This is a genomic window from Candidatus Eremiobacterota bacterium (assembly GCA_031082125.1).
Classification (GTDB): domain Bacteria; phylum Vulcanimicrobiota; class CADAWZ01; order CADAWZ01; family Ess09-12; genus Ess09-12.
Genome location: JAVHLM010000041.1, coordinates 1 through 51903, shown reverse-complemented (window position 1 = coordinate 51903; position 51903 = coordinate 1). Strand labels below are relative to the sequence as shown.

The 51903-nt window shown below is 55.3% G+C and carries 55 protein-coding genes, 5 tRNA genes and 1 other RNA gene; 33 read left to right on the top strand and 28 right to left on the bottom strand.

Features of this window, described 5'->3' with window-relative positions; translation table 11 throughout:
- Window positions 1-112: 112 nt before the first annotated feature.
- Window positions 113-352, bottom strand: coding sequence for a DUF433 domain-containing protein (locus RDV48_28615; GenBank protein MDQ7826795.1), 240 nt, complete (start codon window positions 350-352; stop codon window positions 113-115).
- Entirely contained in the window at window positions 349-477 is a 129-nt protein-coding gene (locus RDV48_28610; protein ID MDQ7826794.1) for a hypothetical protein, read from the bottom strand. Before RDV48_28610 ends, RDV48_28615 begins: the two co-directional genes overlap by 4 nt.
- Window positions 478-768: 291 nt before the next feature.
- Here RDV48_28610 and RDV48_28605 point away from each other — a divergent pair, with 291 nt between their 5' ends.
- Window positions 769-1032 carry a ribbon-helix-helix protein, CopG family gene (locus tag RDV48_28605; protein ID MDQ7826793.1) on the top strand — a complete coding sequence of 88 codons (264 nt, stop codon included), beginning with the start codon at window positions 769-771 and terminating at the stop codon, window positions 1030-1032.
- Between the two features lie 89 nt (window positions 1033-1121).
- Here RDV48_28605 and RDV48_28600 read toward each other — a convergent pair whose 3' ends face one another.
- The 3 genes from RDV48_28600 to RDV48_28590 all read right to left on the bottom strand — a co-directional run bounded on the left by RDV48_28600 (window position 1122) and on the right by RDV48_28590 (window position 4364).
- Window positions 1122-3365 carry an HNH endonuclease signature motif containing protein gene (locus RDV48_28600; protein MDQ7826792.1) on the bottom strand — a complete coding sequence of 748 codons (2244 nt, stop codon included), beginning with the start codon at window positions 3363-3365 and terminating at the stop codon, window positions 1122-1124.
- A gap of 381 nt (window positions 3366-3746) precedes the next feature.
- Window positions 3747-4055 (bottom strand): HigA family addiction module antitoxin, encoded by a 309-nt coding sequence (locus RDV48_28595; protein ID MDQ7826791.1) that lies wholly within the window; start codon window positions 4053-4055, stop codon window positions 3747-3749.
- Window positions 4056-4082: 27 nt separating this feature from the next.
- Window positions 4083-4364, bottom strand: a complete 282-nt coding sequence (locus RDV48_28590; GenBank protein ID MDQ7826790.1) for a type II toxin-antitoxin system RelE/ParE family toxin — start codon at window positions 4362-4364, stop codon at window positions 4083-4085.
- Here RDV48_28590 and RDV48_28585 point away from each other — a divergent pair.
- Window positions 4363-4497, top strand: a complete 135-nt coding sequence (locus RDV48_28585; GenBank protein MDQ7826789.1) for a hypothetical protein — start codon at window positions 4363-4365, stop codon at window positions 4495-4497. The two genes, RDV48_28590 and RDV48_28585, sit on opposite strands and share 2 nt — an antisense overlap.
- 307 nt (window positions 4498-4804) lie before the next feature.
- Here RDV48_28585 and RDV48_28580 read toward each other — a convergent pair whose 3' ends face one another.
- On the bottom strand, window positions 4805-5926 hold the full coding sequence (locus RDV48_28580; protein MDQ7826788.1) for an ankyrin repeat domain-containing protein: 1122 nt from the start codon (window positions 5924-5926) through the stop codon (window positions 4805-4807).
- A 232-nt stretch (window positions 5927-6158) separates the two neighbouring features.
- Here RDV48_28580 and RDV48_28575 point away from each other — a divergent pair, with 232 nt between their 5' ends.
- Entirely contained in the window at window positions 6159-6344 is a 186-nt protein-coding gene (locus RDV48_28575) for a hypothetical protein (protein MDQ7826787.1), read from the top strand.
- A gap of 237 nt (window positions 6345-6581) precedes the next feature.
- Complete coding sequence (locus tag RDV48_28570; protein ID MDQ7826786.1) at window positions 6582-6815, top strand: Rdx family protein; 234 nt, start codon at window positions 6582-6584, stop codon at window positions 6813-6815.
- A gap of 16 nt (window positions 6816-6831) precedes the next feature.
- On the opposite strand, the gene RDV48_28565 is transcribed toward RDV48_28570, so the two are convergent.
- Window positions 6832-7311 carry a QueT transporter family protein gene (locus RDV48_28565; GenBank protein ID MDQ7826785.1) on the bottom strand — a complete coding sequence of 160 codons (480 nt, stop codon included), beginning with the start codon at window positions 7309-7311 and terminating at the stop codon, window positions 6832-6834.
- A 296-nt stretch (window positions 7312-7607) separates the two neighbouring features.
- Between RDV48_28565 and RDV48_28560 the strand changes: the two genes are divergently transcribed.
- The 11 genes from RDV48_28560 (at window position 7608) to RDV48_28510 (ending at window position 20262) form a co-directional block, all read left to right on the top strand.
- Complete coding sequence (locus RDV48_28560; protein MDQ7826784.1) at window positions 7608-8561, top strand: hypothetical protein; 954 nt, start codon at window positions 7608-7610, stop codon at window positions 8559-8561.
- Between the two features lie 116 nt (window positions 8562-8677).
- Window positions 8678-9217 (top strand): hypothetical protein, encoded by a 540-nt coding sequence (locus RDV48_28555; GenBank protein ID MDQ7826783.1) that lies wholly within the window; start codon window positions 8678-8680, stop codon window positions 9215-9217.
- Window positions 9218-9268: 51 nt separating this feature from the next.
- Window positions 9269-10339, top strand: a complete 1071-nt coding sequence (locus RDV48_28550) for a lysylphosphatidylglycerol synthase transmembrane domain-containing protein (protein ID MDQ7826782.1) — start codon at window positions 9269-9271, stop codon at window positions 10337-10339.
- 36 nt (window positions 10340-10375) lie between these two features.
- Window positions 10376-11704, top strand: coding sequence for an FAD-dependent oxidoreductase (locus RDV48_28545; GenBank protein ID MDQ7826781.1), 1329 nt, complete (start codon window positions 10376-10378; stop codon window positions 11702-11704).
- An 11-nt stretch (window positions 11705-11715) separates the two neighbouring features.
- A complete protein-coding gene (locus RDV48_28540) occupies window positions 11716-12948 on the top strand; it encodes a DegT/DnrJ/EryC1/StrS family aminotransferase (GenBank protein MDQ7826780.1) in 1233 nt (410 codons plus the stop codon).
- 13 nt (window positions 12949-12961) lie between these two features.
- Entirely contained in the window at window positions 12962-14311 is a 1350-nt protein-coding gene (locus RDV48_28535; GenBank protein MDQ7826779.1) for a radical SAM protein, read from the top strand.
- Window positions 14308-15411 (top strand): U32 family peptidase, encoded by a 1104-nt coding sequence (locus RDV48_28530; GenBank protein MDQ7826778.1) that lies wholly within the window; start codon window positions 14308-14310, stop codon window positions 15409-15411. The genes RDV48_28535 and RDV48_28530 overlap by 4 nt, the downstream gene beginning before the upstream one ends.
- A complete protein-coding gene (locus RDV48_28525; GenBank protein MDQ7826777.1) occupies window positions 15411-16196 on the top strand; it encodes a hypothetical protein in 786 nt (261 codons plus the stop codon). Before RDV48_28530 ends, RDV48_28525 begins: the two co-directional genes overlap by 1 nt.
- A gap of 7 nt (window positions 16197-16203) precedes the next feature.
- On the top strand, window positions 16204-17622 hold the full coding sequence (locus RDV48_28520) for a radical SAM protein (protein MDQ7826776.1): 1419 nt from the start codon (window positions 16204-16206) through the stop codon (window positions 17620-17622).
- Between the two features lie 2 nt (window positions 17623-17624).
- Window positions 17625-18737: a radical SAM protein gene (locus tag RDV48_28515; GenBank protein MDQ7826775.1), complete on the top strand. Its 1113-nt coding sequence runs from the start codon at window positions 17625-17627 to the stop codon at window positions 18735-18737.
- Window positions 18730-20262: a radical SAM protein gene (locus RDV48_28510; protein ID MDQ7826774.1), complete on the top strand. Its 1533-nt coding sequence runs from the start codon at window positions 18730-18732 to the stop codon at window positions 20260-20262. The genes RDV48_28515 and RDV48_28510 overlap by 8 nt, the downstream gene beginning before the upstream one ends.
- A 22-nt stretch (window positions 20263-20284) precedes the next feature.
- On the opposite strand, the gene RDV48_28505 is transcribed toward RDV48_28510, so the two are convergent.
- Genes RDV48_28505 through RDV48_28490 form a run of 4 tightly spaced genes read right to left on the bottom strand, consistent with a single transcriptional unit; the run spans window position 20285 to window position 24812 of the window.
- A complete protein-coding gene (locus tag RDV48_28505) occupies window positions 20285-21508 on the bottom strand; it encodes an AAA family ATPase (protein ID MDQ7826773.1) in 1224 nt (407 codons plus the stop codon).
- A complete protein-coding gene (ispH, locus tag RDV48_28500) occupies window positions 21505-22368 on the bottom strand; it encodes a 4-hydroxy-3-methylbut-2-enyl diphosphate reductase (GenBank protein ID MDQ7826772.1) in 864 nt (287 codons plus the stop codon). Before ispH ends, RDV48_28505 begins: the two co-directional genes overlap by 4 nt.
- Before the next feature lie 5 nt (window positions 22369-22373).
- Window positions 22374-23480, bottom strand: a complete 1107-nt coding sequence (locus RDV48_28495; protein ID MDQ7826771.1) for a hypothetical protein — start codon at window positions 23478-23480, stop codon at window positions 22374-22376.
- A 45-nt stretch (window positions 23481-23525) separates the two neighbouring features.
- Window positions 23526-24812, bottom strand: a complete 1287-nt coding sequence (locus RDV48_28490) for an FHIPEP family type III secretion protein (GenBank protein ID MDQ7826770.1) — start codon at window positions 24810-24812, stop codon at window positions 23526-23528.
- 161 nt (window positions 24813-24973) lie between these two features.
- On the opposite strand from RDV48_28490, the gene RDV48_28485 reads away from it, so the two are divergent.
- The 4 genes from RDV48_28485 (at window position 24974) to RDV48_28470 (ending at window position 29387) form a co-directional block, all read left to right on the top strand.
- Window positions 24974-26329, top strand: coding sequence for a maltose ABC transporter substrate-binding protein (locus tag RDV48_28485; GenBank protein MDQ7826769.1), 1356 nt, complete (start codon window positions 24974-24976; stop codon window positions 26327-26329).
- Between the two features lie 3 nt (window positions 26330-26332).
- Window positions 26333-27340, top strand: coding sequence for a sugar ABC transporter permease (locus RDV48_28480; protein ID MDQ7826768.1), 1008 nt, complete (start codon window positions 26333-26335; stop codon window positions 27338-27340).
- Window positions 27341-27358: 18 nt separating this feature from the next.
- Window positions 27359-28222, top strand: coding sequence for a sugar ABC transporter permease (locus tag RDV48_28475; protein MDQ7826767.1), 864 nt, complete (start codon window positions 27359-27361; stop codon window positions 28220-28222).
- Window positions 28223-28409: 187 nt separating this feature from the next.
- The gene (locus RDV48_28470; GenBank protein MDQ7826766.1) at window positions 28410-29387 is read left to right on the top strand and encodes a tetratricopeptide repeat protein; all 978 of its coding nucleotides are present in this window, start codon (window positions 28410-28412) and stop codon (window positions 29385-29387) included.
- Window positions 29388-29470: 83 nt separating this feature from the next.
- Here the strand turns inward: RDV48_28470 and RDV48_28465 are convergent, their stop codons facing one another.
- The 13 genes from RDV48_28465 to rpmH form a co-directional block, all read right to left on the bottom strand.
- Window positions 29471-30157, bottom strand: coding sequence for a hypothetical protein (locus RDV48_28465; GenBank protein MDQ7826765.1), 687 nt, complete (start codon window positions 30155-30157; stop codon window positions 29471-29473).
- Between the two features lie 162 nt (window positions 30158-30319).
- Entirely contained in the window at window positions 30320-30925 is a 606-nt protein-coding gene (gene recR, locus RDV48_28460; protein MDQ7826764.1) for a recombination mediator RecR, read from the bottom strand.
- 10 nt (window positions 30926-30935) lie between these two features.
- Window positions 30936-31271, bottom strand: a complete 336-nt coding sequence (locus RDV48_28455; GenBank protein MDQ7826763.1) for a YbaB/EbfC family nucleoid-associated protein — start codon at window positions 31269-31271, stop codon at window positions 30936-30938.
- Window positions 31272-31286: 15 nt separating this feature from the next.
- The gene (locus RDV48_28450; protein ID MDQ7826762.1) at window positions 31287-31691 is read right to left on the bottom strand and encodes a response regulator; all 405 of its coding nucleotides are present in this window, start codon (window positions 31689-31691) and stop codon (window positions 31287-31289) included.
- A 25-nt stretch (window positions 31692-31716) separates the two neighbouring features.
- The gene (dnaX, locus tag RDV48_28445) at window positions 31717-33348 is read right to left on the bottom strand and encodes a DNA polymerase III subunit gamma/tau (protein MDQ7826761.1); all 1632 of its coding nucleotides are present in this window, start codon (window positions 33346-33348) and stop codon (window positions 31717-31719) included.
- Window positions 33349-33371: 23 nt separating this feature from the next.
- On the bottom strand, window positions 33372-34247 hold the full coding sequence (locus RDV48_28440; GenBank protein MDQ7826760.1) for a ParB/RepB/Spo0J family partition protein: 876 nt from the start codon (window positions 34245-34247) through the stop codon (window positions 33372-33374).
- Between the two features lie 66 nt (window positions 34248-34313).
- Entirely contained in the window at window positions 34314-35048 is a 735-nt protein-coding gene (gene rsmG / locus RDV48_28435) for a 16S rRNA (guanine(527)-N(7))-methyltransferase RsmG (protein MDQ7826759.1), read from the bottom strand.
- 3 nt (window positions 35049-35051) lie between these two features.
- Window positions 35052-36437, bottom strand: coding sequence for a tRNA uridine-5-carboxymethylaminomethyl(34) synthesis GTPase MnmE (mnmE, locus tag RDV48_28430; protein MDQ7826758.1), 1386 nt, complete (start codon window positions 36435-36437; stop codon window positions 35052-35054).
- Between the two features lie 99 nt (window positions 36438-36536).
- The gene (jag, locus tag RDV48_28425; protein MDQ7826757.1) at window positions 36537-37169 is read right to left on the bottom strand and encodes an RNA-binding cell elongation regulator Jag/EloR; all 633 of its coding nucleotides are present in this window, start codon (window positions 37167-37169) and stop codon (window positions 36537-36539) included.
- 33 nt (window positions 37170-37202) lie between these two features.
- Window positions 37203-37892, bottom strand: a complete 690-nt coding sequence (locus RDV48_28420; protein MDQ7826756.1) for a YidC/Oxa1 family membrane protein insertase — start codon at window positions 37890-37892, stop codon at window positions 37203-37205.
- 24 nt (window positions 37893-37916) lie between these two features.
- Window positions 37917-38123 (bottom strand): membrane protein insertion efficiency factor YidD, encoded by a 207-nt coding sequence (yidD, locus tag RDV48_28415; protein MDQ7826755.1) that lies wholly within the window; start codon window positions 38121-38123, stop codon window positions 37917-37919.
- 4 nt (window positions 38124-38127) lie between these two features.
- Window positions 38128-38475, bottom strand: coding sequence for a ribonuclease P protein component (gene rnpA / locus RDV48_28410; GenBank protein MDQ7826754.1), 348 nt, complete (start codon window positions 38473-38475; stop codon window positions 38128-38130).
- On the bottom strand, window positions 38476-38610 hold the full coding sequence (gene rpmH, locus RDV48_28405) for a 50S ribosomal protein L34 (protein ID MDQ7826753.1): 135 nt from the start codon (window positions 38608-38610) through the stop codon (window positions 38476-38478). It abuts the gene before it with no gap.
- A gap of 385 nt (window positions 38611-38995) precedes the next feature.
- On the opposite strand from rpmH, the gene dnaA reads away from it, so the two are divergent.
- The 11 genes from dnaA to RDV48_28350 all read left to right on the top strand — a co-directional run bounded on the left by dnaA (window position 38996) and on the right by RDV48_28350 (window position 45066).
- The gene (gene dnaA / locus RDV48_28400; GenBank protein ID MDQ7826752.1) at window positions 38996-40384 is read left to right on the top strand and encodes a chromosomal replication initiator protein DnaA; all 1389 of its coding nucleotides are present in this window, start codon (window positions 38996-38998) and stop codon (window positions 40382-40384) included.
- Between the two features lie 258 nt (window positions 40385-40642).
- Window positions 40643-41770, top strand: a complete 1128-nt coding sequence (gene dnaN / locus RDV48_28395) for a DNA polymerase III subunit beta (protein MDQ7826751.1) — start codon at window positions 40643-40645, stop codon at window positions 41768-41770.
- Window positions 41771-41842: 72 nt separating this feature from the next.
- Window positions 41843-41935, top strand: a tRNA-Ser gene (locus RDV48_28390).
- Window positions 41936-42027: 92 nt separating this feature from the next.
- Window positions 42028-42101 (top strand) — tRNA-Arg (locus RDV48_28385).
- A gap of 6 nt (window positions 42102-42107) precedes the next feature.
- Window positions 42108-42181: transfer RNA gene (locus RDV48_28380), tRNA-Arg, on the top strand.
- 22 nt (window positions 42182-42203) lie between these two features.
- Window positions 42204-42698: a tRNA adenosine(34) deaminase TadA gene (gene tadA, locus RDV48_28375; GenBank protein MDQ7826750.1), complete on the top strand. Its 495-nt coding sequence runs from the start codon at window positions 42204-42206 to the stop codon at window positions 42696-42698.
- A tRNA-Ser gene (locus RDV48_28370) sits at window positions 42675-42763 on the top strand. The genes tadA and RDV48_28370 overlap by 24 nt, the downstream gene beginning before the upstream one ends.
- Window positions 42764-42999: 236 nt before the next feature.
- Window positions 43000-43096: transfer RNA gene (locus tag RDV48_28365), tRNA-Ser, on the top strand.
- Window positions 43097-43112: 16 nt separating this feature from the next.
- An RNA gene (ffs, locus tag RDV48_28360) (signal recognition particle sRNA large type) lies at window positions 43113-43379 on the top strand.
- 110 nt (window positions 43380-43489) lie between these two features.
- Complete coding sequence (locus RDV48_28355) at window positions 43490-44500, top strand: M23 family metallopeptidase (protein MDQ7826749.1); 1011 nt, start codon at window positions 43490-43492, stop codon at window positions 44498-44500.
- Between the two features lie 53 nt (window positions 44501-44553).
- Window positions 44554-45066 carry a DUF4870 domain-containing protein gene (locus RDV48_28350; protein MDQ7826748.1) on the top strand — a complete coding sequence of 171 codons (513 nt, stop codon included), beginning with the start codon at window positions 44554-44556 and terminating at the stop codon, window positions 45064-45066.
- Here RDV48_28350 and RDV48_28345 read toward each other — a convergent pair.
- Genes RDV48_28345 through RDV48_28330 form a run of 4 tightly spaced genes read right to left on the bottom strand, consistent with a single transcriptional unit; the run spans window position 44975 to window position 48647 of the window.
- Complete coding sequence (locus RDV48_28345; protein MDQ7826747.1) at window positions 44975-45565, bottom strand: DUF721 domain-containing protein; 591 nt, start codon at window positions 45563-45565, stop codon at window positions 44975-44977. The two genes, RDV48_28350 and RDV48_28345, sit on opposite strands and share 92 nt — an antisense overlap.
- A complete protein-coding gene (gene recF, locus RDV48_28340; GenBank protein ID MDQ7826746.1) occupies window positions 45558-46679 on the bottom strand; it encodes a DNA replication/repair protein RecF in 1122 nt (373 codons plus the stop codon). Before recF ends, RDV48_28345 begins: the two co-directional genes overlap by 8 nt.
- 7 nt (window positions 46680-46686) lie before the next feature.
- Entirely contained in the window at window positions 46687-47697 is a 1011-nt protein-coding gene (locus RDV48_28335; GenBank protein ID MDQ7826745.1) for a radical SAM protein, read from the bottom strand.
- Complete coding sequence (locus RDV48_28330) at window positions 47694-48647, bottom strand: radical SAM protein (protein ID MDQ7826744.1); 954 nt, start codon at window positions 48645-48647, stop codon at window positions 47694-47696. Before RDV48_28330 ends, RDV48_28335 begins: the two co-directional genes overlap by 4 nt.
- A 174-nt stretch (window positions 48648-48821) precedes the next feature.
- Here RDV48_28330 and RDV48_28325 point away from each other — a divergent pair, with 174 nt between their 5' ends.
- The 3 genes from RDV48_28325 to RDV48_28315 all read left to right on the top strand — a co-directional run.
- A complete protein-coding gene (locus tag RDV48_28325) occupies window positions 48822-50195 on the top strand; it encodes an SPASM domain-containing protein (protein MDQ7826743.1) in 1374 nt (457 codons plus the stop codon).
- 24 nt (window positions 50196-50219) lie between these two features.
- Window positions 50220-51674, top strand: a complete 1455-nt coding sequence (locus tag RDV48_28320) for a radical SAM protein (GenBank protein ID MDQ7826742.1) — start codon at window positions 50220-50222, stop codon at window positions 51672-51674.
- Between the two features lie 21 nt (window positions 51675-51695).
- The coding region (locus RDV48_28315) for a hypothetical protein (GenBank protein MDQ7826741.1) at window positions 51696-51903 on the top strand (208 nt) is incomplete at its 3' end.

Sequence of the window (51903 nt, the reverse complement as noted above, 5' to 3'; positions counted from 1 at the left end):
TATCTCAAACCTAATTTCTTTCAAGAAAGTGTCTCAAATCTATTGACATGTTCCGCTTCCCTCAAAAGAATGACACTCGCAAGCGGGAAATTCTCATCAGCAAGGAAGCTCATCACACCGCCTCGCTTGAGATGCTGTAAAGATTTTCATCCTTCATGCATTCTGACGCAAAGGAGAATACTGCAAGAAGGCTTTCTTTTGTAAGCTGGGGATAGTTCTCAAACACCTGTTTCTCGGTCCATCCCTGGGCAAAAAGGCCCAGCACAAACTCCACGCTCAGCCTGGTGCCCTTGATCACTGGCTTGCCCCTCAGGATATCATCATCTGAATGAATATGCTCTCTCCAATTCACCATGAAAGCTTCCCCTCCTCGTGTTTCTTCATTACTTCGACAAACTCCATCTCAAGAGGCTCAGGCAGGGCCAGCAGCCAGTCGATAAAGAGGTAGAGACCGCGGGAGCGTGCTTTTCCAGCCACAGCGCCACCTCTTTCATTATATCATCAGCGAAGGGGTGAGACAAGAGAGAGTGCCGTCTCACCTGCTGCAATTTAAGTATAAAGAGATGCTGTTGCAGTGTGATGTCGCCGATGTAAAAGAAAAGCGCATTATTGTTACTATTTTGTGGCGCGCTTGTGCCTGCAGATGCGATCATGGGACATAAAGTTTCTTCGTGGTCATGCACGAAGAATATCAGCAGGTCATCACTTGCCATTATCTTATATATCGTATATAATGTATACAGAGCTATACAAAAGGTGGTGAACGCCATGCCGCACACAAGACAACTCAACATAAGACTGTCAGAAAAAGATTATGAACTGCTCAAGGAACTTGCACTTGAAAACAGAAAAACCATCAGCGACCTTATTCGAGAGCTTGTGGCAAAAGAAGAGCAGGAGCACCGGAAAAAGAAATTCCAGGAGGCTGTGGCTTTCTCAAGAAAATTTGCGAAAGAGAGGGGCCTGAAAGAGGAAGATCTGATTGCAGCAATAATGGAGAGCAGATACGGTGAAGAATGGAAGAACGAGTAGTCATTGACACAAATTATCTGTATGCCTTTTACAGAGGGATGCTCTGACATTTTCAAGCTGATATACAAGGCGACAAAAATGAGAAAGCTTTATCGGTGAGTGATTCTTCTGCCGCGGGAGAAGATGAAGGTGAGATCATGGGGCGCCGTACCCCTGATGATGAGGTGGCCCTCGTGGAGGCACCTGAGGTGGTGGGCCATGCAGAGGGTGATGAGATTGCCCTCGGTGGTGGGGCCGCCATGGGAGCGGTACCTGATATGATGGCCGTGGAGATTGCGGCGGCAGCGGCAGCCCGGGGCCTGGCACTGATAATGATCCCGGGCGAGGACGCGGCTGTGGAGATCCCTTTTTTCGGGATGGTCCCAGGCGGCGAGGAAGGTGTCAAGGAGGGCCTCGATGAAGAGGGCGGGGTCCTGCCCGCCAGCAGCGGCTGCTTCCGGCCTGCCGGCGGCCCAGAGCCTCACGGCATGGTTCCAGAGGGGGATGAGGTCCCTTTTCAGGAAGAAGCGTATGAGGGCACTCCTGTCCTGGGGGTTTGACCCGAAGGTTCCCGCCTTGTGGGGGTCCCCTGAGAGGATGGAGAGAATCTCGGGGAGTTCCGGGTGCTCCCCGCCCGCGGTAATCTGCCAGATTGCGGGAGCAAGCCCGCTATGGGTGACCCCAGACTCGTGTGCGCACATCTGGACTGGAGCATCCAAACCCTTATCACCACTGGGCTCCATGGCATTTGAATCTGCCTGGTCGGCCTTCTTGACGGACCTCCCCGTGACGGCCACCTCGAAGGCCTCGGGCTCTATGTCCCACTTTTTGTGGACCGCCCTTTTGGCGAAGCGGAGGAACGCCTCGACGGCATCCATGAGAGTGGCGACAGGAACCTCCTGGGCGTAGGAGAGCCACGCCCCATTGACGCGGGTCCCCTCATTGAAGACCCTGGAAAGAAGGCGCGCCTGCTCGGGGCTCAGCTTCCCCGCCTGCACGAGGTCCAGCATATCGGGATACTCCAAATAACTCCTTTCTAATTTGATTAAGGAATACGCGGTGCTGCGGGACATTCCGAGGCGCTCCCTGGTGTAGTGCCCGAGGGAGAGGAAGAGCATGTCCTTATAGAGGCTGAAATTGTTGAGGGTCCGAAGGAGCCTGCCCTGGTAGAAGGAGAGAGAGTTGCGCAGCGCCGCCATCGACCTCAGGCGGGCGACCGTCTCGAAGGGATCGGCGGGAGGGCGCACGAGTATCTTGTCTGGGGTGACAGAGGTATCGGCGTCGAGCCTGTGGCTTGCCGGGGCCTGAAACTCCGGGGGAAGCTCCACCGTGACGGGCTTCCAGGGAAGAAATCCCCACAGGTGCGACACCTCTTCGAGGTCCTTGTGGACCTGCCGGGCAAGCTCTTTTTCCCGCTCGCCGAAAGAGGCCTCGTCATCGAGGGAAGCGATGGCACCCGCCAGGGCGCCAAGGAGAAGCACTTTATCCCCGATGCCGGAATGGCTCTGAGGCTCCTGCCTCTCTGCTGCCTTGGTGCCGGGAGCATCGGAGGCACCACTGCGGAGAGCGCCTGTGCCGTGATTAAGAGAGGCCTCCAGGCATTGCGCCCCGAGCCCCTCGAGGGGTGCCGAAGCGGCGAACTCGGCGAGAAGGGCCTCAATGAAGCTCTCCGAAGGGAGCTCCGCCTCCTCACACCTTTGGAAGACTTCCAGCGCCCGGTCCCATTTCGCAGCAACGGAAAAAGGAACCCGCACGTTCACGGCGAGGCTCCTCTGCTCATCTTCATCGTCATCCCCGGCGATAAAAGAATCGATACCGGCCTCCCCGGCACCTGATTTATAACTCCTCACCTCCTCCTCCAGTTCTCTGATGGTGGACTGCATGGCTTTTTGGAGCCACTCCGCCTCGGTCTCGGGCGTCACGGCCTGGAAAAGATACCGCAGCGCGCTTTTGCGCAGAAGCCCCTGCTCAAGAGCCTCCCTGATGAGAGGGAGCTTTTGAAGGGCCTTCGCATTCCGCATGAGCTCATAGCCGCTCCTGGTCGAGATGCCCAGCTCCTCGCGCACGAAGTCTGAAACCCGCACGTAGCCGAGCTTCTCAAGCTTCCCATTTATAGAGAGAAGAGCCTCACCGATGAGGAGATCGAGCCTGATCCCGGCGGAAGAGAGGCACCAGAGGTTCCAGTCCAGGACCTCGGCCGTGAGATCACGGAAAATATGGCGGCAGTTCGAGCGCGAGAGGACCTCGTCGGCGCCGTACGTGACCAGCGGGAGGCCTGGGATGGCCTTGAAGACCTGCCCGCCCTCCATGGTGGCCTCGTAGCCGGGATACTCGCGGATCACACCGGTATTCACAATAATACTCCTTTCATGGATTTTCAGAGAAAGTTTGGATACTTGTGTATCCTATAACAATTATACAAGAATAAAAGATCCATGTCAAAACAGTAACCTGCAGAAATGCTTGATTTTATTGGCATTGGAGGCCATCATGGAATGCCCCGCAAAGGGCCGAAAGGGCCTGCCGGGTGATTTTTTAATTAAAAGGCCCTGAAAGCCCTGCCAGCGCAGAGATAAGGCCCTCCCCTGAAGGCGCGGAGAGTGTTCCTCGGAAAAGGATCTGAATGAAAAATTTTTTCGTGCTGAGAGCCCGACCGGAATAAGGGGGATTTACCGAAACAGGCGCTCAGGAATCTTCGTGGAAGCGCCCCGGGGAGGGCAGAGGCGGAGACTATTTCAGAAAGAGGAGGCCTTCGGCCCCTCGAAGGCCCTGATGGCCTTGAGCTCGTCATTGATGAGCGCCCTTTCTTCCTCCAGGTCATAGTCGTTCTGAAGGCCAAGCCAGAACGAGGGGGAGGTGCCGAAATAGGCGCTGAGCCTCAGGGCCGTATCAGCGGATATCTTTCTCTTTTTCCTTATTATCTCCGATATCCTCGTCTGCGGAAGCCTTGTCTCCTTTGCGAGACGGTAGGCGGAGATTCTGTAAGGCCTGAGGAACTCCTCTTCAAGAATCTCGCCGGGATGAATATTGGGAAGTCTCTCCATATCCTCACTTTTCCTTTCATACCCTGCTCAGTGATAGTCCACTATCTCCACCAGGGAAGCATGGCCGTCAGCCCACTGAAAACAGATACGCCATTGTTCATTTATCCTTATGCTGTACTGCCCCTTGCGCTCTTTACTGAGAGGCTCCAGACAGTTCGAGGGCGGTACCATGAGATCCTTGAGGGTCGATGAATTATTGAGCATCCTCAATTTTCTCCTTGCAAGAGCCTGAATCTCACCGGGGATCTTTCTTGAAGCTTCGCCGTCAAAAATCTTCCGGGTCTCTTTGGTGCGAAAAGACAGTATCATGGCTCTATGGTATCATAACGCGTTAGTATCGTCAAGCGTTACTACCATCGGCTCCATGGGCTTCAAGGACGCCCTGCCGGACATTATCGAGCTTCTTCCGCCTCTTCATCCTCTGCTCCTCATGGAAGTATGAAAAGCGAAACACTGCTCAGAAAGAGGGGGCCGTCTTCACCGGATCTTCACAGGGCCTTCCCCGTTTCTTCATACCGGGAGATTATAATGAAAGTGTGAAAAAGAGGAAAGGGAGGTAAAGGAAAATGATAACCAGGATGTATGGCGGAAACGGTGGTTGTGGAAAAGGTTCCTGCTGGTGGTGCCTGGCAAACGTGGTGCTTCTCGCGACCAACATGCCCTAATCTGAAGCGGGCTCTCCAGGCCTGAAAGGAAAGAGCCTCCCCGGGAGGCTCTTTCCTTTCAGGGGGGAAGCACCAGATGGCTCTTCATTTTCTTCCGCTCATAAGCTTCACCAGCTCCCCGTGGCCGTTCATCTCTGCCAATGAGAGGGGTGTCTCGCCATCGGCGTTCTTGATATCCACCCTCGCTCCCTTCTCAAGAAGGAAAGAGGCCGTCTCACTGTCACCTTTGAGGGCTGCATTATGAAGGGGAGTCCATAGGCTCTTGCTCTGCGCATTTACATCAGCCCCCTGCGAGAGAAGGAGCTTCACCGCGCTTTTCTGGCCGGCGTAGGCCGCGTAATGAAGAGGGGTGTCGCCTGATCCATCGCGGGCCCTTGCCAGATCAGGCGCTTTCTTAAGCAGTACCGCCATGGTTTTCGTGTCGCCAAGACCGGCGCAGGAAAATATGTCTTTGCTGGCGCCATGGGAGAGAAGAAAGGTGGCAACTTCACTGGGCCCGCTATGTGCCGCCATCATAAGGGGGGTGTCACCGGCAAGGTTCCGGCTGTTCACCTGAGCTCCCTTCTTGACGAGCATGATGACTATGTCATCATAAAGAGCCGCAGCCGCATGGTGGAGCGGCGTATTCTTTTCCCGATCTGCCGTATGCACGTCAGCGCCGGATTTGACAAGAAACGCGGCGATGAGAAATTCTCCTTTTTCAAGAGCAAGCAGAAGAGGCGTGAGGCCGTCGAGATTCTTTTCATTGAGAGAAGCTCCCTTTTTTATAAGGAACTCCGCGATCTCAGGTGAAGCGACGCCTCTGTCAGAACAGGCAGGTATGGCAGAATGGAGCGGCGTGTTGCCTTTCCTGTCTTTTTCATTGATGCCGGCCCCTGAAGATAAAAGACAGGTGATCGCCTTGTCAAAGCCGCCGGCAGCAGCCCGGTGGAGCGGCGTCTCCCCTGCGGCATTTCTTGTCCTGGCAAGCGAAGGGTTCTTCCTGAGAAGCGCCTTGACCGTGGCCAGGTCACCGTCCTGCACGGCCTGGAAGATATCTTTGGCGGCAGCCTGCGCATTCAGCAGGACAAGAAAGAGAAAAACCAGTGCAGCAAGAGAAAGAAACCCCCTTTTTTCCCTCCATGGGCACTCCATTAAAAATCCCCCCTTCATGCGGCGGAGCGGTATGACAAGGCCGAGAAAGGCCTGTATCACGCGCTGCGCCATGGATAAGATCTCTATGCGATATAATTTAACATTTCTTGAGAAATGCCGACAAACCCTCCCTCCCGGGCCTTCACTTTGCGGGAGGCTACCTCGATATGGCATCCCGGAACAGTGAGAACCTTTGAAGAGGCGCCCCCTTGAGCCCTCCGGGGAGCAGGAGAAACTTTACTAATTCTGCCCGATCTGCTATTATTAACTTGGGAAAGTATGCAGGAAAGGAGGTGTGCCCAATATGGACGAAATCGGGAAGATAGGTGAAAAGAAGGAGACTGACGACCTCTCCAAGCTCTGGAGGACTCCGATCGAGGAGCCCAAGGATACCAAGGCCCAGAGCCCGATCCAGGCTCCACAGGATGTTGGACAGCAGGCGCCCGAAGTCGGCGGCTGCGAGGACAAATGCTCCGTGGGCGGCGGGTGATAAGACTGAGCTTGGGAGGATGGGACATCCTCTCGCCGGTCGTGTGAAAACACCTCGAAGGAGTGCTGCAAAGCGCTCCTTCCTGCATGGAGGGGGCCTCTTGATCGCCTCCTCCATACCTGCTAAAATAATACAAGGAACTTATTATCCCAGGAGACCCTCCCCGGGCCTCGGAAAGGACCCGTCATGTCAGACATGATAAAGATCAAGATAGAATACTGCGTCCCTTGAAACTTCATCGCCAAGGCCACGAAGATGGCTGAGCTCATCAAGGAGCACTTCTCCGACATTGAGGTCAAGCTCGTGGCAAGCGCCGGCGGCGCTTTTGAAATCTACCTTGAGGGAAGCATCATCTTCTCAAAGCTCGACGAGAGAAGATTCCCGACAGACGAAGAGATTCTCACGATCATAAGAAAGCACGGCGAGAAGAGGTCGAACATCGACGCCATGAGGAACAACTTCAGGTTCTGACCGGCTGCGTGGTGGCTTACTGCTGCTCTTTTCCCTCGAAAAGGGCAGCCTTCCTCAATGCCGTATAGATGATCATGCCGATTCCATAGACTGCCACTGCTTCGCCGAGGCCCACGGAGATCACGGTGAGCCAGAAGGGCACCTTCGCCACGAGGTGAAGCATTGCCGCCACCCCGAAAGCATTGATGACTACTGGAAAGAGGAGCGCGGCAAAGGGGTGCCTCCTGAACCTCCATGTGCCCGCTGCGGCAAGAAGGCTGAAAAGGGAGCCCGCCACGATGTCAGGCATGCCGTTGGGGCCGAGGAGGTTCGCGATGAGGCACCCGGTAAAAAGGCCCGGTATGGCCGCAGGAGTGAACAGGGGGAGCACCGCGAGAGCCTCGCTCACCCTGCACTGAAGGGGGCCGAAGCTCAGAGGCTCCATCATGAAGGTAAGGGCGGCATAAAGGGCCGCTATTATCGATGCGGCAGCGATATAATGAGTTTTCCTGTCCATAAGGTGCCTTGAATTTCGGCATAAGATGCCTGGTACCATAGCATGAAACAATCGTATCGTCAAGCAGAAGTCCTCAGTGACATATCGAGAGAAGGCCCGACACAGGGCGACATACTTCCCGGCAAGACAGTGGTGCATGACCGACACAGGCCATGACATATGACATAGGTGCCTGACATGACATAGAGCCACCAGAGGTCATGACACAATGCATGGCCTGGCGCGGGCGGAGCGGAGGCGGCATATGTCGCCGGTGAGAGGAACGGGTGGCCCGGGCCGAGAAGTGGGGAATCACCATGTATTCACCTTATGTGCCCGAGAAATTCTGCCGCGAGTTTGTGGAAGTGAAGAGGAACAGCTCGCAGATATCCCTCATCATGGCCACAGTCCTGGGCCATAAGCCCCTCATGGATGACTGGGTCCCCCGTGAGGCGCTCCCGGACTACCTGGAGATCTGCGCGCGCTACGGCCTTCACGCCAGGGTGGACGCCCTTTTTGTGGGGGTCCCGCGAACCCGCATCCCCGATTCTATCGTCGGCAGGGAGTACATCACCTCCACATCGGCCTTCGGGGCCCCTGTAGAGGCTGACATAGAGGGACAGGCCCATGTGTTCCTCTCAAAGCGCAAAGAGCTTCTTCTCCATGGCATGTGGTATCCCCTCATCATCAGGGGGCGCGTCATCCAGCAGCCCCGCGCCGACACCCTCCGCTACGGCTCTTACCTGGGATATCCCGAGTGCTGCATTTCATTCTTCAGGTTCTACAACAACTGGAAGCGCTACAGCTTCCTCTATGAGATACACAGGAACACCAGGGGCGGGGCCCCCCCGCACTATCTCTGCAACCCTCTCACCAAGGACTCTGTCTATTCCTACATCTATCACATGCCATGCTCATGGCGGTGCCGGGCCACCATCAGGCAGGCTGAAGCCTTCAGGAAAGCACTCCTGGCCCTTGAGCCGGAGTTTGTGAGGCGCACTGACAAGGCCCTCCGCCTTCCTTACCTTGTCTTCTACGAGCGGCACATCTATGGCTTCAGGGGAGTAATCAAAGGGAACCGTCTACATTACCAGGAAGCCTATTCTGCTGACCTTGTCACGGCGCCCCAGAGCTACCTTCCGCAGCTCAGGGAGGGGGACAGCCTGGTGGTGGAAGGAGAGACCGTGAAGGTATTCAAGGGAAAGGATCACCTCGCCGACCTCCAAGGGAACAGCACGCTTGAAAAGCCCTTTCTTATCCAGTTTAAATAACGTGGCCACAAGAGCCCTTTTATATTCGAAAAATCACTCTTGAGATTTATGGTAATTCATGCAATTCGTGGTAGAATAGTGCTGTGATTCCCGGCGAGAAAAAGGGGCAGACCACCATGGAGCAAAGCGATTTCAGAGAAATTCAGCGCACTTTCTTCTCTCTCACGGGTATCCCTCTCGAGGATCGGGAGACAAACCTTATTGCAGAGGGGAGGATGCGCGCCGATACCCTTTTTCACTCCCTGGCCGATTTCCTCTTCGAAAAGCCGGGAGCCCTCCCGGGACTCCTCATGAGGGTGCGCACATGGCGCGAGCGCTATGACGAGGAGCTCTTCCATGCCATGGAGGGCTACCTTCATTATCTCGGCGAGAATTACCGCGAAGCGGCGGGGTGCTTCTTCCAGAGCGTCGCGAAGAATCCCGGAAACCTTGACAGCTGGCTGGACCTGGCCTTTGCGCTTCATCACCTGGGAAACCCTTACGGCGCCATGATCCTTTTCAACTTTCCTCATGTCATGGCCCTTTACAGGGAACTGGGAGCCGGGAAGTGCCATTACGCCATGCTTGAGAAGATTTCAAAAGAGCTTGACAGGAGAAAGCTTGACTACCGGTATGAAGCGCGGGAGGCCATTGCCGGAATGCTCGCCGCCTCCTGAAGGCAGGTGGGGAATTTTTCCCATTTCCTGTCCCTTCTGAAGGAGAAACATTTGTCGTGGTTAAGTATATCTGAATATACAGTAAGAGTATCAGGACAGAAGGCCGACATCATCCCCATGGAAAACTTGAAGAAATGGCGCAAGGTTCTAGAAATAGCCATCAGCATAGGCCTCCTGTGGCTCATCATCTCGCAGTTCAAGAACACCGAATGGATAAAGCTCCTCGTTCATGCTAAAATTTCCTATGTCCTCTTGGCTCTCGTCATCTTCATGGCAGGAAATGTCATGAACGTCTACAAGTGGCAGATGATCGCCCACTCCCTGGGAATCACGGTGAGCTTCAGGAAAGCTTTCCGCATCTACATGGTGGGTGCCTTCATCAACACGTTCCTCCCTGCAGGCGCAGGGGAGATCAAGCGGACATTGGACCTCTCGAAGGACAACAAGGAATACGTGGCCTCCTTCATATCGGTGGTCCTGGAGCGTTGGACAGGCTTCATGGCCTTGCTCCTGATGGCGTCGGTGGGACTTGCCATCGACTACGAGAATTTCAGGCACACGCAGTTCCCCTCGATCCTCGCCATCGTGGGAGGAGCCGGGATTCTTGGCTCATGTGTCATGTTCGGCGCCTTCGGCCTTGTAGGGAAGCTCAAGCGCTTTGAAGCCCTGAAAAGCATCGTGGAGAGCCTGGAGCGCATCGGCCCCCATTTCAGGAAAAATCTGAGGCTCGTCATAGAGGCTCTTATCATCACCCTGCCCCAGCCCCTCCTCATTATCTGGTACTTCCAGCTCCTCGCCCAGTCCCTTTCCCTCACCGTTCCTCTCCAGGTCTATTACTTCACCGTGCCTTTCATCCTCATCATCTCGCAGATCCCCATCTCCATCGCCGGCATCGGCGTCCAGGAAGCCTGCTTCCTCGCCGTGTTCAGGCCGCTTGACGTTCCATTGGAAGGGATCTTCTCCCTTTCGATTTTAAGCTATGCAGGGAAGTTCGCTTCCGCCATGATTGGGGCAGCCTATTACTTCCACGGAACCATTGCATGCCACGGCGCCAAGGAGTGCCCTCCCCCCCTGGCAGAGATCGACGAAGAACCGCAGAAGGAACAGGCAGCCCTCTCTTGATCCCCAAAAGATGCCAGGAAAGAAGATGAAAAGACTATGAAAAAGATAGTGATAGTAGGCGGCGGCGTGGCGGGGCTCTCCTGCGGGCACATACTTGCCGAGGCGGGCTTCCCCGTGGTGATCCTCGAGAAGGAGAGGGACACGGGGGGACTGGCGCGGACCTTCACCTACGGCGACTTCATCTTCGATATCGGCCCCCACCGCTTTTTCACGACCAATGACCGGGTTCTGCGCTTCATCACCGACACGCTGGACGACGACTACCTGACCATAGACCGCCGCTCGGGCGTGCACTTTCTCAGCCAGTACCATCTCTGGCCCCTGAGGCTCAAGAGCGTGTTTCTCCTTCCTCCCCTCGTGGCGGTGCAGGCCTTTATCGACATCTTTGCCAAGGAGTTTGCCGCCCATCCCCCGGGCGAGGAGCAGAGCTTCGAGGACTATGTTCTCAGGAAATATGGAAAAACTCTCTATAGCACCTTCTTCCGTGACTACACACAGAAATTCATAGGTATCGCAGGCCATGAGACCCATGCCGACTGGGCCAAGATAGGCGTGGAGCGGGCCACCATCAGCAAGAAAATCACCACGGGAAGCCTTTTCCTGATCCTGCGCACGATGCTCCTGCCTCTTCCTGAAAAGACCAAGTTCATCTATCCCAGGAAAGGGTGCCAGGTTTTCTGCGACAACCTGAGGGAGAAAATCAGGGCAAAGGGAGGCGAGGTCCATCTCTCGGCAGCGCCGGTCAAGATCACACGCGAGGGGGGAACGGTCACCTCCGTCACGGCCGCAGGCTCGGATTTTGAAGTGGACACCCTCTTCTGGTCGGGAAGGCTTGACGATCTTTACGGGCTCCTGGGCCTTGAAGGCCTGAGCCTTTCGTACCTCTCCCTCATGCTCTACAACGTGGAGCTCCGGAAGCTCCCGCGCTACCGCTTCCAGTGGTGCTATTTCGGCGCCAAGGACATCATCTTCTCAAGGGTCACCGATCCCCTCCTCTTCTCGCCTGACACGGCGCCCCGGGGGAAGGGAGGGCTCTGTGTCGAGGTCACGGCGAGCGAGGGAAACGAGGTCTGGAGAGACCCTGAAAAGTTCAAAGACCGCGTCATTTCGGACCTTGTGAAGGTGAAGATGATCGGCAGTCGCGATGAGGTCCAGGCTGTGCATATAGAGCCCATTCCCGCCGCTTACCCCGTGTACCGCGTTGACTACCAGGAGCACCTGGCAAAAGCAAAGGAAACTCTGGCCCCCTTTAAAAACCTCACCCTTTTTGGAAGAACAGGGCTTTTCTGGTATAATAACATGGATCATTCCATCGAGAATGTCTTCGAGGTCACCGACAGGTTCCTCGGTGAGAAAAAACCGTAAAGGAGAAGCCTATGGCGGTGATTCCCAGGTTTTCCCTGGCCCTTTCCACCGGCGAGCTTTTCATGATGCTCTCGGGGCTCCCCTCGGCGGGGCATACCATGGGGCCCATAGAGGAGCTTGAAAAAGCCTTTGCGACCTACATCGGCGCAAAGCACGCCTTTTTCGTGCCCTCGGCGCGCCTGGGGCTTTTTCTCATCATAAAGAGCATGGGGCTCCCCGAGGGGTCAAAGATCATCATCCCCGCATGGACCCATGCCTCGGTGCCTGCCATGGCGAGGGCCTGCGGCCTTGTACCCTGTTTCGTCGATGTTGATGACCGCACGTTCAACATGAATCCAGAAGCCATCCCTGATGAAGCCCTCAGGGAGGCCTCGGCAATAGTTCCCACCCACCTCTACGGCTGCCCCTGTCCCATGGACACCCTCCTCGAAAAGGCAAGGTCCTCTGGCCTCAAGGTCATCGAGGACTGCGCCCAGGGCTGCGGTGCCCGCTACGGCGAGAAAACCGTGGGCTCACTGGGCGACGCGAGCTATTTCAGCTTTTCCCTCACCAAGAACTTCACCACCATGGGAGGAGGCATGATAGCCACCTCCGACCCGGGCCTTGCGGAGAAGCTCAGGGCCTCCCTGGCCGCAAGGTCGCCAGGAGCGAAAATGCTCGCCCCCCTTATCAAGGCGATGGCTTTCAAATGCGGCACCGAGCCCTTCATCTTCAGCCTCACCCTTTATCCCTTCCTGAGGCTCTTTGCAAAGGGAGGAAAAGACCCGCTCCATGAAGCCTTTGAAGAGCATGTCTCGATGGAGAAGCCTTCAATTGAAAAGCTCCTGTGCTCGGACCTCCAGGGGAGGCTCGGCCTCTCGCAGCTCAAAGATCTTGACAGGAAGAACGAGGCGCGCCACAGGTGGGGGAAGCTCCTCATCGAGAAGCTCGGGGATCTCGGGGGAATCACCCTTCCCGTCATCCCTGAAAAGGCTTTCCATATCTTCCTGAGCTTTGTCATCAAGTGCGAAAACAGGGGGGCGCTTGCTGCCGAGCTCCTCAAGCTCGGCGTGGACACGTCGCCCGGGTATCTCAAGGCCTGTTTCCTGCTCCCGGAGCTTTCCTCCTTCAGGCGCGAGTGCCCTGTGGCCGAGGGAGCCGCCACGAGGCAGCTTCACCTTCCCCTCTATCCCTCGATGACCGAAGGAATTATCGATCATATCGCGAAAAGCCTGAAAGCCGCCCATGGAAAGATAAAGGCCTGAGAAGGAGCTCACTATGGGAAATGATACCGTGCTCAGGGAGACACAGAGCGTGTGCCCCACCTGCATCGATGAAGTACCGGCTACTCTGGTATCAAGAGATGAAGGGGTATTCCTCGTCAAGAGGTGCCCTTCCCACGGCATGACGGAGGTGAAGCTCTCGGCCCATCCCTGGTACCATGGGGAGCTTGACCGCTACTATTTCTCCGTGATGAAGGAGCGCCTGCCCCAGAGGGATTTTCTCGTGCGCCTCACCGAGCGCTGTAACCTGAAATGCCCTATCTGCCTTGCAAGCGCCAACATGAACGAGCGTTCGGAGTATTCTCTCGAGGACCTCGAGAAATTCATGGACCAGAAGCGGAAGCTCAAAATCGACCTTATCTCGGCTGAGCCCACTGTGCGCGACGATCTCCCCGACATCATCAAGGCCATCAAAAAAAGGGGTCATATCGCGGCCCTCCATACCAACGGCATCAAGCTTGCCGATGAGAGCTACTGCAAAATGCTCTCCGAGGCCGGCTGCGACGAGGTCCACCTGCAGATGGACGGCTTCTCCGACGAGGCCTACATGAAGATCAGGGGAGCGAAGCTCACGGAGAACAAGCTGAAAGTCCTGGATAACCTCCAGAAATACAACCTTGCCACCGATCTCGTCATGGTGGTGGTGCCGAAGGTGAATGAAGATGAGATCAAGAAAATGCTGGACTTCTTCCGGGACAAGCCCTACGTGCGGGAGCTCTTCTTCCTGGGGCTCCGCTCCCTGGGCTATGCCCGCGAGACAGCCCATGACCACTGCCTCACGCCTGACGAGGTCATTGATATAGTGGAAGAAAAGTCAGGAGGTCTCATCACCAGGAAGGGGGTCTTCCAGTTCCAGAAGCTCTACTTCGCCCTCCTCTCGCTGATGGGTGTCAGAAAGTGCCTCTACGTCCAGCATTATATCCTGGTGAGAACTAAAAAGGGCTACCTCCCCATCGAGAAGATGTTCAACTGGGACAGGGTGGAAAAGCACCTTGACAGGCTTGCCGGGATCCCCAGGAGCAACGGTCTCGGGAGGCTCTTCTGGTTTCTCGGCCTGGGCCTTTCAATGCTCAACAGCCACTCCATAGGGCTCTTCCTGGAGTTTCTGATCCTCAAGATACGCCTCTTGGTGGGCTTCGATCTCTCCAAGCTCCCCACGAAGGTTCTCATCCTGGGGTTCATCACCGCCTGCGATCCCTATATCTTCGACAAGGCAATCGCCGAGCACTGCGGCAAGGGCGAGCTCTCAATCGACGTGGGCTATGAGGAGTCGGGTTCAAGGGCCAACATCAAGCGCGAGAAAATCTGGTACCAAGAGGCACTTGAGAAGGAGGGAAAAGCATGAAGATCCTTTCGCCTGCCCGGGGTCCCGCTGAGATTCTCCCTCTCATCGAGGCCGGGGCCGAAGAGCTCTACGTGGGCGTCCTTGCGTCGGACTGGAGAAAGAAGTACACCAACATCGCCTCCATCAACAGGAGGGAATGGTCATCGTCAAACATAGAAAGCTATGAAGACCTGGAAGAGGTGGTGAGGATAGCCCATGAGCACAAGGCCCGCGTCTTCCTCGCCCTTAACGCCCTTTACACGAAGCCCCAGTATGAGCAGCTCCTCGAGCATCTGGACCGTATAAGGGCTGTTCCCCTTGACGCCCTCATCGTTGCCGACCTGGGGCTCCTGCTCACCCTGAAGGAGATGAAGTGGCCCACGGAGATCCATATCTCCACGGGGGGGACGACTTTCAACAGCGAGACGGCCCGCTTCTACCACGAGGAGTTCGGGGCCGAGCGCATCGTGCTTCCACGCCACCATACCGCCGACGAGATCGTGCACCTTGCGAAGACAATCGACTTCATGGAGGTGGAAGCCTTCATCTTCAACGCGGGATGCAAGAACATCGACGGCTTCTGCACTTACCAGCATGGCACAAACGAGATTCTCCACAAGGGGAGCTGGCAGCTCCCCAAGAAGTTCGGCATCGATCAGGCTTTTTTCAAGTCACTCCGTGCCCTTACGCCGCAGATGGCCGTAAAGTTTACAAGGGCCCTGGGGGGAAGCCCCGACTCGGCGTGCCTTCTCAACTACGACATTGCGATAGCGAAGGGAAGCGGGAATAAGGAGGAGGAAGAGGCGGCGATAAAGTGGCTCGAGTCCACCTTCAACGTTTACTCGGGCCTTGATCCCTGCGGTGCCTGCGACCTGTACCGCTTCCACCGTGCCGGCGTCGTGTCGGTGAAGATCGTGGGCCGTGAAAACCCGCTCTGGAAAAAGGAGCGCGATGTGAGGTTCCTGAGGGGCTGCCTGGATCACCTGGTGGAGAAAAGGCCGTCACAGGGAGATTACGAGAAGTTCTGCCGCGAGCATTACAGAAAAGTCATCGGCTCAAACTGCCTTGACTGGTGCTACTACCCCAGGACGGGCTCACAAAGGGAGAAGGTGACGACGTAATGGAAAAAGCGGTGTTTGTTGTGAGGCCGGAGAGCCTCGCCCTCGCAAAAAACGGGTACGGGAGGCTCTATTTCGGCCAGGAATTCTGCGACCGCCTCATCCCCTCCAAAGACGCTCTCAAGGAGGCCGTGGACCACGCAGGGAAGGCCTCCATGGCCTTCACCCTCGTGACGCCCTACCTCACGGAGGAGCAGTTCCCCCGGTGGGTGGCCCTCGCCGAGGCTCTCGAGGGGCTCCTGGGTGATTTCGAGATAGTCATCAATGACTGGGGATTCTTAAGAAAGCTCAGGAGCCTCGGCACAAAGCACCCGTACCTTCTGGGGAGACTCCTCTCGAAGCAGAAGAGGGGGCCCCAGATCCTGAGGATCCTGGACAAGGTCCCCGCCACGATGGTGGATCACTTCCGCCGCTCCACCTCCGACGTGCCCGTCACGGTGGAGTTTCTCAAGAAGATGGGCTTCCGGCGCATCGAGCTTGACAACCTCCTCCACGGCATCGAGCGGGAAAACGAGCTGCCGGCATCGATTTACTATCCTTACGGCTATATCACCACGACGCGCCTGTGCCTGTCGAACTCCTGCACGAACCGCACCGAGTCCCTGAGGGCCATCTTTCCCTGCGGGAGGGAATGCCAGAAGCTCCACTTCAGCCTCTCCCACAAGGACATGCCCGTCACGGTGACCCTCGCGGGGAACTCCCAGTTCTTCGTGAACGAGAAGCTCCCCGGGGAGCTCGAGAAGCTCTCCATCGACAGGCTCGTCCATGAGCCCGAGATCCCCCTGTGAGGCATCGATGAACATCCTTCTCATCAATCCCCCCAATGATCACAGGATTTACTCCGAGGTGCCCCACCGCGTGGGCGAGGAAGTGGCGAGCCTCCCGCCCCTGGGCCTCCTCTACCTCGAGGCCGCCCTTTCAAGCCTCGGGGGCCACAAGGTCACCATCATCGACTCCCCGGGCGACAGCCTCACATACGAGAAGATCGAGGAGCGCATAAAGGAAGAAAAACCCGACATCGCCGGCATCTCGGGCCACACCCACAACCTCATCGACATGCTCAAGGTGAGCGCCCTCGTGAAGGCACACTTCCCCGAGGCCAAGGTCTGGTGGGGAGGAGCCCACGCCTCGGCCTTTCCCGAAGCCTCCATGACCTTCAAGGACGTTGACGGTGTCGTCGTCGGCGAGGGAGAGAAATCCTTTGCCGACGTGGTGGCCGCCCATGAAAAGGGAGAGCCCCTGGATAAAATACCCGGCATCCTCCACAGACGCGACGGGAAAGTGGTGAACACGGGGCCGCCCCGCGCCATCGAGGACCTCGACAGCCTCCCGCACCCGCGGCGCGACGTGATCGATTACAGGAAATACTACTACGTGATAGGCCACGAGGTGACGGCCACAAGCCTGGTCTCAAGCCGCGGCTGCCCTTATCGCTGCACCTTCTGCTCCACGCCGGGGCGCTCCACCTTCAGGGCGCGCTCGGCGGCAGACGTGGCCGACGAGATGGAGCAATGCGAGAAGCTGGGCATCAGGGAGATCTACTTTGTCGATGACACCTTCAACGTAGACCGGAAAAGGGCCCTGGACCTCTGCGCGGAGATTGTGAAGCGCCGTATCAGGATAAGCTGGAACGTGAGGGCCCGCATCAACCTCATCTCCGAGGAGCTCACAGACAGCCTCATCGCCGCAGGCTGCACAAGGATACAGCTCGGCGTCGAGACGGGCACCGACGAGGGCCTCAAGGCCCTGGGAAAGGGCATCACCGTCGAGGAGATCAGGGCCGTCTTCGCCATGCTCCGGAAAAAGAAGATCACCACCGTGGCCTATTTCATGATAGGCTCGCCCCACGAAAAATCGCCGAAGGACGTGATGAAAACCATCAGCTTCGCCTGCTCGCTTGACCCTGACTACTGCCTTTTCGGCGTCCTCACTCCCTATCCCGGCACCGCCCTCTACGACGAGGGGATAGCCCGGGGCATCCTTAAAAAGGAGTCGTGGGAGCGCTTCGTGACCTCCCCCGAGGAAGGCTTCGTGCCGGAAGTGTGGACGGAGTTCATGACGGGGGAGGAGCTTTACCGTCTCGTGGACATTGCCTACAAGAAGTTCTACTTCAGGCCGGGGCAGATGATGAAGAAGCTCCGCGACGTGAAAAGCCTCCCGGACCTCATGCGCAAGCTCAGGGCCGGTGTGGGCATTATCTGCTCCCGGGGGTAGCGATGAGACCAGTGCCACTTACGAAAGCCCTCCTCTTCAAGCGGACTCCCGTCTATGTCCACTATGGCGTCACGCACCGCTGCAACCTCACATGCCGCATGTGCGGCCTCTGGAAGACGGCGAAGCGCTCTCTGGAGCTTCCCCTCGAGCGCATCAGGAAGATGGCCAGAAACTTCGGCTCCCTGGGCGTCTCGTTCATCTCCCTGGGCGGCGGCGAGCCTTTCATGCGCGATGACCTCCCCATGATAATCAAGGCCTTCATGGACGAGGGCATCACGGTGAGGCTCCTCTCCAACGGCATCATCACCGACAGGAAGCTCCTCGACGAGGTCCTCGCCACGGGCCTGCGCCACGTGTCCATCTCACTTGACACGAGCGACGCCAAAATGCAGGCCTATATCTGCAACAGGGACGACGCATGGGAGCGGGCCAGCGAGTCCCTGGACTTCTTCGGGAAGCACTTCGCCCGCACAGGCGGCCTGGGGATAATCAACACCGTCGTCTCGAAGCTCAATATCGGCGAGATCCCCGCTTTCGTGGGCCTGGCGGAAAAATATGGCTTTTACTGCTCCTTCGTGCCCCTGGAGGTGCACCATTACGGCGGCGAGGCCCTGAGCTGCTCCGAGGCTCAGCAGGACCTCAACTTCTCGCCCGACGACCACGAGACCATCAAAGAAACTTACAGGATGCTCATTGCCATGAAAAGGAAGGGGAAGCACATCTTCAACAGCACGGCATTCCTCGAACGCTCGAGGAGGTACCTCCTCGGCGAGAAGCCCCGGTGGCGCTGCCTGGCGGGCATGCTTTACTTCTCCGTGAGCCCTGAGGGCTTCTTCTCTCTCTGCCACCGGTTCAAGGGCTACAAAGAAGAGCCCATGGAAATCGCTGCCGACAGCGACGAGGTCCTTGAGCTTTTCAAGTCGGAAGAGTACTTCAAGGCATGCCGGAAGACCATAGCCGCGTGCCCGGGGTGCCTGAGGCCCTGCTGGAGCGAGGTGTCCCTTGTCTTCACCGAGGCATCGAGCTTTTTGGAGGCCCTCGTAATGCAGGGAAGGGGCCGGGGAAGGGTGAATGGAACGGCGAAGGGCAGCCGCGGGGAGGTGGCCCATGGGTAAAGAGTTCACAACGGTCCTCACCACCTTCTACGGCGCTGAGAACGCGGGGATCCGCTATCTTTCGGCAGCCCTCAGAAAAGCGGGCCATAAGGTTTTCATCGTCTTCTTCCGCGAATGGCGCAACAACAACGTCACTTTTCCCCCCGAGAGCGAGTTCGACCTCTATCTCAAGCTTGTGAAGGACCTCGGGGCAGACCTCCTCGGCCTCTCCTTCATCTCCCCCATGTATTCCATCGCCAAGTCCCTCACCGAGAGGGTGAAGCGGGAGCTCGCCATCCCCGTCATATGGGGAGGCATCCATGCCACGTCGGCCCCCGAGAAATGCCTTGAGACGGCCGACATGATCTGCATCGGCGAGGGCGACGATGCCATCGTGGAGCTCGTGGAGAAGATGGAGAAGGGTGAGGATATCACCGCCATTGAGAACCTCTGGTTCCGGCGCGAGGGGCAGATCGTGAAAAATTCCATGAGGCCCCTTGTGGAGGACCTGGACAGGCTTCCCTATCCCGACATTGACGACGAGGGAAAATATCTTGTCGATGAGGGCAGGGTCACCTCCGGCGAGCCCACTCTCCGCGGCGCCGAGTACCGCATCTACGCCACGAGGGGATGCCCCTACAACTGCAGTTACTGCTATAACAGCATACTGAGGAGGATCTACAAGGGGAAGGGAAAATATTACCGCCACAAGAGCGTGCCATACCTCATCGGCGAGCTCCTCGAGGTAAAAAAGCGCTTCCCGCGCCTCAAGCGTGTCAAGCTTGACGATGACACGGCCTTTGCCCTCGACCATGTATGGATAGACGAGTTCTGCAAGGAGTACCGCGAGAAGATAGCCGTACCCCTCGAGTGCCTGCTGAATCCCCACCTTCTCAAGAGGGACATCCTGGAGAGCCTGAAATCGGCCGGGCTTGTAAAGATCCAGGTGGGCATCGAGAGCGGCTCCAAGAGGGAGACAAGGGAGATCTTCAACAGGACGCCCGGCAACGCGCAGATTCTCCGCTTCGGCGAGCTCAACAGGGAGCTTAAGATAGAGGTGGTGTACGACGCCATCATTGACAACCCCTTTGCCACCGAGGAGGACAAGCGAGAGATGCTGGAGTTCCTCCTTGTGATTCCGAGGCCTTACAAGCTCTACCTTTACTCCCTCAACTATTTCCCCGGCACCAAGCTCACCGAGGAGCTTCTCGCCAAGGGGATCATCAGGGAGGAGGATGTGGAAGGCTTTGCTACCAAGTCATGGCGCCAGTTCCGGGTGAGCATGGATTATCCCCGCCCGAAGGAGGAAGTTTTCTGGCTCTCCCTTTACCTTCTTGTCTCCAAGAATTTCATTCCCCGCTCCCTGATAAGGTGGCTCTCGCACTCCTCGTGGCTGAGGTCTCACCCGGGCCCCCTCTTCAGCTTCGCGAAGTTCTGCAACCTCATAAGGATGCTTGAGGTGGCCTGGGAGATGTTCACCCACGGAGAGCTCACCCTCTTCAAGATAAAGCAGTACGGAAGCTACCGCAAGATGATCTCCCAGTAGCATGATGAGGCCGGGGAAGCGCCTAACTCCTGATCTCCTCTTCACAGCCGGGGATGGGCCCCTCGACGGGAGGGTCCACGGTGACCCTCACCTTCTTGTGCTCCATGGCGATGGCCACGCGGGCCTCGCGGCCGCCTGCAAAGGTGCGGTATGCCGCATCCTCGATGAAGCCGGTGAGGACGGTCCCCAGTCCTCTCGCCCCTGTCTGCCGCTTGATGCTCTCCTTCACAATGAAGTCAAGCACGGACTCATCGACAGAGAGGGTGAGGCCTTCGCTGGTGAACTCTCTTTCAAAGCGGGAGAGGGTGCCGCTCTTCAGGATGTCCTTGAGAGTCTCCTCGCATAAGGGATCAAAGATGACAATCCTGGTGAAACGGCCCAGGAGCTCGGGGAGAAAGCCGTAGACCTGGAAATTCTCTATGTCTTCAACGTCCTCCTCGTCGTACTCAACGGCGATCTTCTCATGGAACTTCTTCTTGGGCGTCCAGCGGAACCCCATCTTCCCATCGCGGCCCCTGGTCTCCGCCAGAGCCTTGAAGCCGGAAAAGGCGCCACTTGCGACAAAAGAGAGGTTCCGGCATGAGAACTTCACCTTGGAGCCGTACTGGGAGAAACCGTAATCAAGGGGAACCATGATCTCGCCCCCCTCCAGCATTCTGAGAAGCTCCTTCTGTACGCCAAAGCCTGTCACGTCCTTCGAGGTGCCCTGGCCTTCGAAGCGCACGTTGCTCTGGGCCGACGCGAGCTTGTCGAACTCGTCAAGGCACACTATCCCTGCGCCGGCCCAGTAAATATTCCCCTTCGCCTCGTAGATGAGGCGCGTGAGGACTGTTTTCACGTCATCGCCCACATAGCCCGTCTCCGAGTAGTTGGTGATGTCAACGATAACGGTAGGCACCTTGATGACCTCCCTGAAAAGCTGCTCGATCAGGAAGGTCTTGCCTGAGCCTGTAGGGCCTATGAGGAGTGTATTCAGGTTTTCATAGGGAGGATTCTTTTCACCCTCCTCCAGAACCCGTCTCACCTTCTTGAGGTGGCGGTAAGCCATGAGGCAGAGTGATTTCCTTCCCTTCACCTGCCCCCGGTAACCCCGCTTCTCAAGGGCGACAAAGAGCTCCCGTGGTGAGTAAAGAGGGAGCCTTTTCGCCATGTTCCTTGCTGCCACGGCGAGCGATGCCAGTGTCGGCGTCTTCTCCGGCGGCTCCTCTTCGCTCTCCGGAACGCTCGTGATATCGACTTCCTTCATCGTACCTCCTTGTTCCCCATGCGCAACAACTCCCCCGCAACGGCCTCAAGATGCTCCCGGGACGTCGAGGCGCCGGCCGTAATACCTATCTCCTTCAAGCCCCGGAACCACTCCGCTCTCAGCTCGTCAGGCCCCTCGACAAGGTAAGCGGGCTTTCCCGCCCTCCGGGAGATGGCGACAAGCTTCGCCGTGTTGGAGCTCTCCCTTCCCCCGACGACGACCATGGCCTCGACATGCCGGGCAAGCTCACCGGTGCGGTGCTGCCGGCGCTCAGTCTCAAAGCAGATGGTGTTGTGTATCCTGCACTCAAGCATTTTCCCGAGAAGCTTCGGTACCAGGGCAAGAAAGTGCCCGTGCTCCATGGTGGTCTGCACCACCACCCCCGCCCTTCTCCATGGAGGAAGGCCCGCCACGTCGGCATCTGCGTGCACCACGCAACAGCGGCTGCCGCAATGGCCCATGATGGCCTCCACCTCGGGATGCTCCCGGTGGCCCACCACCACGACGGGGAAGCCTTCGGTCTTGAGCCTCTCGACGATGCGGTGGATTTTTTTCACAAGAGGGCACGTGGCATCCACAAGGGAAAAGCCCATTGCCCGGGCCTCCTCTCTCACTGCCGGGGCAATGCCATGAGACCTGACAAGGAGAAATCCCCTCGGCACCTCTGAGAGCCTGTCAAGCTGCACCACCCCCCGGGAGGCAAGGTCGTGGCTCACCACGCGGTTGTGGACAAGGGGACCCAGAGAATAGACGGGAAGGCTGCCGGCTCCATGGGCTCTCTCTATGGTCTCATGAGCGAGCCTGAGGGCCCTCCTCACGCCGAAGCAGAAACCGGAACCTTCCGATATGGTGATATTCATAGGCCTTACGGCGACGCCTGCGCTCCCTGAATGTCGGCGAGCATATACTGCTGCATCTTGTAGGAAAGCCACCGGGCCGCCGCCCTGTCAGAGAGCTTGAAGGAGATGAGCTCCCTGTCAGAGACAATCTGTATCCTTGGCCCCCTCATGCTGGGAGTGAGGCGGATTTCCTCTATCTTGTCCATCGATATATGCTTTCTCCTGAGGGGAATCCACCAGATGGTGACAAAGAACGCGGCGCCGTGGACACTGAGGAGCATGTTGGCGCGGTATCCCAGCACGGCAAGGATCAGAAGCAGCACAAGACCGGAAGCGATATAGTAGACTATGAAATCCCCCCTCTTGGCGCACTGCTGGTAGAACGAGAGGCTCCCCTCCTGGAGGGAGAGCATGGTGAAAAGAAAGACCATCGCCGTGCATACCACTATGTCCACCAGGATTCCCGTGGAGTCAATGCCCCATTTTACCACGAGAGACTTGTTCCTCTCCTTGATGGAGAGATTGGTTTTCTTCGGGGCCTCCACGGGATTCTTCATGAGAGAGGGGTATTTCATCACGCGGTCCCGGAAGGGGAGGTCAAGGTCGGCGGCAGCGAAGACGGTCTCCTTGCCGTCATCGTCCTTTTCGATGAAATCGCACTCCAGGATGCGGGCCACGCGCTCGCCCAGGGCCCGTGCCTCAAGGAGCTGGAGAGGGCGCCGCTCAATGGTGTATTCCAGTTTGCCGTCCACAAGGGAGGTCTCCCAGAATTCCATCGTCTTTCCCTTGCGCTCTTCCTCATCATACTTGAGCTTTACCCGGGGGGGATTTTTCCACGTTATGGTAAAAGACTTTTTGAAAAGGCCGTCAATGATCTTGATATGATCTTTCGCCACGAGGATCTCTTTTCTTGAGAAGATTATGAGGTAGAGGCCCACGAGCACAAAGATGCTCCCGATGAAGATGCTCGGCTCCCAGCTTGTGAACTGGAGCTGCCTGTACCAGAAAAGGAGCCAGTACGCGGGAGGAACGACAACAACTCCCACAAAGACAAAGAAGATGCCCATATCCTTATTGGCATCACTGGGGAGATAGATGGAAGTCTCGCCAGATTTCCTGTTTTTAATTCTCATTATCAGCTCCTCGTGGATCAACCGGGGGTTCTTAAGGCCTGTGTATTAACCGACTACCCCCACCGAGCGGACATCAGCAAAGGGAACTATCTCATTGTAAGAAATCACCGGAAGGTCGGGAAAAGAGTTCTCAAGAAGCCTCTTGATGAAGCGTCTCAGTCCAGGCGTCACCAGAAGCACGGGATCAAGGCCTATGCTCTGGGCCTTCTTGAGCTCATCTCCCAGGGAGGTGAGAAGCCTGTAACCGTTCTCAGGCTCGAGATCAAGCCATCTCACATGGGAAGCCTCCTTCACGGAGCCCCCTATCATCTTCTCCATCTCAGGCGAAAGAAGAAGCACCTCGAGGCCCCCCTCGCTGTTCTTGTACTTGTGGCAGAGATAGGGAGCAAAGGCGGCACGGACAAATTCGGTGATAACGTCGGGATCCCGGGTAATATGGAGATTTTCCTTGATAACCTCACAGATTTTCGACAAATCCCTTATGGATATGCCTTCCTTGAGAAGGTTCCGCAGCACAAAGCGCAGTGAAGGCACGGAAAAATACTCGGGGAAAAGATCCCTGAAGAGAAGGGGATTGTATTTCTTCATCCTCTCGAGGAGAGCATTCACCTCAATATAGCCCAGGAGCTGCCAGGACTGTCTCACAATGAGGGTGCGCAGCCTGTTTATGATCTGATGGACGTACTCATTGGGCTCCAGGGTGCCTTCCACGTTGCCCTCATAGACGGGGACATCCCTCAGGCGCAGACTGTAATGGAGTGCACCGAGCTTTGAGTTGTAATGGGCCCTTATCTCGGGAATCACAAGGCCTATCTCAAGGGCGATCCTCTGCCTGAAGGTGTCAAGGGGCTCCCTGAGGATCTCCACTTCTCCATAGAGGCCCTTGCCCAGTTCAAGGCTCACGAGCGACACCTCGAGAAAGGAGCTGTAACGCTCCACGAGCTCCTCAGTGCTTGTCGTGAGGATGCCGGGCCTCTTCCTGAGAGTCTTTACAAAACGGAGCAGATGAGGCGACGCCTTGGTCCGGTAAAGAAAGGCCATCGCCTGTGATACGGGCTTGAAAAGGCTCTCGGGAATCACCTCATCGGGGGTGAGCCCGGAATAATACTCTTCATCGAAGGACGTCATCTCAACGATGGGGACTTCCAGTTCCTGGGCGGACCAGATAATATCCTTCGCTGCAGCCTTCCTGCCCTTGAGCAGCACTACCGGTGTCTCACCGGGGGCATACCTGAGGGCACAGGCATACTCATCGCCGTTTACTATCACGATCTCGGCATCCCGCATCTTGAGAGAGAAGTGCTCTCGGGGGGCGCTCTTTGCCCGTGTCATAAAATCCTCCAGAGTGTTCTGTACAATTCTTTGCGGCTCCTGAAATTCCTTTCTCCCTGCCGCCTCTCACAGGGGAGACGAGATCCTATGAAGGATTTTTTCCCTGCGGTACAAAATACTTACCAATTCTCCCCATAGGCCTTCTAGAGAAAGGTAATCTCATGGCATCAAGGGCAAGGCTCCTCACTGTGCTTCTCTTTCTTATAGCCTTGCTGCCGTCCTGCGGTGGCCCCCCAAAAGAGAAAAAGGAGCTTATCATCTGGACGGACATGACCGAGACGGTGGCCCTGCGGAACGCCGCATCAAGGTTCACCGGGAAAACCGGCTTTCCCGTCAGGATCGTGCGCGTGCCCTTCGAGGAGCTGCAGCCCAAATTCCAGGTGGCGGCACCGGTGCGCCATGGCCCTGATCTCATCACGGGCCCCCACAACTGGATCGGCCCTTTTGCCACCGCGGGGCTCATCGCCCCCATCGAGATAGGCCCCGACGAGGAGAAGGGGTATCTGCCCGTAGCCCTCAGGGTCATGTCCTTCAAGGGCAGGCTCTACGGTCTCCCTCTCTCTCTTGAAACCCTTGGCCTCATCTACAACAAGAGGTTCATCAAGAGCCCTCCCCGGACTTTCCAGGAGCTCATCACCGTGGCGGACCACATCAACAAGGGCACCACCGGCGAGCTCCGCACGGTGGGGAACTTCTCTTCGATGCTGAATTTTGATGCCTTCACGGGAGAGAAGATGAGCGGCTTTCTCTACGAAATAGAAGACTTCTACTTTTCATGGTCCTTCATAGGCGGCTACGGCGCCTATATCTTCAAGGAGACCCCGGGGGGCCTCGATCCCCTTGATGTGGGCATATCCTGTCCCGAGGCCGTGGAGGCTACAAAGTTCATCCTCGATCTCAAGAAGAAATACCAGATTATCCCCCAGGGTGTCACCAAGGACATTGCCAACGCCCGGTTCCTCGAGAACAGGCTCGCCATGACCATCAACGGCCCCTGGGCTCTGGTGGACTTCCGCAAGAAAGTGGAATTCGGCTTTGCCCCCATCCCGCAGCTTGAGAACGGGAAAGCGCCGTCGCCCCTCGTGGGCGTCCAGGGCGTCATGCTCAACAGCAAGTCATTTCACAAGGATCTGGCCCTCCAGTTGATGAAAGAGATCACAAGCTCCGAGGGGCAGGTGGAGATCTACCTGGAAGGCGGCCGCATCCCTTCAAGGTTTGATGCCCAGAAGGACAGCCGGATCTCTGAAAAGGCCATTCTCAGAGGATCACCGGGGGAGCAGCCGGGAGGACCGGCGCTTGTCTTCTCCCTTGCCTCCGTGAAAAATGACGAGGTGAAGGGAATCATTGACGCCGCTGCCGTGGGGACACCCATGCCCAACATCCCTGAGTTCACCGCCGTGTGGCAGCCCATGAAGGAAGCGCTGCAGCTCATCGTGATGGAGAAGATACCCCCCGAAGAGGCGCTCACCCAGGCGAAAAATCGCATCGAGCAGGATATCAGGAGGATGATGAGGTAGGCCATGAAAGAAAAATTCTCCCCTTATCCCTACATACTCCCGGCCATCGTGTTCGTGACCCTTATCGTGCTGTTCCCCTGCCTCTACAGCTTTTACCTGGCATTCACCAATTACAGCCTCTATCACTTTACCTCCTTCTCATTCATAGGGCTCGATAATTTCAAGGAGATACTGCTCTCCGCTGAGCTTTCCACCTTTCTCTCCGTCCTCTGGTGGACCTTTATCTGGGCCTCCGTGGGGGTCCTCTCGCAGGTCGTCGTGGGCCTTGCCTTCGCGCTGGTCCTCAACAAGCCGCACCTCTGGGGGAAAAACCTCTACCGCACCCTCCTCATCATCCCCTGGGCCGTGCCAAGCTTCATCACGGTCCTCATGTGGACGGGGCTCCTGAACACCGATTTTGGCCTCATCAACAAGTCCATCACGGGAACACCGATTTTGTGCTCCTTCATCAACTTCATGATTAATGGGGTGAACCACCTCATTGAGGCGCTCAATTACCTGCTGGGAATAGGGCACCTCCACCTGGAGACGTTCAAGATGGACAGCCGGGGCTTCGTTCCCTGGCTCACCGAGGGGCCCTGGGCAAAAATATCGGTCCTCATGGTAAACCTCTGGCTTGGCTTCCCCTATATGATGTCCATAAGCCTGGGAGCCCTCCAGGGCATCCCTGCAGAGCTCTACGAGGCATCGTCTCTTGACGGTGCTTCAAAAGTGCAGCAGTTCAGAAGAATCACCCTCCCCATGCTCCGCTCGTCCATGCTGCCCGTCATCATCACAAGCTTTGCCTTCAATTTCAACAATTTCGTCGGCATCTACCTGCTCACGGCGGGAGGGCCGGCAGTGGCCGGGAGCCGCGCAGGCGCCACGGACATCCTGGTGAGCTATACGTACAAGCTTGCCTTCAACCTCTCGCAGTACGGCCTGGCCTGTGCTTATGCCGTCCTGATATTCCTCCTCATAGGGAGCATCAGCATGGTGAATTTCAAGCTCACGGGGGCCTTTAAGGAATGAAGAAAGGAGGCACCTTCCATGAAAGCGCTCAGGAAAATTTTTGATATCTTTGATACTGTCAAGACTCACGGGATCCTGGTCATTCTCACGGTGCTGGTGCTCACGCCGGTCTTCTGGATCGTGAACACATCGCTCCAGGAGGGTGGCAACCTCTTCTCGGGGCAGCAGCTCAACCTCATGGGCCTCACAGTGAGCAACTACCGGAAGCTCATCGAACACTCCGACTTCTTCCTCTGGATAAAGAACAGCTTCATTGTCTGCGCATCGAGCACGCTCTTCTCCCTCATCTTTACCTGCACGGCAGGCTATGCCTTCTCGCGCTTCACCTTCCCCGGGAAAAAGAAAGGCCTCATGTTCATGATCATCATCCAGATGTTCCCGGCCATGATGGCCATGGTGGCCCTCTACAACCTGCTGGACGTCTTTGACAAGTTCACCGGGGGCATAGTGGGCTTCAATCTGCTCGGGCTTGTCCTTATTTACACGGGGGGGAACATTCCCTTCAACTCGTGGCTCATCAAGGGCTACCTGGACAGCATCCCCAGGGAGCTCGAGGAATCCGCCTACATCGACGGCGCCTCGAAATGGCAGACCTTCACCATGATAGTGCTCCCCCTCATGGGCCCCATCATGGCCGTCATAGGCATCTTCAGCTTCATAGGGGCCTACAATGACTTTCTCATCCCCTCCATCGTGCTCCAGGACTCCTCGCAGTACACCCTTGCAGTGGGGCTGCGGGGATTCATAAGCGGGAAATTCAGCACGGAGTGGGCGCAGTTCGCGGCAGCCTCCGTGCTGGGGGCCCTCCCGATCCTGATCGTGTTTCTGGCCCTCCAGCGTTTCCTTGTCGAGGGCCTTACGAAGGGGGCTCTGAAAGGATAGGGCAGGGGCCACTCCGGGGTAGAGATTTGAGGTGAAAAGAGAAATATAGGAATAAAAACGCCCAAGCAAGAATATCACCAGGAGGACCCCATGAGGTTCTCAGGTACATGTAATGTATATAATGTATATGATCATCCTCCCTCCCACGGAGTGATCTTGAAAGGCCTGATTGAAAAGGAGCGAAAAAATGAAGAAATGTAGTTTCTCTCTCGTGCTGGTGCTCTTTATTGCGTGCCTGCTGGCGGGACCTGCCCTGGCGCAGGAGACGCCTGACATGAAGGATGCCATGAAGTGCTTCTATGAAAAGGATTTTGCCAAGGCCAAGGAGCTTTTCAGGAAGGTAATCTCCCAGGATCCGCAGAACAGCCTTGCCCTTCTCTATCTTCTGGACTGCTACGCCCAGGACAGGAACCTCCAGCCCATCCTGAACGAGCTTGAAGAGCAGGCCCTGGCGAACAAGAACTCAGCGCCCCTCATGTGCCATCTGGGCATGGGGTACTTTGCCTCAGCCCTCCTCAAGAAGGGTGAAAATTTCGATGATGCCCTCACGCAGTTCCAGGAAGCCCTCAAGGTTGATGAAAACATTTCCATGGGCTACCTGGGCATGGGTATTGTGTATTACAAGAAAAGGATGATCCCCCGGTCAAGAAGCTATTTCATGAAGGCATCAAAGCTCAACGCCAATGACGTAGTGGCCCTGGAGCGCCTGGGGGAGATATTCCTCCTCGACGACAAGAATTACAGCACCGCCCAGACCCTTTTTGAGAACATCATCCAGCTTTACCCCAGCTATCCCGACGGGTATTTCTACTATGCCTCGGCCTCGAAAGCGCTGGGCGAGTTCGACAAGGCCATCGAGAACTATGAGAAGGCGGGAGCACTCGATCCGCTGGGCCTCACCAAGGGCTATTACGCCGCCGAGAGAATCGGCGACATCTATTACCATGGCCTGAAAAATTACCCCAAAGCGGTGGAGTATTATGAAAAGGCCCTGAGAGTGGGGCCTGAGAACTCCTATGCGAAGACCATGCTCACCAAGGCCAAGGCCCCTCCGAAAGACGAGGAGCCTCCCAAGAAGGACGATAAAACCAAGCTCGATGATCTCAAGGAGAAGATAAAGCCCAAGAAGGAAGACAAGAAGGTGGAATCCCAGATAAAGCTCTGAACGCGAACGCAGGAACCTGCTCCCAATTAAAAAAGACGGGTCTCGAAAGACCCGCCCTTTTTCTTATGCTTTGAGGCTACCTTTTAGAACCTGAACTCCAGTCCGCCTACCGCTCCGCTGTAGCGAAGAGTTCCGTTCGAGTACTCATGTGTCTCGCCTTCATATCCAACCAGGATTCCAATATTTTCCCTGAGCTTGAATTTCAATCCGGCTTTGTACACATAATCCTTGAACGTGTAACTTGCTCCCGCTACCGCATTGGGGACGCTGTTCGCGTTCATTGACGGGTAGTAGGCGCCGAGGACGTAAAGCCCCACGCCTTCGAAATATCCGTCATAGCCGATGCCTACGCCGACTCCATTCCCGTTCTCCCAGGTGCGCCCCTGGTTGAGAGGTGAGCCTGAGCTGTTCAGAGCATGCCATTTGTAGCCGAGGGTGAAGAAGAAGTCGTTCTCGGCCGGTGTAGGACTACTCGTGTTGTAGGAATTTGAGAGGCTTGCAAGGTTCATGGGCAGCTTCACATAGGCATCTATGTTGGAATAATCCACGTTGCTGTTCGACCTTCCGAGGAAGGTTCCGCCGCCTCCGCTGGCTCCCTGATACCCTACACCAATCTTCATCCCGCGATACACCCGTGCCTCAACACCCGCCTTGAAACAGGCAAGATCGGCACTGATGCCGTTGTCGCCAGCAAGGTTCATGGGAGAGTACTTGAGCTCGATCTTCAGGTTGTCGTTCTGGTACTCCTGAGCCATCAGAGGCTGGAACATCAGCATCATCAAAGCAAGCGCGAAAACCCCGATAAAAATTTTTTTCAACATTTTCCACTCCTTTCCTAATAAATTTTTGAGTCTTTTGAGTCTGCTTGCCGTCACTCAAATTGGATGAATATTCAACGATATGAAAAAATATCCTTCATGGGGAAAAAAAACCTATCCCCCCATCTCCCTCCTTCCTTCCATGGCCCGGGCAAGGGTGACCTCGTCGGCATATTCAAGGTTCCCTCCTGCGGGGATTCCGTAGGCAATCCGCGTGACTTTCACGCCAGTTGAGCCCAGGACCTTCATGATATAGAGAGCCGTCGCTTCGCCGTTAATGGTGGGGCTCGTGGCGATTATCACTTCCCGGCATGGATCAGACTTTACCCGCTCCACCAGGGAAGCGATGGTGAGATCGTCGGGGCCTATGCCGTCAACGGGGGATATGAGTCCCCCGAGGACATGATAGACGCCGCGGTATTCACCGGAGCGCTCAAGGGCCGCAAGGTCCCTGAAATCAGCAACGACGCAGAGGATCTGATGATCCCTCTTTTCATTGCGGCAGATCCTGCAGAGGTCGCCCTCGGAAAGGTTGAAGCACCGGGAGCACTGCCCTATCGTCTCCTTCACCTCGGCCATGGCGGCACAGAGCTGCTCCACCTCTTCACGGGGCTGCCTTATGATAAAAAATGCCAGCCTCTGGGCCGTTTTGGGCCCCACGGTCGGCATCTTCATAAACTCCCTGATAAGGCGCTCAACAGGTCTCTCAAAGACGTCCATTCATTCCCCTTCAGAAAAGACCTGGAATGTTGAGCCCGCCGGTGAGAGAACTCATCATCTCGGCCCCCAGGGCCTGGCTCTTTGAGAGGGCGTCTTTCATGGCCACCATCACGAGATCCTCAAGCACGTCGGCCTCCTCGGGATTGACCACCGAAGGATCGATTTTCACCGAGAGCACTTCCTGCTTGCCGTTCATCTCGATCTTCACCACACCGCCGCCGGAGGTGCCCTCGATGACCTTGGCGGCAAGCTCTTCCTGGAGCTTTTCCTGGACCTTCCCCAGGTTCCCGAGGCCCCCGAGATTTCCCATCTTTTTCTGCATCTGCCGCATCATCTGTCGTTGCATCGCCACACCCCTTCGCTATTTTCGGCCTTCCGTCACCGATTCCAGGATCAGGTTGATATTATCCACCAGCTCATTGAGATTGAAAGGCTTGGTCATATACGAGGCAATGCCCTCCTGGTAACCTTTCAGCACATCAATATCCTGGCTTTTCGCCGTGAGCATGATCACGGGGATCGTCTTTCTCTCAGGGTCATTCTTGATATGGCCAAGGACCTCGAATCCGTCCATCTCGGGCATCATTATATCCAGCACGATCAGATCGGGACGGGATTCGTGCAGGATCTCCAGGGCTTTTTTCCCGCTGTTTGCCGTGATGACTCTGAAACCTTCCATCTTCAGATAGATCTCCAGGGAGCGGAGGATATGTTCATCATCATCGACAAGAAGAACCAGCTCCTTATTGTTCCCGGCATCATCCATGGGTGCACCCTCCTTGCAAATAGTGTTAGATGATACGCCCCCCAAAAACGTCCATCACGTCTTTCACAAATTTCCTGTGCTCTTCGGCGTAATCGTCATTGAAGAGCTCGCCCTGGCCGTCCTCTCCCTCGATGCCCCCCGCCTCGACAGAGATGGGGCGGTGCAGGAACTTCGAGATGATGCTCCCAATCAGGGCCCTGTGAGTCTCCACCTGCTCCTTGTGGAAGTTAAAACCCTTCTTGACCCCTATGATCACCCTGTCCCCCTCGGCGAGCCTCGGCTTCGTGTCAACGAGGACGGCGTAAAGGGGCATCTTCTCGTTCTTCACGGCCTGCAGGATCCGGGGCCAATGCTCCCACAGCCCGCCGCCGTGACCCTCATGGGAATCCTTCTTCTCCTCGGGAGGGGGCGGCGCTTCCTTCGGCGCCTCAGCCGCCGGGGAGACCTCCTGTTTCACCTCCGGGGGAGAAGCTTTTTCTTTCAGTTCACCTTTTTCGTCAAAAATCCTCTTCTCCAGGGAATCAAGCCTCTGCTTGAGAGCGCTCAGGGAGGGATCAAGCCTTTTCGTGGACATTTTTATAAGGGCAACCTCGAGCAGAACGCGCTCACAGGTGGCATCTTTCATCTCCACCATGAGATCAGAGAGAATCTTGATGATACGCAGGATGTCACCGGGCTCGTAGATACCGGCGTTTTTCTGCAGCCTCTCATAGCCGTCCTCGGCAATCTCGAGGATAAGGGGGGCCTCCTTGCTCACCTTCACGATAAGAAGCCTGCGGTAATGCTCTATGAGCTCATGGACAAACTGCAGCATGTCCTTGCCGTCTCTTACAAGCTTGTCTAAAAGCTGCAGCACCGCCGACACCTTAGCCTCGCCGATAAGCTGGCTGAAGGTGAAGAGGAGCGATTCCTCGGTGAGACCCAGAAGTGACGCCACCTGCGCCGTCGTCACCTCCCCCTCGGAAAAAGAGAAGCTCTGCTCAAGGACCACGAGGGCATCGCGGAGCGCGCCATCTGAAGCCTGAGCAATGATACCGAGGGCCCCCTCCTCTATGGCATAGCCCTCTTCCTGGCACACCATGCGGAGCCTCCTCATGATGTCCTGCTGCGAGATCCTCCTGAAATCGAAGCGCTGGCACCGCGAGAGGATCGTGGGAAGGAGCTCGTGGGGATGGGTCGTGGCAAGAATGAATATCACATGAGAGGGCGGCTCTTCAAGGGTCTTGAGAAGGGCGTTGAAGGAATGGTTGGAGAGCTTGTGGACCTCGTCGATGAGATATATCTTGAACTTCCCCTCAATGGGGGCAAAATTCACCTTGTCAATGATATGCTCCCGGACCATCTCCACCGAGGTATGGGAGGCAGCGTCAATCTCCATCACGTCCAGGGAGTTCCCCTCGGTAATCTTCAGACAGTTTGCGCAGCGGTTGCAGGGCTCATCGGAGGGGCCCTCAAGGCAGTTGAGGGCCTTGGCGAAGATCCTGGCGACGCTTGTCTTGCCCGTTCCCTTGGGACCGCAGAAAAGATAGGCATGGGCGAGAAGCTTCTTGTTCCTCACCACGTTCTGGAGAGTCTTTACCACATGCTCCTGGCCGATGACCTCTGAGAACCTCTGAGAGCGCCATCTCCTGTAAAGAGCCATATGTTCTTCCGCCACGCCATGCCTCCCGCAGTACGGCCTTATAAAAGACTGGACTCAAGGGGCGCGCTGTGCGACCTTATGGCCGGCATATCGGCCATAAGATGTTCCATGAGCCTGTTCATTTCCGTGTCAGAGCCATAATGTATCACAATGGTGCCTTTTCCGCCTTTTCCCCCGCGGACCGTGACCTTCGTTCCCAGGTACGATCCGAGAGCCTCCTCCATCTCCTTCCATTCACCCCCTGAGGGCGCAGGGAGGGCCGTCTTCCCCTCCAGAATCCTTCTTGTGAGCTCCTCGGTCTCGCGGACCGAGAGGCGGCTCTCCAGGACCTTGAGGGCCACCTTTTTCTGGAGGGCGGGATCTTCGAGGGAGAGAAGAGCCTTGCCATGTCCCGCAGTGAGCCCGCCCGAGGCCAGAGCCTCCTGGATCTCATCGGGAAGCCTGAGAAGCCTCAGGGCATTGGTGATGGTGGGCCTGCTTCTGCCCACCCTCTGGGAGAGCTGCTCCTGGCTGTAGTGGTACTCTTCCATAAGCGCATGGTATGCCTGGGCTTCTTCAATGGGGTTGAGGTCCTCGCGGTGAAGGTTCTCGATGAGAGCCATCTCCAGGAGCCCCGAGTCATCAAGCTCCTTGACAATGACGGGGATTGCCTTGATGCCGGCCTGGCGCGCCGCCCTCACCCTGCGCTCCCCTATCACGAGCTGGTAGCGCCCCTCCCTCTTCACGACGACGGGGGGCTGAATGACTCCATGGTGGGCCATGGAAAGGCTGAGCTCCCTGAGCTTCTGCTCGTCAAAGGAATGCCGGGGCTGAAATGGATTCCCGGTGATCTCCTCGAGAGCCACCAGCACGAGGGTATGGTCCGGCCCGCGGGCGCCTGCCTGGAGATTATTTCCGCTGTCCTGTACCGCCACTCTCAGCAGACTCCTCTTCAGGTACTTTTCCTGAGACCACAGGCCCCAGGAATGCATCATTGAAAATTACACATGGTGGGGAGAATTCCTCTTTTTGGAAGGCTTTCCAGGCACCCTTCCGGGAGGAGAGCCGCATTTTTTCACCACAAGGATGGAGCGCGCCCCTGTACCGGGAAGACTATAGCTGTGGAGCTTTTCCACTTCTCCCCTGTAGATGAGAAGAGTTTCCCCGGCGTCCCTCAGCTCTCTTGAGAGGGCGGGGCCTTTCCACGCCAAAAGCCTTCCCCCCTCCCTCAGCAGAGGGAAGGCAAGGGAGATAAGCAGAGAAAGGGGAGCGCAGGCCCTTGAGAAGACCACCTCATAGAGATCTTCAGCGGTCGAGGCGTGAAGGGACCCGGCGCGCTCCTCCACGACCCTTACATGGTCGAGCGACAGGAGCCTTGTGAGCTTCACAAGGAAATCGGCCTTCTTGTTGCTCGATTCTATAAGAGTAATCCTCATATCGCGCCTCACCACGGCAAGAGGTATGCCGGGAAAACCTCCGCCCGTGCCCAGATCGGCACCCTCATGGCATGGAAGTGTGGCAAGAAGGGGTGCCGAGGCAAGGGAATCCAGGAACATATGGACCAGAATATCATGAAGGCTGCGAAAAGAGGTGATATTGATTATGCGGTTCCAGAACATCACCTCGTCGCAGAAGCGCAGAAGCACGTCCGCCTCGCCTCGGGAGAGTTCAAGGTCAAGGCCCCTGGCGCCCTCTCGGAGAAACCTCACTGGATCGCCGTCAAAACTTGAAGCCATGGCTCACTTCCCTACGCAGAACTGGCTGAAAAGCATATCGAGAACCTCTTCGTCAAAGTGCTCACCCAGGAGCTCACCCAGGAAGTGAAGAGCTCTTGAAAGGTCGATGGCCAGGAGATCGTGGGGAAATCCCCCTTCCTGGGTCCTCAGGGCCTCATCCAGAGCCTTTGTTATCTTCAGGAGGCTCTCTCTCTGCCGTATCCCTGCCATGACGCAGCCTTCAAGGGGAGCATGGCATGCAATCCTCCCATGGAGGCATTTCTTCAACTCCTCCATTCCCTCGCCGCTCTGGGCCGAAACCACCACTGCAGGGCATTGGCCCTCCATGGCCCTTATCTGCTCCCGGGACACCCTCCGGGGCAGATCGGATTTGCTCAGCACCACAAGGTACTCCGTGCCCCTGTTCCTCACCATCTCGTAAATCTCGCGGTCCTCCCTGTCGGCCTCGCAGGAAGAGTCCACGACCAGAAGCACGAAGTCGGCTTTCTCCAGGGCCTCCTCGCTTTTCTCCACGCCTTTCCGCTCGATGAAATTATCGGTCCTCCTGATGCCTGCCGTATCAGAGAGCACAAGGGGAATGCCCGATACGAGGCAGCTCTCCTCAAGGGAGTCCCTCGTCGTGCCGGGGAACTCGGTGACGATGGCGCGCATCTCGCCGAGGAGCACGTTGAAAAGCGATGATTTTCCCACGTTAGGCTTTCCCAGGATGGCTACGCGGACGCCGTCGCGGTAAATCTTCCCCGCCTTTGAGAGCTCCACCATGGCCACGGCCTCGTCATGGAGCGCCCCGAGCCTTTTTGTGAGCTCTCCGCGGGAAAGGGAGGGAATGGCTTCATCGGGAAAATCCATGGGCCCTTCCACCAGGGCAAGCACCTCAATGAGCCGTTGCCTGAACAGTGAAAGCTCCCGCGACACCTTCCCTGAAAGCTGTGAAAAAGCCAGTTCCATGGCTTTATCGGACCGCGCGCGTATCATGTCCAGCACGGCCTCGGCCTGGATCATATCAATACGCCCGTTCAGAAAAGCTCTTCTGGTAAATTCACCAGGCATGGCCATCCGGGCTCCAAGAGAGAGAAGCACCTCCAGGATCCTGGAAAGGGGTGCCATGCCCCCGTGGCACTGGATCTCCACCACATCCTCCCTTGTATAGGAATGAGGGGCTTTCATCACCATGAGGAGGACCTCATCGATCATGCCTCCATGGCCGGGATCGCGGACATATCCGTAGTGAATGGAATATTTTCTGAATCCCGGCGGTCCCGAAGGCACGAAAATGCGGGAAGCGAGGACCAGGGACTCTCTTCCGCTGATCCTCACAATGCCAATGCCTCCCTCCCCCTGGGGGGTGGCAATGGCGGTAATGGTGTCATCGCGGGAGCAGGAGATCATGGCACTCACCCGATATGGTCAGAATTCGAGGCGCCCCGTAAAAAATCCCGGGATCACGGGATCCCGGGACATAGAAACGCAGAGTATCCATGGCGCCTTTCAGGACGCCGTCTTCTTGGGACTTATGACCACTTTTCTCAGAGGCTCCTCGCCCTGTGAAAAAGTGCTCACATGAGGATTGTCCTGCAAGGCAAGGTGGATTAACCTTCTCTCATTGGCCATCATCGGCTCGAGCACTACATTTTTCCTTTCCTGACGAGCTTTTTCAGCAAGACGCCTCGCAAGGTCCTGGAGGCTTTTCTCCCTCCTGGAGCGGTATCCCTCGACATCAAGGACGATTTTCATTTTTTCCTTGCTGTCACGGTTCACAATAAGGTTCACAATAAACTGGAGGGCTTCAAGGGTCTGGCCGCGCCTCCCTATGAGAAGCCCCAGGTCGCCTCCCACGACATTGAAATGAAGCTGGCCTTCAACGGATTCCTTCTCGATCTCCCCGGTAAGATCCAGAATCTTCAGTACCGTGGAAATGACTTCTTCCGCTTTATCCTCGGCCTCTTCCTTGAACTTCACCCTCACGCGCGCAAATTTGGTTCCCCAGCCGAGGACTCCCTTGGAGCCTTCGTCAATGACCTCCACTTCGATGCGCTTGTCGTCGGCTGATGCGCCAAGCTTTTCAAGAGCGGCCTTCTTTGCCTCCTCGACTGTTCTTCCGTATTCTTCGACTACTTTCATGTAGTGCCCCCCTTATATCTTCAGAGTGTTTGCTTACAAGGCGGCTCCCTTTTCCACGGCAGGCGCAGGCTTAGAAGACTTCATGATCATGGCCTGCTGGAAGACGCTCAGGAGATTGAACATGAGCCAGTAAAGGATAAGTGCGCAGGGAAACTTCCACTGCCACATCATGTAAGTGAAAAAGATGGGCATGAAGATGCTCATGCCCATCTGGGCTTTCGCTGTTGCGGGGTCGGAGGTGCTCGTTTTCTGGGTGAGATACATGCTGAACCCGTAGAGGATAAGAAGGGGCATGTCATGGCCCGCAAGGCTCTTTGCAAACACCGCGGGATACTTGTAGGAGAGAGGGCTTCCGATCCAGAGGAAATAAGCCCTCGCAAAGACTTCATTGTAGCCTGAGATGGTCTGCCAGATTCCCCACAGGATGGGCATCTGGATCAGGAGCGGAATGCAGCCCCCCAGGGGGTTCACCTTGTGCTTCTTGTAAAGAAGCATCATCTCGGCGTTCATCTTCTGGGGATCGTCCTTGAACTTCTCCTGCAGCTTCTTTATCTCAGGCTGAATGGCCTGCATGTCCTTCATGGCCTTGTACTGCTGGTTGGTGGGAATATAAAGGGCGACCTTTATCAGACCCGAAAGGATCACGATGGACCACCCGTAATTTCCCGTGAGCTCATAGAGGAAATCTATGACCTGCATCAAAAACTGCTGGATATACTGCAATGCAATCCTCCCCGGCCCGGCCTGCTATTTCACCGGATCGTAGCCCCCTTTGTGAAAGGGGTGGCATTTCAATATTCTCTTCACTCCCATGGAGGTACCTTTCCAGAATCCATAGGCCGCTACTGCCTCCAGGGTATACTGGGAGCAGCTCGGCGTAAAGCGGCACACGGGAGGAAAGGGTTTCCTGAGGAACTGGTAGAGCCTTATCATAAGGATTACGAGTTCTCTCACTCCGTCACCTCTCCTGCCTTTCATTCAAGATCCCCGCTCTGGCACAGACCTCAAGAAAGCCTTCCTGCAGAAGGTGAAAGGCCGCGTTGCTGCTCGGTGCTCTTGCGACAAGCACAAAGTCCCATCCAGGGCTTATCCTGTTTATGTTGAGCCTTACAATCTCTCTGAGCTTCCGTTTTATCCTGTTTCTTGCCACTGAAGATCCTATTTTCTTGCCTACGCAGATGCCGAAGCGGATAGACGGCCCGGCACTGGAAATATAGAGCACAAGCAGGCGATGGGACACGCTTCTCCCCTCTGTGATTATCCGGGAGAACTCCCACGTGTGCTTGAGAGTTGAGGCTTCGTGCATCTACGCGGAAAGGCGCTTCCTTCCCTTCTGCATCCTTCTCTTCAATACATTCCTGCCGCTTTTTGTCGCGCTTCTCTTCAGAAATCCATGCTCTTTCTTTCTTATGCGCTTCTTGGGCTGATATGTTCTTTTCATCGGATCGTTTCCTCTTCGCCAGTATTTTCACATAAAAGACCGCACTATCGGATGGGTGATATTATACCTTGCCCCATGGTGAATGTCAAGTTCAGAAAGCCTGTCATGGCATGCCTTTCATGCTTTCGGCCCCCCGGAGCGCCGGGAGGCACCCCCGGAGTCCCATGTGGGGAAAACATTTTCCACCATATTTTTTTTCTTGAGTCTCTATGACGATGGCAGGCTTATCGGAAAAAGTTATCCACAGGGAGACCTGCGATTCTGTGGATATGTGGAAAACTCATGAAGAGGAGATTTTTAAAAGACTTCGAAGAGCATGATGAAAGAGAAAAAGACCGTTTTTCCCCATACCAACCAGACTATCCCTTATAAGGAGATCCCGACAATGAACGAGTCTGTTAAATCACCTGACATTGAGCTGCTCTGGAAAGAGTGCCTGAAGATTCTTGAGAATTCCGTCGAAAAGCCCACCTTCGAAATGTGCCTCAAGGACGTAAAGCCCCTTTCGCTGGAAAAGAACACCTTTACCATTGGAGTAACGCCCTTCGCAAAAAACCTCCTCAAAAGGAAAAGCGAGTGCAAGAAGCTCATCACCGACACCCTTTCCGGCCTCAGCGGCGAACGGTACACCCTCAGCATCACCGCCATGGAACCCCAGGGAAACGGGTCAACGAAGGAAGAGCCCCATGGACTTCTCCAGGCGCCCCAGGCGTCCCCTTCCAGAGAGCTCCAGCAACCGGCGCCGCAGGCATTCTTTCTGAACCCACGCTATACCTTTGATACCTTTGTCGTGGGAAACAGCAACAACTTTGCCTGGTCGGCCTGCCGCGCCGTCTCGGACTCACCCGGATCGTCATACAATCCCCTTTTCATTTACGGAGGCGTGGGCCTTGGCAAAACCCACCTTCTCCAGGCAATCGGCAATGAGATAATGGGCACCAGGAACACCCTCAACGTGTTTTACATCTCGACGGAAAAATTCGCCTCAGAGCTTATCCGGTGCCTTGAAGAGCGCAAGATGGTGCAGTTCAAGGACAAGTACCGGAACGTGGACGTGCTCCTCATCGACGACATCCAGTTCCTGATAGGCAAGGAGAGGACCCAGGACGAGTTTTTCCACACCTTCAACGCCCTCCATGATGAAAGAAAGCAGATAGTGCTCACAAGTGACAGGCCTCCCAAGGAGATACCCACCCTCTCCGACAGGCTCAGATCCCGCTTTGAATGGGGCCTCATCGCCGACATCCAGTCGCCTGACATAGAGACAAGGGAGGCCATCCTCAGGAGAAAAGCTGATTCTGAAAAGATAAAGGTGCCCCTCGAGGTTATCGCCTTTATCGCGGAGAAAATCACGTCAAACATCAGGGAGCTCGAGGGAGCCCTTATCCGCGTCGTGGCTTACGCTTCGTTTCACAAGAAGAACATTGATCTCCAGATAGCCCAGGACGCTCTCAAGAGCATCCTGCCTGACACTCAGGACAGGTTTCTCACCCCTGAGATAATCCAGAAGAAGGTTGCCGAATACTTCGGCATAAAGGCTACTGACATCATCAGCATAAGGAGGGACCAGAGATTTGCCTATCCCCGCCATATCGCCATGTATCTCACCAAGGAGCTTACCAACCTCTCCTACCCTGATACGGCAAAAGCCTTTGGAAAAAAAGACCACTCCACGGTCATTCATGCCTACAACAAGGTGACAGGACTCCTCGACGATCCTTCCACAAAAAACAATATTGAAAATATTAAAAACCAGTTAAAAGATCGCTCGTAACCTGTGGATAAAAGGGAAAAGAAGAGAACAAAGGAAGGCCATGAGGAAAGAGGGAACACATGTTCGTAGGTTTTCACAAGACTTCCCACAGCACATGCTGCGCCAAAACCCCTGCGGCTGCGGCCTTGTGCGCCTTTTCCACAGAATCCACAGCTCTTACTACTACTACTACATGGCATGTACTTGTATTGCATGGATTTATAGAGGCTGGTGACAAAGACTTTCACCTCCCCACTACCAGAAAAGGAGATCACTAGAATGAGAGCTACCATCCACAAAAAGGATCTTGAAAACGCCATATCCATTGCCTCCAACGCAATAAGCCAGAAGAGCCCCCTTCCCATCCTCTCGCATTTTCTCATCAATGCCGAGACAGGAAGGCTTAAGGTATCAGCGACGGATCTGGAGCTGGGAATTGAGTGCGTCACAGACGCCCAGGTGATTGAAGAGGGCTCCTTTACTACTCCTGCCGACAAGTTCAAGGATATAGTGAAGCTGCTTCCCGATGAGGATCTCTCCCTTCAGAAGGATGGAGAGGAGCTCGAGGTGAAATGCAGCTCCTCTAATTACCGGTTCATGACGCTCCCGCCCGATGAATTTCCCCTCATCCCGAGGTTTGACGAGAAGCCTGACATCGTGATATCGCAGAGGAATCTCAAGGAGACTATAAGGAGCGTCATATTCGCGACAGCTTCAAAGGAGGAGACGAGGGCGGTCCTTACAGGCGTGCTGGTGATAGTGAAAGGCAACACCGCCGACTTCATTGCCACTGACGGCAGACGGCTCGCCATGATGAAGGAAGATATTGAGAGGGATTCACCAAAAGAGCTGAAATTTGTTATTCCAGGCCATACCCTCTCCGAAATATCGAAGTTTCTCAAGGATACCGACGACAAGGTCCGGATAGGAGTGAAAAGCGGGCAGGTCTTCTTTGACACGGGAAGCGTCTTTATCCTCTCGAGGATTCTTGAAGGGAAGTTTCCCCAGTTTGAACAGGTGATTCCCGAGCGTTCAAGCAAAAAAATCACCATATCGAGGCAGAAGTTTCTCTCCGCGATGAGACGTACTCTCATCATGGCCCAGGAAAAAAACAACCCTTTTCTTGTGAAGACTTTTATCAAGAGTGACAGGCTTATTCTGAAGGCCAATACACCTGACGTGGGCAGTGCCTATGAGGAGGTCCCCTGCTCACTTGAGGGTGACGAGGTGGAGATTGCCTTCAATGGACAGTATTTTCTTGATGTGCTTGCCACTCTTCAGGATGAGACGGTGATATTTGAGGTGAGCAATAACGAGAGCCCCGGCGTGATAAAGCCAAAGGGGAAGGACAAGTACCTCTATGTCGTAATGCCGGTGAGGATAAAAGAAGAGGCTGCGGTGGAATGACGGTTCAGCCGGACATATTGCAAAGAGAAGGGAAATGTGATAAAATATCAAAAACAGTTCTCTTTGTGTGATGGAGAGATGGCCGAGTGGCTGAAGGCGAGCGCCTGCTAAGCGTTTGTAGGGGTTTTTAAGCCCTTACCCTGGGTTCGAATCCCAGTCTCTCCGCTTGCCGATACCAAGTTATAGGGCAGGGGAGAACCGTCCTATAACTTTTTCTTTCATCATCTGCGGGAGCGCAGATGATGAAAAAGGCTTATGCGCCCGTAGCTTAACTGGATAGAGCAACAGACTACGGATCTGTAGGTTGGAGGTTCGAATCCTCTCGGGCGCGCTCCCTGCGCTCGTAGCTCAACTGGATAGAGCGTCGGCCTCCGGAGCCGAAGGTTGGAGGTTCGAGCCCTCTCGAGCGCGCCTTGGAAAAATGTTGAACGGCATGGAAAGCGTTGACAGTCTGTATATGAGAGAGGCCCTCTGCGAGGCTCGGGCAGCCTTCGATATAGGTGAAATCCCCGTGGGGGCCCTCATAGTGAAGGGGGGGCAAGTGCTCAGCAGGGCTCACAACACAAGGGAGACCTGCCGTGATCCCCTCGGCCATGCAGAGATGACGGCGATAAAAAGGGCCGCCGAGGTGATTGGGGACTGGCGTCTTGAGGGGTGCACCCTCTACGTGACTCTCGAGCCCTGTCCCATGTGTGCCGGAGCTCTCCTGGAAGCCCGCGTGGAAAGGGTTGTGTTTGGGGCTCACGATGAAAAAATAGGCGCCGTAGGTTCGGTGCTGAACATAGCGGACTATCCCGGTCTCGGGAGAACTGTCAGGGTCAAGGCCGGCGTGCTTGAAGGGGAGTGCCGCATGGTGCTTGAGCGCTTCTTCAGGGAGCGTCTCAGGGCATCCCGGGCACATGAAGGAGAGATGGCTGAGCCTGGTTGAAAGCGCTCGACTCGAAATCGAGTAAGGCCGTGAGGTCTTCGGGGGTTCGAATCCCTCTCTCTCCGTTCTTACAGACAGCCCTCTTCGTGAAGGGGGCTGTCTTTTTTGCGGTCATGACCAGGAGAGCTGAAAAACGGCATGGGGCATGGAGGGCGTGGAATTATTACATAATTGTTAACATCTGGTGTTTTTCTCACACCTTCTCTCTATGGTTCACTGCTCTCAGGGGCTATGCAATTTTATTGAGGTTCTGAAAAGTTGACTTATGGAAGATTTCCTTGTATCATAAAAGGTAACTTTTGGAGAGATGGCTGAGTTTGGTTGAAAGCGCACGACTGGAAATCGTGTAGACGGATGTATAATCTGTCTCGAGGGTTCGAATCCCTCTCTCTCCGCCACTTAGTAAACGGATTTTTGTGCTAGGTGGGGAGGTAGCGGTTCCCTCTGCCTGCAATCCGCTATAGCAGGGCTGAAAACTTGCCTGAGGGGATCTACGCTTCCAGGACTGCCTGTCGCAAGTGGTGTTGAAGATCGGGCTCTGCGCAATGGTAACTTATGAACCCCGTCAGGTCCGGAAGGAAGCAGCGGTAAGTAAGCACTACCATGTGCCGCAGATTCACCTGGTTGGAGCTAACTGCGGCAGTAACGCTGTGAAGGGTAGCCTCAAGGGTAAGTGCACAAAAATATGATCCCAAGGAGGAGTTTGAAAAATTTTGTAGAATTGTCTGAAATCTTTTCGTTTTTTGCGGGAGAAAGAAAGAGAGCCCGAAGGACATGAAAAGGAGGTCTTGATGGAGGGAAGAAGAAAGGCGACACAGAAAAGCTTTTTGAAAAAGGCCTGGACTGTCAGATTCGTATCTTCCAGTTCACGGCACACCCACGTAGTAAAGATCAAACCGATGCACATCATTCTTGCCCTTGTGCTGATCTTTTCCGCAGCCATGGCGCTTGTAAGGCATAACACCCAGAAGATAAAAGCAAAAGAAGAACAGCTTGTGGCTCTCAAGGATTCCAGCGTTCAGCAGGAACAGATTATTGACACCCTCAAGGTGGAGAAAAAGCAGATATCGAATCTCGTGGAGAAGCAGAACCACGAGATGTCGGCAAAACTCGAAGCCCTCGAGAAGAAAAGCAACGAAGTGCGGAAAATAGTAGGGATAAAAACAGATTCCAAGTCTATTGCCTCAAGGAAGCGTCCCCTGCGGGGATCAAGAGGCGGAAATGCGAGCGTCTTCAAAATAAGGAACGAGATGAAGGTGCTCAGTCACAAGTTGTCAGCGCAGACCAGGGAAATGAGCCTCCTTGAGGTGGAGGCGAAGGCCTTCAAGAAGGAGCAGGACCGGCAAAGGATGCTCAGGATGCTTGAGGCCATTCCGTCGCAGTGGCCCGCTTCAGGCGCATTCATGTCGGGATATGGGATGCGGATGCACCCGATTTACGGATACGAAAGGTTTCATTCCGGCATCGACATCGCCGCTCCCTACGGGTCATCGATCTATGCCACCGCTTACGGAACTGTCACTTACAGCGACTATTATTCCGGCTACGGCTACACCGTCCTGATAGATCATGGGAACGGTATCACGACTCTCTACGGCCACTGCTCCGCCCTCATGGTCAAGCAGGGCGATGTGGTGAGAAAAGGCCAGCTCATTGCCCAGATGGGCTCCACGGGAGTCTCGACGGGCTCCCACGTGCACTATGAGGTTCAGATGGCCGGGTCGCCGGTGAACCCCGAACCGTACCTTGAGTATTCAGGGATGAAGCTCGCGCAGCTGAAAAAGAGGTTCGGCATCAACTGAAGCCCCTTCTCTCAGGGACCTCTGACCGCCGGGGAGCCTCAGGAGGTATGGCGATGAAAATACTTCCTCCTCTGGAAGAAGAAGACACCATGCTCTCGGCTCTCTCGTATCCTTTCTGGTATGTGACAGCCTGGTTCGTGTTTTTTTCCAGGAAAAAGGATGAGCCCTTCGTCAAGTTCCATACCATCCAGTCCATCGCCTTCGGCCTGGCCATGAGTGCCGGGTACCTGCTCCTTATCTTCATGCTGGTGGGGATTTTTCACTGTGTCCCCTCTCTCAGGAAGATAATCCATGAGCAGGGATTTGTATGGAAAGGCTACATGGCTCAGGGTTTTTTCATGGTGGCAGTATTTCTGGTCTTTCTTCTGCTCTTCTTTGTCGGGCTTTCCCTTATCCTTTATTATTCAAATAAAGCTTGGAAGGGCGAATACTTCAAGATCCCCTTTATCGGCCAGAGGATAGAGGACCGCTACTTCAGCTATCTTCGGGACGACGTGGAACAGGAGGCTGCCGGGAAGCCTCCTCAAGCACACAAAAGGGACACAGTGTTCCCCTCTCAACAATGACCCCGCACCCGGCGCAGGGTTTCCCCCCCCTGGCCTTTTTCCTGCCCAGGGAGATTCTCTCCTTCCTCATGATCGACGCGAGACGGGCCCTGAGAGCTTCGTCGCTCACTTCCGAGGCGATGGCGTCTATGGCCTGTTCCTCCTCCTGCGAGAGCGTCACCTCAGGTTCCTCCTCTTCCGGGGCCGGCTTCTGTACCCTGATTTTCCGGAAGGGAAATACTGCGGAAAATCTGATGTCCTTCACCGCAAGGGGGGCGCAGTGCCTGTTGAGCTCCTCGAGGAGCGCCTTCTTGAGTCCCGTGAGGTGTGCTACCCAGACAGAGTCTGTGGTGTGCACAAAGAGCGTGCCGCCGGAAAACTTGAAGGGCTGAGTTTTTCTGTCTATTTCGTGGCCCGCCGACTGCGACCACTGGAGAAATATCCATTGCGCCTGGAAATGATTGTCGCTCCGGAGCCTCTGCATGGACTTTTCAATAATCTCTCTGAGGAGCTTACTCATAGGCGGTAATCCTTCCCTCCCTGACGGTGTAAATGGTGCATCCCTCCTGCAGGGTGCGGGGCACAGGGATGAAATGGGAGGAGAGAAAGACCTGCCCCCTTGTGCCGAGGTGCCGCCAGAGATGCCGGGCCCTTGCCTCGTCGAGTTCGGAAAAGCAATCGTCCATGAGGAGTACCGGCAGATCGCCCGTGGAGCCCTCAATGGTCTCGCTCTCGGCAAGCTTCAGTGCAATGGCCGCATAGCGCTGCTGCCCCTGGGAGCCGAAGGCCCTCAGGGGGATATTCTCAAGCATGACATTAAAATCATCGCGGTGGGGGCCGTACAAGGTGGTACGCCTCGCCTTTTCGAGGCTCCTGCTTTTTTCCATGACCGCCAGGAAATGCCGGTGAATGGTGCTCTCATCGCTTCCCTGGAGACCGAAGGAGGGGGAGTAGCCTATGGTGAGCTTTTCCTTTTCACCGGTGAGGTCATGATAGAGTGAGGCCAGGGTGAGAGAAAACTTTTCAAGGAGCTCCTTTCTCTCTTTGAGGAGTGGTGTCCCGTAACGGGTGAGCTGTTCTTTCCAGACCCCCTCCATCTCAGGGTTTTTCTCAGGTCTTGCCGACTTAAGCCAGTGGTTTCTTTCCTTGAGGGTGCTGTAGTAGCGCTGGAGACTGAAGAGATAAGAGGGATTTATCAGGCAGAGCATGTGATCCAGGAAGCGCCTCCTGGAAAAGGGAGCTCCGGTGATGATGGCAAGGTCATGGCGGGAAAATATCACGTTTTTCACTTTGCCGATATACTGGGAGAGCTTTTTCAAGGGAGCGCCGTTGAGGACGATCTTCTTTCTCAGTGAGTGATCTTTTTCCCTTATCAGCACAAAGGTTACCTCTGAATTCAGCCCGCCCTGCGACACTTCTGCTTCCACCCTGGAGCATGAGCTTTGCCAGGCGATAAGCTCAGCCTCCCGCATGGTGCGGAAAGAGCGCCCCGTGGAGAGAAGCCCCAGTGCTTCAAGGATGTTGCTTTTTCCCTGGGCATTTTCCCCGAAAAAGAGAGTGATTCCTTCATGGGGCTCCAGCTCCAAACGGGTGATGTTCCTGAAATCTTTGATGGAAAAGCTCTTTATTCTCATGACCGGCTCACCAGGAGAGCGCATGGTGGGTGAGAAGGGTGGCGGGGCCTGTGAAAAAGGGGGCTCCGCGCAGCACCACGGCGGCATCTCTGAGCTTTTCCCCCCTCACGGGGATAAACTCGCCGTCGCCGAAGTGCTCGGGGTACTCCATCCAGGGGCCTTCGCAGAGGAGATCAAAGCGGCACTCTCTGCACCGGGTGAATTTCCTCTTTATCCTCTTTCTCTCCCGTGCCCAGTCCATGATGGGCTCCAGGCCGTATTGCTTCAATTCTGTCTCGTCGCTTAAGAAGTACGTCAGATCCTGGACATAGCGCTCAAAGCCTGTCATCAGGCAGAAAGGGACGGCCTCGACGTCCACCGGTATTCCATAGGACTCAAGAGAAGCAATGGCGCGGTGGAGGGCAGGGACAAGGGAGGTATAGGAAGGGACCACGTCGGCAAAGAGCTTTCTCGCATTGCCGCATGCATGGGGGAATACAATACTCACTGCACTGACACCAAGAGCCACGAGATACTCCGAGGTGTGCTCAAGCCGCGGGAGGTTCACCTTGGAAAGAACGATTTTCCCTGAAACCTCTGCTCCCAGGTTCACAAGGTTTTTAATCCCCATGACGGTCTCCCTGAAGCTCCCCTTTTTTCTGGTAATGGCGTCGTGGAGCTCCTCCCTGTCGGCATGGAGGGCCACGCAATAGTTGACAGGGGCCGTTTTCGTTACTTTCCTGGCAAAGTCAGCAAAGTGGAATGCCCTCCCGTTGGTCTGCATCATTATGGTGTATCCCATCTGCCGCGCATGGGTGATGAGCGTGACCAGGTCGCTCCTGATGGAAGGCTCTCCTCCCGTAAACACGATAACCTCTGCGCCTCTCTCCCTGCTGTCGCGCATTTCCTCGATATACCTCTCCGTGGAGAGATCCTCAGAGAAGCCTTTCCCAAGGCACATGTCCCTGTTGTCGGAGATCACGCAATGGATGCAGTCATTGTTGCACGAGTATCCGAGCTTGATGTCAACCTTTTTCATGACGGATTCCTGCCCACTCTGCTGATCATATCGCTCACCACCCTGTTGCAGTAATTGCAGCTGTTGAAGCCGATAAACCGTCTGTTCTCTTTCATGTCCATGATTCTCTGATGGACTATCTTTTTTCCTACCTCAAGGAGCTTATTGTAGGCTTCTGTGATGGTCATGTCCTCCATGTGCCCGACTGCCGCTCCATGCTCCAGCGTGGCACAGCAGAATATCGCCTCGCCTTCTGCATTGATGGTGAGCGAGGGATCGCCCAGCTCAGAGCAGAATATGATGGAGCCATTCTGAGGGCTCATTTCAAGAAAGCGCTCTATCGGGTAGATCTTGTGTTTCTCTTTGAACCGGGCAAGTGCCTTCCTTACCTTTTCCATCTCTCCCATGTTCAGGAGAAGATGCCTGTTTTTTTCTGTCATGATGGTATTACTTATTTCGATATGAGACAGAGAGTTTTTTATGCACATCTCCAGGTAATATTCGATGCACTCGTAATTCAATTTGGTGAGGCACAGGGCGACAATTATCTCGAGGCCGCTTTTCCTGAGGTGGGTGATGGATGAGAGCAAATCTTCGAGATTATCTATGCCGCGCATCAGGGAATGCTCCCTTTTCAAGCCGTCGATGCTGATTTTTATCGAGGAGAACGTCTTGCCATATTTTTCCGCGGCGTGGGCATAAAAGTACCATAAAATTCCGTTTGATGCGACAGAGAAGGTATAGCCCTGAGAGACTGCAGCGTCAAGAAGGTCGTCAAAGCGGGGATGAAGGCAGGGCTCCCCGCCGGTAAGGCTTACCGTGGTAAAACCGAGTTCCTTTCCCTCCCTGAGGATTCTCTCAAAGAGGGGCAGGGGGATGTCCAGGGGTGAAGGTGAATGGCCTCTCAGGCAATGGGCGCACTTCAGGTTGCATCGTGTGGTGCAGAGAAACATCATATGGCTTGAAGGCATATAATAACCTCATACAACCGTTAATTGTATCAGAACTGAAAAGGGAAGTCAACCTTCCGGACGGCGAATCCCGCATGAAGAGATGTTCCCGTGATGCCTTGTATAAAGAGACTTTCCATAGTAGAATATGAGAGGTGCAATGATCCTACAAGCCAGGCCGCAGGGAACCATATTATGAGCATCAGCGTGATACCGCAGGGGAAGGAGAATGTATTTATCGGGAAAAAGCCGGGGAGCATCCTTGCAAGAAAAGGTGAAAAAATACTTGTGCTTGTTCCGGAGACCGGCGCATGGGATATCATTGACAGTACCAAGGCTTCATTTCTCGCCAGGCTGGAGCAGCCTGTGCTATGGAGCAGCCTTGTTCTGGGGAAAGAGCCCTATGAGGTGAAAGGCCTTGAGGCATTGGTGCAAAGGCTCTATCACAGGGGAATAGTGACTCTGAACGGCAAAGGCAGATCTGCCGGTGACCACGGGATACACAGAGAGCGGCAGGGATTCAGGTGGATAACCATTGAATTCATGAAAAGCGGCGGTGCGGGAAGCGATCACCATATTCTTGAAAAGGCTCTCGCTGAAAAGATCATCGGCGCTTCTCTGGGAGCACCCTGCCATAAAAAGCTCCATCTGCACATTCATATCGATGATCTGGGGAAATGCTTTGATGAGTTCCGTGCTTTCATGGCAGTGATAGAAGAGAAGGCAAGAGCTCACCAGAGAGAGGTCCATAGCACCCTCTCACTGGAAAAGCTCTTTGAAGAGCGCCACAGGGATTATCTTAAGGATCACTCAGGAGAGGTCTGCTGCTCCTTGCGCGGCAGCCCTGCCCAGTGGGAAAGTGCCCTGCGTTTCATGGGGGAGTCCAGGGAAAGAGGTTTGACCATCGTACCAAGAGCACTGACGAAGAACCGCGAGGAATCCATGAGTGCCCTTGCGGCTCTGGTGTGCGAGGGATATGGAGCAGTGATAATATCTGCCGATACTCGTCCAGGGAGCCACTGCTCACCTGATGATGATTTTTCTCTCTGCTCCGTTGAGATGCTTCGGCATGCTGCGCAGTGCGGCTGGGAGCACCGTATGCCGCTGGTAATCAACGAGCTCTCTCACAGGGTGAGCCGGGTGGTTCACCGCGGTGCACCCGCAGGCTCCTCACCTCATCCCTGCTTCTCTGTCCCCTGTGCCTGCGGGATTTCAGCCCTGTCCTTTGACTGTGAAGGAAATATCTACTCCTGCGGCTTACAGAATATGGGAAGCTCCTCGCCGGTGTTTCTTGGACATATCGATGAAGTGCCTGATCTCTCCCGGTTTGTGGAAAAAAACAGGGTTCTCGCGGTGTTGTGCTCAAGAAATAAAGAGCTTGTGCCCCGCTGCAGGCGATGCGAGGTGAGAGCCTTCTGCGGAGGGGGCTGTGCGAGGAGGACTGCGCTTGCATATGATGAGGTGGAAAGGGAAGATCCCCTCTGCCGGACTCTCAAGAGATTCTATGAGCAGGTCTTCTGGGAGCTTGACAATAACCCGCTTATAGAAAAAATACTGAGTAACTGCTGATGGTGCAAGGATGAGGAGAGAGCCATGTCGCTCAAAGATACTATGGTGATACCTGCCAATGCCATTCTCTCCAGGGCTCCGGGGCTCTCTTCCTTTCCAAGGGATGAGCGCCTCCTTGTGATTGAAAAAGAATCAGCCTCCTGGATGGTCCTCGAAGGCCGGGAACGGCAGGTTTTTAAAGAGTTCACGAGGCCCCTCGCCTTCCCGGATTTCATCTCCCTTGCAAAAGGGCACGGTATTGATGACAGTGACAGGGCCGCCGATTTTGCGGCAAGGCTTTATCTGAAAGGCATTATTGAGAGTAACGGCAGGCACTTCTGTAATGTGCGCAGCCTGTGGGATCATTCAAAAACCTACACCTATCCGGGATTTCTCTGTCTGCACCCCACGGAGCAGTGCAATTTCGGCTGCCATTACTGCCTGTCGAGGGCAGGTCTTCACCGGGAGAAGATGCCCCTTGCCACCGGGGAGAAGATAATTGACAAAATATTGACAGAGCTGCCTCTGAGGCACCTTTGCGTAGATTTTCACGGCGGTGAGCCCTTTCTTGTCATCGATGAAGTGAAGCGCCTCATAGACAGGGCTCACCGGCTTGGCAGGGAAGGGAGGAAAAAGGTCACCTTCTGCATTCAGACCAACGGCTCACTTGTCACCGGTGAGGACATTGACTGGCTCAGGCAGTATGATACAGAGCTTGGATTCAGCATTGACGGTCCCGAGGAGATCCATGACCGCCACAGGGTATTTTCTGATGGGAGAGGCTCGTTCAGGAAAGTATGGGAGAATTTCGAGCGGGTAAGGGAGCAGTGGAAGCCGCCGGGAGTCCTTGCTGTCGTCGATGATCCACTCTTCTACAATGATGTCTTTGATTTCTTTGTCTCGAAGGGGATCAGGTCCTTCCGCATCAATTTTTCTTCGTGCATCGGGAGAGCCGAGGATGAGCTGGAGTTCTCCCTCACGAGGGCCGAGGAGTTCGCAACTCATTACCTTGAAATGGTGGACAGGGCTTACCACTTTGCAAAGGAGCATGGCGTCAGGCTCAAGATAGAAGATCTCACGAACCAGATAAGGAACATAGTCACCAGGGAAAGACCTTTCATGTGTGACCGCTCCCCCTGCGGGGCTGGGCGATCAATACTCGGCTTCGGGACTGACGGCGGCATCTATGCCTGCGAGGAGGTGGCAGGTCTGGGAGATTTCAGGGTGGGCAATATTTTCAAGGTTCCGTCGTTAAAAAATATGGTGGACGAAAATTTAATTTTACGAGGATTATATGAGCGTACTGTAGAAAATATTCCGAAATGTAGAAAGTGCACCTACAAAAGATTCTGTGGAGGGGGGTGTACAACCAAGACTTTTACATGGTTCGGGTCGTTCATGAGGGAGAGCCCTATGTGCCGTTTTTATCAGAAAGTTTATCATGAACTGTTCTGGAAGATCCATGAAAGGCCCGACATGGTTGAACTGCTGAGTGCATAAACACTTGAAAGGAGTTGCAGAGTGGAAAAAAGATTTGTCCATATCATAATTGGTCTTCTCGTGCTCGTAATACTTGCCGAAGGGTTCTATCTCATATTCGGTAGCGCAGGAGGCCGCGGCGGCGGTGGCGGCCGCGGTGGCGGTGCCATGATGGGTGGTCCCGGCGGCGGTGGCGGCGGCGGTGGACAGATGGGTCCCGGCGGCGGTGGCGGCGGTGGACAGATGGGTC

Bases quoted from the DNA above. Each gene is read 5' to 3' on its own strand.
- RDV48_28605 (MDQ7826793.1), top strand. From the start codon at position 769: ATGCCGCACACAAGACAACTCAACATAAGACTGTCAGAAAAAGATTAT.
- RDV48_28595 (MDQ7826791.1), bottom strand. From the start codon at position 4,055: ATGGAGAGACTTCCCAATATTCATCCCGGCGAGATTCTTGAAGAGGAG.
- RDV48_28585 (MDQ7826789.1), top strand. From the start codon at position 4,363: ATGGCTCTATGGTATCATAACGCGTTAGTATCGTCAAGCGTTACTACC.
- RDV48_28590 (MDQ7826790.1), bottom strand. From the start codon at position 4,364: ATGATACTGTCTTTTCGCACCAAAGAGACCCGGAAGATTTTTGACGGC.
- RDV48_28580 (MDQ7826788.1), bottom strand. From the start codon at position 5,926: ATGGCGCAGCGCGTGATACAGGCCTTTCTCGGCCTTGTCATACCGCTC.
- RDV48_28575 (MDQ7826787.1), top strand. From the start codon at position 6,159: ATGGACGAAATCGGGAAGATAGGTGAAAAGAAGGAGACTGACGACCTC.
- RDV48_28565 (MDQ7826785.1), bottom strand. From the start codon at position 7,311: ATGGACAGGAAAACTCATTATATCGCTGCCGCATCGATAATAGCGGCC.
- RDV48_28560 (MDQ7826784.1), top strand. From the start codon at position 7,608: ATGTATTCACCTTATGTGCCCGAGAAATTCTGCCGCGAGTTTGTGGAA.
- RDV48_28555 (MDQ7826783.1), top strand. From the start codon at position 8,678: ATGGAGCAAAGCGATTTCAGAGAAATTCAGCGCACTTTCTTCTCTCTC.
- RDV48_28545 (MDQ7826781.1), top strand. From the start codon at position 10,376: ATGAAAAAGATAGTGATAGTAGGCGGCGGCGTGGCGGGGCTCTCCTGC.
- RDV48_28540 (MDQ7826780.1), top strand. From the start codon at position 11,716: ATGGCGGTGATTCCCAGGTTTTCCCTGGCCCTTTCCACCGGCGAGCTT.
- RDV48_28535 (MDQ7826779.1), top strand. From the start codon at position 12,962: ATGGGAAATGATACCGTGCTCAGGGAGACACAGAGCGTGTGCCCCACC.
- RDV48_28530 (MDQ7826778.1), top strand. From the start codon at position 14,308: ATGAAGATCCTTTCGCCTGCCCGGGGTCCCGCTGAGATTCTCCCTCTC.
- RDV48_28525 (MDQ7826777.1), top strand. From the start codon at position 15,411: ATGGAAAAAGCGGTGTTTGTTGTGAGGCCGGAGAGCCTCGCCCTCGCA.
- RDV48_28520 (MDQ7826776.1), top strand. From the start codon at position 16,204: ATGAACATCCTTCTCATCAATCCCCCCAATGATCACAGGATTTACTCC.
- RDV48_28515 (MDQ7826775.1), top strand. From the start codon at position 17,625: ATGAGACCAGTGCCACTTACGAAAGCCCTCCTCTTCAAGCGGACTCCC.
- RDV48_28510 (MDQ7826774.1), top strand. From the start codon at position 18,730: ATGGGTAAAGAGTTCACAACGGTCCTCACCACCTTCTACGGCGCTGAG.
- RDV48_28505 (MDQ7826773.1), bottom strand. From the start codon at position 21,508: ATGAAGGAAGTCGATATCACGAGCGTTCCGGAGAGCGAAGAGGAGCCG.
- ispH (MDQ7826772.1), bottom strand. From the start codon at position 22,368: ATGAATATCACCATATCGGAAGGTTCCGGTTTCTGCTTCGGCGTGAGG.
- RDV48_28495 (MDQ7826771.1), bottom strand. From the start codon at position 23,480: ATGAGAATTAAAAACAGGAAATCTGGCGAGACTTCCATCTATCTCCCC.
- RDV48_28490 (MDQ7826770.1), bottom strand. From the start codon at position 24,812: ATGACACGGGCAAAGAGCGCCCCCCGAGAGCACTTCTCTCTCAAGATG.
- RDV48_28485 (MDQ7826769.1), top strand. From the start codon at position 24,974: ATGGCATCAAGGGCAAGGCTCCTCACTGTGCTTCTCTTTCTTATAGCC.
- RDV48_28480 (MDQ7826768.1), top strand. From the start codon at position 26,333: ATGAAAGAAAAATTCTCCCCTTATCCCTACATACTCCCGGCCATCGTG.
- RDV48_28475 (MDQ7826767.1), top strand. From the start codon at position 27,359: ATGAAAGCGCTCAGGAAAATTTTTGATATCTTTGATACTGTCAAGACT.
- RDV48_28470 (MDQ7826766.1), top strand. From the start codon at position 28,410: ATGAAGAAATGTAGTTTCTCTCTCGTGCTGGTGCTCTTTATTGCGTGC.
- RDV48_28465 (MDQ7826765.1), bottom strand. From the start codon at position 30,157: ATGTTCCAGCCTCTGATGGCTCAGGAGTACCAGAACGACAACCTGAAG.
- recR (MDQ7826764.1), bottom strand. From the start codon at position 30,925: ATGGACGTCTTTGAGAGACCTGTTGAGCGCCTTATCAGGGAGTTTATG.
- RDV48_28455 (MDQ7826763.1), bottom strand. From the start codon at position 31,271: ATGCAACGACAGATGATGCGGCAGATGCAGAAAAAGATGGGAAATCTC.
- RDV48_28450 (MDQ7826762.1), bottom strand. From the start codon at position 31,691: ATGGATGATGCCGGGAACAATAAGGAGCTGGTTCTTCTTGTCGATGAT.
- rsmG (MDQ7826759.1), bottom strand. From the start codon at position 35,048: ATGGCTTCAAGTTTTGACGGCGATCCAGTGAGGTTTCTCCGAGAGGGC.
- mnmE (MDQ7826758.1), bottom strand. From the start codon at position 36,437: ATGATCTCCTGCTCCCGCGATGACACCATTACCGCCATTGCCACCCCC.
- jag (MDQ7826757.1), bottom strand. From the start codon at position 37,169: ATGAAAGTAGTCGAAGAATACGGAAGAACAGTCGAGGAGGCAAAGAAG.
- rnpA (MDQ7826754.1), bottom strand. From the start codon at position 38,475: ATGCACGAAGCCTCAACTCTCAAGCACACGTGGGAGTTCTCCCGGATA.
- rpmH (MDQ7826753.1), bottom strand. From the start codon at position 38,610: ATGAAAAGAACATATCAGCCCAAGAAGCGCATAAGAAAGAAAGAGCAT.
- dnaA (MDQ7826752.1), top strand. From the start codon at position 38,996: ATGAACGAGTCTGTTAAATCACCTGACATTGAGCTGCTCTGGAAAGAG.
- dnaN (MDQ7826751.1), top strand. From the start codon at position 40,643: ATGAGAGCTACCATCCACAAAAAGGATCTTGAAAACGCCATATCCATT.
- tadA (MDQ7826750.1), top strand. From the start codon at position 42,204: ATGGAAAGCGTTGACAGTCTGTATATGAGAGAGGCCCTCTGCGAGGCT.
- RDV48_28355 (MDQ7826749.1), top strand. From the start codon at position 43,490: ATGGAGGGAAGAAGAAAGGCGACACAGAAAAGCTTTTTGAAAAAGGCC.
- RDV48_28350 (MDQ7826748.1), top strand. From the start codon at position 44,554: ATGAAAATACTTCCTCCTCTGGAAGAAGAAGACACCATGCTCTCGGCT.
- RDV48_28345 (MDQ7826747.1), bottom strand. From the start codon at position 45,565: ATGAGTAAGCTCCTCAGAGAGATTATTGAAAAGTCCATGCAGAGGCTC.
- recF (MDQ7826746.1), bottom strand. From the start codon at position 46,679: ATGAGAATAAAGAGCTTTTCCATCAAAGATTTCAGGAACATCACCCGT.
- RDV48_28335 (MDQ7826745.1), bottom strand. From the start codon at position 47,697: ATGAAAAAGGTTGACATCAAGCTCGGATACTCGTGCAACAATGACTGC.
- RDV48_28330 (MDQ7826744.1), bottom strand. From the start codon at position 48,647: ATGCCTTCAAGCCATATGATGTTTCTCTGCACCACACGATGCAACCTG.
- RDV48_28325 (MDQ7826743.1), top strand. From the start codon at position 48,822: ATGAGCATCAGCGTGATACCGCAGGGGAAGGAGAATGTATTTATCGGG.
- RDV48_28320 (MDQ7826742.1), top strand. From the start codon at position 50,220: ATGTCGCTCAAAGATACTATGGTGATACCTGCCAATGCCATTCTCTCC.